This window comes from Fulvivirga sediminis, from assembly GCF_016757215.1.
GTDB lineage: Bacteria > Bacteroidota > Bacteroidia > Cytophagales > Cyclobacteriaceae > Fulvivirga > Fulvivirga sediminis.
Genome location: NZ_JAESIY010000010.1, coordinates 115,344 through 173,014, shown reverse-complemented (window position 1 = coordinate 173,014; position 57,671 = coordinate 115,344). Strand labels below are relative to the sequence as shown.

The 57,671-nt window shown below is 37.4% G+C and carries 52 protein-coding genes (2 of these 52 cut by a window edge); 18 read left to right on the top strand and 34 right to left on the bottom strand.

What is annotated here, in order from left to right; genetic code table 11:
• The 3 genes in view from JL102_RS18195 to JL102_RS18185 are tightly spaced (at most 46 nt apart) and all read right to left on the bottom strand, a layout consistent with a single transcriptional unit that may run on beyond the window.
• Positions 1–242 carry the start of a DUF4199 domain-containing protein gene (locus tag JL102_RS18195; RefSeq protein ID WP_202245880.1) on the bottom strand. Its footprint begins 301 nt before the window's first position, so only the first 242 of its 543 coding nucleotides appear in the window; its start codon is at positions 240–242; the stop codon falls past the left edge of the window.
• Positions 243–288: 46 nt separating this feature from the next.
• Positions 289–1,557, bottom strand: coding sequence for a dihydroorotase (locus JL102_RS18190; RefSeq protein ID WP_202245879.1), 1,269 nt, complete (start codon positions 1,555–1,557; stop codon positions 289–291).
• Between the two features lie 24 nt (positions 1,558–1,581).
• Positions 1,582–3,585 (bottom strand): BatA domain-containing protein, encoded by a 2,004-nt coding sequence (locus JL102_RS18185; RefSeq protein ID WP_202245878.1) that lies wholly within the window; start codon positions 3,583–3,585, stop codon positions 1,582–1,584.
• Positions 3,586–3,680: 95 nt separating this feature from the next.
• On the opposite strand from JL102_RS18185, the gene JL102_RS18180 reads away from it, so the two are divergent.
• Positions 3,681–4,223, top strand: a complete 543-nt coding sequence (locus JL102_RS18180; protein WP_202245877.1) for an ExbD/TolR family protein — start codon at positions 3,681–3,683, stop codon at positions 4,221–4,223.
• A 51-nt stretch (positions 4,224–4,274) separates the two neighbouring features.
• On the opposite strand, the gene JL102_RS18175 is transcribed toward JL102_RS18180, so the two are convergent.
• Complete coding sequence (locus JL102_RS18175; protein WP_202245876.1) at positions 4,275–4,613, bottom strand: single-stranded DNA-binding protein; 339 nt, start codon at positions 4,611–4,613, stop codon at positions 4,275–4,277.
• 184 nt (positions 4,614–4,797) lie between these two features.
• Here JL102_RS18175 and JL102_RS18170 point away from each other — a divergent pair, with 184 nt between their 5' ends.
• Positions 4,798–5,154: a hypothetical protein gene (locus JL102_RS18170; RefSeq protein WP_202245875.1), complete on the top strand. Its 357-nt coding sequence runs from the start codon at positions 4,798–4,800 to the stop codon at positions 5,152–5,154.
• Positions 5,155–5,202: 48 nt separating this feature from the next.
• Here JL102_RS18170 and JL102_RS18165 read toward each other — a convergent pair whose 3' ends face one another.
• Positions 5,203–6,975: an OmpA family protein gene (locus tag JL102_RS18165; protein WP_202245874.1), complete on the bottom strand. Its 1,773-nt coding sequence runs from the start codon at positions 6,973–6,975 to the stop codon at positions 5,203–5,205.
• A 143-nt stretch (positions 6,976–7,118) separates the two neighbouring features.
• Between JL102_RS18165 and JL102_RS18160 the strand changes: the two genes are divergently transcribed.
• Complete coding sequence (locus JL102_RS18160; protein WP_202245873.1) at positions 7,119–7,880, top strand: carboxypeptidase-like regulatory domain-containing protein; 762 nt, start codon at positions 7,119–7,121, stop codon at positions 7,878–7,880.
• A gap of 287 nt (positions 7,881–8,167) precedes the next feature.
• On the top strand, positions 8,168–8,908 hold the full coding sequence (locus JL102_RS18155; protein ID WP_202245872.1) for a lysophospholipid acyltransferase family protein: 741 nt from the start codon (positions 8,168–8,170) through the stop codon (positions 8,906–8,908).
• 52 nt (positions 8,909–8,960) lie between these two features.
• Here JL102_RS18155 and JL102_RS18150 read toward each other — a convergent pair whose 3' ends face one another.
• Entirely contained in the window at positions 8,961–9,680 is a 720-nt protein-coding gene (locus JL102_RS18150; protein WP_202245871.1) for a pirin family protein, read from the bottom strand.
• A gap of 205 nt (positions 9,681–9,885) precedes the next feature.
• On the opposite strand from JL102_RS18150, the gene JL102_RS18145 reads away from it, so the two are divergent.
• On the top strand, positions 9,886–10,473 hold the full coding sequence (locus JL102_RS18145; RefSeq protein WP_202245870.1) for a hypothetical protein: 588 nt from the start codon (positions 9,886–9,888) through the stop codon (positions 10,471–10,473).
• Here JL102_RS18145 and JL102_RS18140 read toward each other — a convergent pair.
• Entirely contained in the window at positions 10,470–11,993 is a 1,524-nt protein-coding gene (locus JL102_RS18140) for a tetratricopeptide repeat protein (protein ID WP_202245869.1), read from the bottom strand. The genes JL102_RS18145 and JL102_RS18140 overlap by 4 nt on opposite strands.
• 209 nt (positions 11,994–12,202) lie before the next feature.
• Between JL102_RS18140 and JL102_RS18135 the strand changes: the two genes are divergently transcribed.
• The gene (locus tag JL102_RS18135) at positions 12,203–12,364 is read left to right on the top strand and encodes a DUF1328 family protein (RefSeq protein WP_202245868.1); all 162 of its coding nucleotides are present in this window, start codon (positions 12,203–12,205) and stop codon (positions 12,362–12,364) included.
• A gap of 210 nt (positions 12,365–12,574) precedes the next feature.
• Here JL102_RS18135 and JL102_RS18130 read toward each other — a convergent pair whose 3' ends face one another.
• Positions 12,575–13,945 (bottom strand): cystathionine beta-synthase, encoded by a 1,371-nt coding sequence (locus JL102_RS18130; protein WP_202245867.1) that lies wholly within the window; start codon positions 13,943–13,945, stop codon positions 12,575–12,577.
• A 127-nt stretch (positions 13,946–14,072) separates the two neighbouring features.
• Between JL102_RS18130 and JL102_RS18125 the strand changes: the two genes are divergently transcribed.
• The gene (locus tag JL102_RS18125) at positions 14,073–15,407 is read left to right on the top strand and encodes a carboxypeptidase-like regulatory domain-containing protein (RefSeq protein WP_202245866.1); all 1,335 of its coding nucleotides are present in this window, start codon (positions 14,073–14,075) and stop codon (positions 15,405–15,407) included.
• Here JL102_RS18125 and JL102_RS18120 read toward each other — a convergent pair.
• The 7 genes from JL102_RS18120 to JL102_RS18090 all read right to left on the bottom strand — a co-directional run bounded on the left by JL102_RS18120 (position 15,397) and on the right by JL102_RS18090 (position 26,646).
• A complete protein-coding gene (locus JL102_RS18120) occupies positions 15,397–16,134 on the bottom strand; it encodes a hypothetical protein (RefSeq protein WP_237390655.1) in 738 nt (245 codons plus the stop codon). The two genes, JL102_RS18125 and JL102_RS18120, sit on opposite strands and share 11 nt — an antisense overlap.
• A gap of 60 nt (positions 16,135–16,194) precedes the next feature.
• Positions 16,195–19,041: a PD-(D/E)XK nuclease family protein gene (locus JL102_RS18115; protein ID WP_202245864.1), complete on the bottom strand. Its 2,847-nt coding sequence runs from the start codon at positions 19,039–19,041 to the stop codon at positions 16,195–16,197.
• Between the two features lie 151 nt (positions 19,042–19,192).
• Positions 19,193–21,022: a glycoside hydrolase family 15 protein gene (locus JL102_RS18110; RefSeq protein WP_202245863.1), complete on the bottom strand. Its 1,830-nt coding sequence runs from the start codon at positions 21,020–21,022 to the stop codon at positions 19,193–19,195.
• Between the two features lie 7 nt (positions 21,023–21,029).
• Positions 21,030–21,830, bottom strand: coding sequence for an SDR family oxidoreductase (locus tag JL102_RS18105; RefSeq protein WP_202245862.1), 801 nt, complete (start codon positions 21,828–21,830; stop codon positions 21,030–21,032).
• Positions 21,831–21,917: 87 nt separating this feature from the next.
• The gene (locus tag JL102_RS18100; RefSeq protein ID WP_202245861.1) at positions 21,918–25,085 is read right to left on the bottom strand and encodes a UvrD-helicase domain-containing protein; all 3,168 of its coding nucleotides are present in this window, start codon (positions 25,083–25,085) and stop codon (positions 21,918–21,920) included.
• 133 nt (positions 25,086–25,218) lie between these two features.
• Positions 25,219–26,067, bottom strand: a complete 849-nt coding sequence (locus JL102_RS18095) for a universal stress protein (RefSeq protein ID WP_202245860.1) — start codon at positions 26,065–26,067, stop codon at positions 25,219–25,221.
• 183 nt (positions 26,068–26,250) lie between these two features.
• Positions 26,251–26,646, bottom strand: a complete 396-nt coding sequence (locus tag JL102_RS18090; protein ID WP_237390654.1) for an SRPBCC family protein — start codon at positions 26,644–26,646, stop codon at positions 26,251–26,253.
• Between the two features lie 466 nt (positions 26,647–27,112).
• On the opposite strand from JL102_RS18090, the gene JL102_RS18085 reads away from it, so the two are divergent.
• A complete protein-coding gene (locus JL102_RS18085; RefSeq protein WP_202245858.1) occupies positions 27,113–27,409 on the top strand; it encodes a GIY-YIG nuclease family protein in 297 nt (98 codons plus the stop codon).
• Positions 27,410–27,638: 229 nt separating this feature from the next.
• Here JL102_RS18085 and JL102_RS18080 read toward each other — a convergent pair whose 3' ends face one another.
• Positions 27,639–28,316, bottom strand: a complete 678-nt coding sequence (locus JL102_RS18080) for a hypothetical protein (RefSeq protein WP_202245857.1) — start codon at positions 28,314–28,316, stop codon at positions 27,639–27,641.
• Between the two features lie 326 nt (positions 28,317–28,642).
• Between JL102_RS18080 and JL102_RS18075 the strand changes: the two genes are divergently transcribed.
• On the top strand, positions 28,643–29,533 hold the full coding sequence (locus tag JL102_RS18075) for a DUF6263 family protein (RefSeq protein ID WP_202245856.1): 891 nt from the start codon (positions 28,643–28,645) through the stop codon (positions 29,531–29,533).
• Positions 29,534–29,616: 83 nt separating this feature from the next.
• Here JL102_RS18075 and JL102_RS18070 read toward each other — a convergent pair whose 3' ends face one another.
• The 6 genes from JL102_RS18070 to JL102_RS18045 all read right to left on the bottom strand — a co-directional run bounded on the left by JL102_RS18070 (position 29,617) and on the right by JL102_RS18045 (position 36,933).
• Positions 29,617–30,516: a 1,4-dihydroxy-2-naphthoate polyprenyltransferase gene (locus JL102_RS18070; RefSeq protein WP_202245855.1), complete on the bottom strand. Its 900-nt coding sequence runs from the start codon at positions 30,514–30,516 to the stop codon at positions 29,617–29,619.
• Between the two features lie 5 nt (positions 30,517–30,521).
• A complete protein-coding gene (gene argS, locus JL102_RS18065; RefSeq protein ID WP_202245854.1) occupies positions 30,522–32,315 on the bottom strand; it encodes an arginine--tRNA ligase in 1,794 nt (597 codons plus the stop codon).
• A gap of 196 nt (positions 32,316–32,511) precedes the next feature.
• Entirely contained in the window at positions 32,512–34,053 is a 1,542-nt protein-coding gene (locus tag JL102_RS18060; RefSeq protein ID WP_202245853.1) for a bifunctional GNAT family N-acetyltransferase/carbon-nitrogen hydrolase family protein, read from the bottom strand.
• An 11-nt stretch (positions 34,054–34,064) separates the two neighbouring features.
• Positions 34,065–35,039, bottom strand: a complete 975-nt coding sequence (locus JL102_RS18055) for a deoxyhypusine synthase family protein (RefSeq protein WP_202245852.1) — start codon at positions 35,037–35,039, stop codon at positions 34,065–34,067.
• Positions 35,040–35,067: 28 nt separating this feature from the next.
• On the bottom strand, positions 35,068–36,009 hold the full coding sequence (gene ctlX / locus JL102_RS18050; protein WP_202245851.1) for a citrulline utilization hydrolase CtlX: 942 nt from the start codon (positions 36,007–36,009) through the stop codon (positions 35,068–35,070).
• A gap of 3 nt (positions 36,010–36,012) precedes the next feature.
• Positions 36,013–36,933 (bottom strand): dimethylarginine dimethylaminohydrolase family protein, encoded by a 921-nt coding sequence (locus tag JL102_RS18045; protein ID WP_202245850.1) that lies wholly within the window; start codon positions 36,931–36,933, stop codon positions 36,013–36,015.
• A 167-nt stretch (positions 36,934–37,100) separates the two neighbouring features.
• On the opposite strand from JL102_RS18045, the gene JL102_RS18040 reads away from it, so the two are divergent.
• The gene (locus tag JL102_RS18040; RefSeq protein WP_202245849.1) at positions 37,101–38,495 is read left to right on the top strand and encodes a type III PLP-dependent enzyme domain-containing protein; all 1,395 of its coding nucleotides are present in this window, start codon (positions 37,101–37,103) and stop codon (positions 38,493–38,495) included.
• A 40-nt stretch (positions 38,496–38,535) separates the two neighbouring features.
• On the opposite strand, the gene JL102_RS18035 is transcribed toward JL102_RS18040, so the two are convergent.
• Entirely contained in the window at positions 38,536–39,039 is a 504-nt protein-coding gene (locus tag JL102_RS18035) for a D-glycero-alpha-D-manno-heptose-1,7-bisphosphate 7-phosphatase (protein WP_202245848.1), read from the bottom strand.
• Between the two features lie 129 nt (positions 39,040–39,168).
• Between JL102_RS18035 and JL102_RS18030 the strand changes: the two genes are divergently transcribed.
• Positions 39,169–39,912, top strand: coding sequence for a polyprenol monophosphomannose synthase (locus tag JL102_RS18030; protein WP_202245847.1), 744 nt, complete (start codon positions 39,169–39,171; stop codon positions 39,910–39,912).
• On the opposite strand, the gene JL102_RS18025 is transcribed toward JL102_RS18030, so the two are convergent.
• Both JL102_RS18025 and JL102_RS18020 read right to left on the bottom strand, forming a co-directional pair.
• Positions 39,897–40,604, bottom strand: coding sequence for a LytR/AlgR family response regulator transcription factor (locus JL102_RS18025; protein WP_202245846.1), 708 nt, complete (start codon positions 40,602–40,604; stop codon positions 39,897–39,899). The two genes, JL102_RS18030 and JL102_RS18025, sit on opposite strands and share 16 nt — an antisense overlap.
• A 2-nt stretch (positions 40,605–40,606) precedes the next feature.
• Entirely contained in the window at positions 40,607–41,689 is a 1,083-nt protein-coding gene (locus JL102_RS18020; protein ID WP_202245845.1) for a sensor histidine kinase, read from the bottom strand.
• 215 nt (positions 41,690–41,904) lie between these two features.
• Here JL102_RS18020 and JL102_RS18015 point away from each other — a divergent pair, with 215 nt between their 5' ends.
• The gene (locus tag JL102_RS18015) at positions 41,905–42,279 is read left to right on the top strand and encodes a MotA/TolQ/ExbB proton channel family protein (RefSeq protein ID WP_202245844.1); all 375 of its coding nucleotides are present in this window, start codon (positions 41,905–41,907) and stop codon (positions 42,277–42,279) included.
• A gap of 41 nt (positions 42,280–42,320) precedes the next feature.
• On the opposite strand, the gene JL102_RS18010 is transcribed toward JL102_RS18015, so the two are convergent.
• Entirely contained in the window at positions 42,321–43,541 is a 1,221-nt protein-coding gene (locus tag JL102_RS18010; protein WP_202245843.1) for an ABC transporter permease, read from the bottom strand.
• Positions 43,542–43,591: 50 nt separating this feature from the next.
• On the opposite strand from JL102_RS18010, the gene JL102_RS18005 reads away from it, so the two are divergent.
• Both JL102_RS18005 and lgt read left to right on the top strand, forming a co-directional pair.
• Positions 43,592–44,764 (top strand): exo-beta-N-acetylmuramidase NamZ family protein, encoded by a 1,173-nt coding sequence (locus JL102_RS18005; protein WP_202245842.1) that lies wholly within the window; start codon positions 43,592–43,594, stop codon positions 44,762–44,764.
• A complete protein-coding gene (lgt, locus tag JL102_RS18000) occupies positions 44,757–45,608 on the top strand; it encodes a prolipoprotein diacylglyceryl transferase (protein WP_202245841.1) in 852 nt (283 codons plus the stop codon). Before JL102_RS18005 ends, lgt begins: the two co-directional genes overlap by 8 nt.
• Before the next feature lie 103 nt (positions 45,609–45,711).
• On the opposite strand, the gene JL102_RS17995 is transcribed toward lgt, so the two are convergent.
• On the bottom strand, positions 45,712–46,254 hold the full coding sequence (locus JL102_RS17995; protein WP_202245840.1) for a hypothetical protein: 543 nt from the start codon (positions 46,252–46,254) through the stop codon (positions 45,712–45,714).
• 303 nt (positions 46,255–46,557) lie between these two features.
• On the opposite strand from JL102_RS17995, the gene JL102_RS17990 reads away from it, so the two are divergent.
• Positions 46,558–46,878 carry a hypothetical protein gene (locus JL102_RS17990; RefSeq protein ID WP_202245839.1) on the top strand — a complete coding sequence of 107 codons (321 nt, stop codon included), beginning with the start codon at positions 46,558–46,560 and terminating at the stop codon, positions 46,876–46,878.
• 3 nt (positions 46,879–46,881) lie between these two features.
• Complete coding sequence (locus JL102_RS17985; RefSeq protein WP_202245838.1) at positions 46,882–49,383, top strand: Hsp70 family protein; 2,502 nt, start codon at positions 46,882–46,884, stop codon at positions 49,381–49,383.
• Positions 49,384–49,403: 20 nt separating this feature from the next.
• Here JL102_RS17985 and JL102_RS17980 read toward each other — a convergent pair whose 3' ends face one another.
• The 6 genes from JL102_RS17980 to JL102_RS17955 all read right to left on the bottom strand — a co-directional run bounded on the left by JL102_RS17980 (position 49,404) and on the right by JL102_RS17955 (position 55,756).
• Positions 49,404–50,927, bottom strand: coding sequence for a hypothetical protein (locus JL102_RS17980; RefSeq protein WP_202245837.1), 1,524 nt, complete (start codon positions 50,925–50,927; stop codon positions 49,404–49,406).
• Positions 50,928–51,117: 190 nt separating this feature from the next.
• On the bottom strand, positions 51,118–51,723 hold the full coding sequence (locus JL102_RS17975) for an SMI1/KNR4 family protein (RefSeq protein WP_202245836.1): 606 nt from the start codon (positions 51,721–51,723) through the stop codon (positions 51,118–51,120).
• A gap of 18 nt (positions 51,724–51,741) precedes the next feature.
• Positions 51,742–52,578, bottom strand: a complete 837-nt coding sequence (locus JL102_RS17970) for a tetratricopeptide repeat protein (protein ID WP_202245835.1) — start codon at positions 52,576–52,578, stop codon at positions 51,742–51,744.
• A gap of 342 nt (positions 52,579–52,920) precedes the next feature.
• Complete coding sequence (locus tag JL102_RS17965) at positions 52,921–53,637, bottom strand: glycoside hydrolase family 25 protein (RefSeq protein WP_202245834.1); 717 nt, start codon at positions 53,635–53,637, stop codon at positions 52,921–52,923.
• A gap of 91 nt (positions 53,638–53,728) precedes the next feature.
• On the bottom strand, positions 53,729–54,070 hold the full coding sequence (locus tag JL102_RS17960; protein ID WP_202245833.1) for a hypothetical protein: 342 nt from the start codon (positions 54,068–54,070) through the stop codon (positions 53,729–53,731).
• A 66-nt stretch (positions 54,071–54,136) separates the two neighbouring features.
• Entirely contained in the window at positions 54,137–55,756 is a 1,620-nt protein-coding gene (locus tag JL102_RS17955) for an ABC-F family ATP-binding cassette domain-containing protein (RefSeq protein ID WP_202245832.1), read from the bottom strand.
• Between the two features lie 272 nt (positions 55,757–56,028).
• Here JL102_RS17955 and fmt point away from each other — a divergent pair, with 272 nt between their 5' ends.
• Positions 56,029–56,958: a methionyl-tRNA formyltransferase gene (fmt, locus tag JL102_RS17950; RefSeq protein ID WP_202245831.1), complete on the top strand. Its 930-nt coding sequence runs from the start codon at positions 56,029–56,031 to the stop codon at positions 56,956–56,958.
• 79 nt (positions 56,959–57,037) lie between these two features.
• Positions 57,038–57,538 (top strand): dihydrofolate reductase, encoded by a 501-nt coding sequence (locus JL102_RS17945; protein ID WP_202245830.1) that lies wholly within the window; start codon positions 57,038–57,040, stop codon positions 57,536–57,538.
• 64 nt (positions 57,539–57,602) lie between these two features.
• Here the strand turns inward: JL102_RS17945 and JL102_RS17940 are convergent, their stop codons facing one another.
• On the bottom strand, positions 57,603–57,671 hold the end of the coding sequence (locus tag JL102_RS17940) for a DinB family protein (RefSeq protein ID WP_202245829.1). The gene runs 411 nt beyond the window's last position; 69 of the gene's 480 nt are visible here — the last part of the coding sequence; its start codon lies off the right edge, out of view; the stop codon is at positions 57,603–57,605.

The window sequence follows — 57,671 nt, the reverse complement described above, 5'->3', positions numbered from 1 at the left end:
AAGTATACAATAAAACCGATGACCATACCCTGCCAAAAGTTGAGCATTTGATTATTATAGTAGTCTTTAAACTCTTTAAGAGCAAAGAATATAAACACGGCAAAAAGTAATATTCTAAAATCTAGATGAGGTGGAATTAATAAAGGATGGCGATTGATAAAATAAAGCACCAAAATAACTACCATGCCCAACAATGCTCCAAACAGGCCAAACTTCAATGGCACTTTAACTATAGGTTTCATTCCTTTATATTACGATTACTTCTCTTATTAAATTTTTTAATTGGTGCTACTGCTTATGAATATAGCTTTTGTCATTATTAAAAGTAGCTATAGCTTTTCCTTTAATAGCTTTATTCCAGTAAGGGGAATTTTCAGACTTCGAAAAGTTGGTATTATACGCTAGTTTCCATTCATAATCAGGAGAAAACAGTGTTAATTCTGCATTTTCACCTTCTTCTATCACAGGGTTTGAAAGTCCTAAAATCTTTCTGGGGGCAGCAGTTACTTTTTCTATCAAAGTATCCAATTCTATATCTTTTGCCAATGTAGCTATATTATGAGCTACAGTTTGCAAGCTATTAATTCCAAAATCAGCCAGATCAAACTCCAGTTTCTTGCTATCTTCATCTTGTGGATTATGGGCAGAAACCAGTACATCAATCACCCCTTCTTTCAATGCTTTGAACAATGCCTTATTCTCCTTTGCTGTTCTGAAAGGTGGGTTCACTTTAAGGTTGGTATCAAAAGACATAAGGTCTTCATCATCAAAATCAAGCTGGTAGGCAGCCATGTCACAAGTAACCTGTAAACCCTTTTTCTTTGCTTCCTTTATAAGATTAATAGATTTAGCGGAAGAGATATTTGAGAGATGCAACTTGCCTCCTGCGTAGGCTAACAATTCCAAATCTCGCTGCACTATAAGCTCTTCAGACAAGGTAGGCATGCCCTTCATACCGAGCTGGGTACTACTTATCCCTTCATTCATCACACCAAACATATTCAAATGAATATCCTCAGGTCTATTGATGAGCACGCCATCAAACTTCTGTAAATACTGTAGAGATTTAAGTAAAATATCAGTATGCCATATAGGGCGCAGACCATCTGAAAAGGCAATAGCTCCGGCCACATGAAGGTCAATCATCTCTGTGAGCTCTACCCCTTTGCAGTCAAGCGTTACCGCTGCTATCGGGTAAACCTGTGTGAGGGTATCCTGATTATTAGACTTCAGGTATTTAACATCGTTTTTACCCTGAGTTACCGGCTTATTATTAGGCAGCAAAGCTACTCCGGTAAAACCTCCTGCCGCCGCTGCGGCAGCGCCAGAAAGCAAATCTTCTTTATGCTCATGACCAGGGTCTGCAAATACCGCCTGTAAATCAAACCAGCCAGCACTCAGTATCATTCCCTGTGCTTCAATTGTCTCATCAGAGTTAGGCGCATCATCACCTATATAAGATATCTTCCCGTTTTTTATTTGTACATTCACCTCTTTGCCATGATGAGATGACTCTTTATTCACTATACGGGCAGATTTAATAAGTATACTCTTCATTCTTTTTTATTAAAAATGAAATTTTTATGGTAGAAATCTAATTAATAAAACCTCCATCAAGAGGCACAGCAGGGCCAATATTACAGCATATTTCCATAAAGATTGGCCAATATATTTTTTTTCTAATTCTCCTCTAAACTGGTCATTATTATCTACGCTTAGCATAGAAACATCACCATCAAATAACCTTTTTAGCTCTTCATTATTAATTTGCCTCAAATCAGACTCTGCCGGAGAATTATTAAAGGCCAATGAAGTGATTTTTCTTCCCTGAAAGGTAAGGTCATAAAAACCTGATGATAAAAAGAATTTGGGAGCCTCCAAGTAAGCCACATTACCACTAATGCGCTGAATAGGAATCATTTCCTCTCCATCTCGCACAAGCTTAAAAACATCATCAGTATTACTTAGTGTATCGGTTTTGAAGGTAAGAACAGGGTTATCTATAAAATTATACAGTCTGTTTTCCGCAGAAGCACTCTCTACTGCAGCTCTATACATGATAGGCACAAATAGAGCATGTGTTTGAAAGTTTGTATACTCTTCTGAGAAAGGAGATGCAAAAACATACACCCCTCCTCGGGTTCCTAACCTAGATAAAAAAGGCGTACCGCTCCTAAAACGTAACAGTGCGGTACGATCATTACCCCAATGAATTATTGGAGAAGCTTCAGGCATCACTACATTAACGTTTTCTTCTTCAAACACATTTTCATAAAAAGGATCTTCAAAATCTGGTGAAGCCATAGCCATTTTACTTATGGAATCAGCTCGGCTTACCCTGCCTAGCTGCTGAAGCTGATGATAACTATCAATATCAGGAGTTACGGATGGAATAAAAACCACATGACCATAATTGCTTATGTACTGATTTAATGCACCAGCCAATGAAGGATCTATTCTATCTAATTCATTTACTACTACCAAGTCAGCTTCGGGTATAAGGTTATAGTCTAAATTAGAATAGCTGAAACTCTTAAAATTAAAAAGCTTCTCATTACCATATACGCTTTCAATATTAGTTAGCTTCTGTTGGTTTTTGATCTCTAGCACATCGATCTTCTGGCTTCCATTGATGGTAAAATAGAAGTCATTATCAAAAGTAACTGGAAAATCTTCGAAGCTTATCCGGCACTTGTTATCACCCTTCAGGTCTATAGCCAGATCAAAAGTAGTAGTGCTTTTACCATTCGGAGAAAGGTCAACACTGGAAGTTGCAGATTGCACCTCATCTACAAATACCTTTACTATCAGATCCGTCACTTCATCTGCTCCTATATTTCTTAGCACCACATTAAGTTTAAGCTTCTGATCGCCTATTAAAAAAGGATTGTCCAGGTAGACGGAATCTACATATACGTTATTATGCGAAGTGAAATTTAACGGAATAAGGTTAACATGAAATCCACTGTCATAGGTCATAGTGTTAGGGTTACCTGATGTGGAGCTCTGAAAATCCGAAATCCAGAATACTTCATAAGATTGACCTTGCTCCAGGTCCAGTAAAAGGCGATCTTTCACCTCTTCCCAGCTACGAGTTATTCCGTTAAGCCTTATTTCTGTAGTTAGGTCACTAATATCGCCTTTACTTTTAAAGCTATTGGAGTAACTATTAAAATCATTGGTGAGGATTTTATACTCATGAGAGGCAGAATAAATATCCGCCAGTGTATTCACATAACTAACTGCTTCATCAAAAGCAGAAATACTTTCAGCTACCTCGTTACTCATACTCAAAGAATTATCTAAATAAATCAAAGTTTGAGTAGAGGCATCCGCATCCTCTTCAGAAGGGATAAACGGCTGAGCGAAAGCTATCACTAAAAAGAAAATAAAGGCCAATCTGCTGGCCAGTATCAGATAATGTTTAAGCTTTCGCTTAGCACTACTAGCATCTTTTACCTTCTTTAAAAATCTGGTATTGGAGAAATATACCCTTTTAGTCTTTCTAAAATTGAATAAGTGAATTATTACAGGTATAGCTAGCGCAAAAAGACCGTAGAGGAATTGTGGGTATATAAAATTCATCAGTTGCAAAAGTAGAAAAAATACGGAATGATCAGAGCTTTTGAGCGTGTGACTTTCAATCTTATCACGATTATATCAATAAAAAGTGATAAAAAATGAAATCTATTATTGAAAAAACACCTGTTCAGGCTAACGCTGGCTCTATGGCCGACATTGCCTTTTTGCTGTTAATCTTTTTTATGATTACTACCACCATCGCTAGTGACAAGGGGCTTACCCTACAGCTACCCCCAGATACTAATGACCAGCCCGTGCAAAAAATGCATGAAAGAAACATCTTTAAAATTCTTATCAACTCTCAGGATCAACTAATGATAGAGGGAGAAAGACGGAATACTCCTTACGGCCTGAAAGAGGAGCTTAAAGAATTTATAATGAATCATGGAAAGAATAAAAATTTGAGTGATAGTCCCAGTGCAGCAGTTATATCCATAAAAACCAATCGTGCCACTACACAGCAAATGTTTATAACCATATTAGATGCCGCTAAAGCTGCTTATTATGAGGTCTACGCTCAGCGGGCCGGGCTTACTCCAGAAGAATATCGGAAGCTCGGTAACACAGGGAAGGATAAGGTAATAATACAAAAAGCTTCTGATGGTATTCCCATGAACATTTCTATAGCAGAGCCTGATTGACAATTAGCTGTCCTAAAAGAAATTTTCTCTTAGGACAGCCCATAATCATATTCATCGTTTTTTATTTAGCATTAATATCTCGTTTACATTAATTTCAGTCACGTATTTCTTATCTCCTTTGGCATTTTCATAAGACCTGTGTACAAGCTTACCTTCAATAGCAATTTCATGCCCCTTCTTAAGATACTGGGAAGCAATATCAGCCGTTTTACCCCAAGCCACCAAATTGTGCCACTGCGTTTCTTCCACCTTATCGCCCGAAGCATTTTTATAGCTCTCTGTAGTAGCCAATGTAAAAGTGGCCAGCGTAGATCCGCTGGTTAAACTCTTCACTTCAGGATCTTTTCCTAATCTGCCAATTAACTGAACGCTGTTTCTTAAATTTTTCATAATACTCATTTTATAAATAAAGAATCTTTAAAATTCGGCTTCTATAGCCAATGATGAGAGCAAAGTAAGAGAGATGTAATTGCATTAATCGTATGATAAATGTTTACATTCACTTAAATTACACTTACAAGCGTTTGTAAACGTTTATAAACGGATATACATCTTATTATCAGACACTTGCGATATGGAGGAAAAAGCGTGCTTAGAATGTGGAGCTACAATTTTTGGAAGAGCGGATAAGAAGTTCTGTTCAGATCTATGCAGAAATGCATACAACAATAAGCTCAATAGTGATAGTAATAACTATATCAGAACAGTAAATACTACATTGAGGAAAAATCGAAGAATTCTCATGGGACTCACCCCAGAAGGAAAAGCTAAAACCCACCGTGACCGACTAGTGGAAAAAGGATTTGATTTTAATTTTTACACCAACACCTATACTACCAAGGCTGGTGCAGTCTACTATTTCTGCTATGAATATGGCTATCTACCTCTAGATAACAACTTCTTCGCTTTGGTTAGAAGAGACACTAATTAAAAAGCCACTCCGGTTTCCGAAGTGGCTTTTTATGAAATTTATTTCTCTTTACTTCTTCAGCACCGTAAATTCTACCCTTCTGTTTGTTGCCCTACCTTCCTCTGTATCGTTAGTTTCCAGCGGTACAGTTTCTCCATAACCTTTGGCTACTAACCTGAAGTTATCAATTCCTTGTTCTGTTAGGTAGCTAACTACTGCTTCGGCTCTACCTTGAGACAGGTTAAGGTTATAATCATCTGATCCTTTGCTATCAGTATGGCCTGCAATCTCTATTTCCACAGATGGGTTATCTTTTAAGAATTCCACCACTTTATTGAGCTCCACGTATGATGCAGGCTTCAAAGTAGTCTTATCAAAATCAAAGAATATATTCTTCAACCTCACTGTAGCACCTACTTCTATTGGTAAAAGATATAAATCTTTGGTAAGCAGGCTACCAGACTTATCCAGATTTTGAATACTATCGCTGGCATTTAAAAAGCCTTCGGCAGAAGCACTGAGCATGTACCAGCCCTTTTCCGTAAGTTCCTTCTCAAAGTAACCATTAGGCAGCTCCTGACTAACAAAGTCTTTATTATTCTTTCTGTATCTGATGTTAAGCTCTGATTTTAAAGGCTCATTGGTTTTTGCGTTGTAAACATTTACGGTAAGCATAGGATTTTGCTTTTGTGCCTTAAGCATAAAATCTTTAATAATGGTAGTATCACGCATTACATCTTTCACCAGCAAATCAGCTTTTACAGGATGATATCCTTCTGCCGACACCGAAAATTTAATCTTTCCCTCGCCTTTGAGCTTTACTTTATAGCCATTAAGATTATCTATTTCCAGGCTGTCCAGATCTCCGTCATGATCTATAATTAGCTGAGCTATTATTGGTGATTGTGTTTTGGCATCTAAAGCCATTCCTCTAAGAGAAATATTAATATCCTTTTCTATCAATTGAAAAATATCCAAATTTCCACCATCGATCGTTCTGCCAGACTGCGCTGTAAAAACATGACCTGAAGCATCTATAGACATATAAGAATCAAAAGCACTGGTATTCAAGGGCCTTCCCACATTCACAGGGTCTGACCACTTTGTCCAGCTGTTATCAAGCCTTACAGTCTTGTATATATCAGCACTACCTATACCCATGTCTTTTCTATTACTAGAATAGTATAAGGTTTTATTATCAGGAGCAAGGTAAGGAGCAAATTCATCCCTTTCAGTATTCAAGTTCTTGGCCAACTTCACAGGTCTTGACCATTTGTCTCCTTCAATCTTTTTGCTTAGATAAAGATCACTAAAGGTACCATTAGACTTTTCACTAAAATAAAGAATCATAAACTGAGCATCTGATGACATAGTAGCTCCATAAAATTTACCCTGATTCATATTATTAAAGTCATCTACATCGATTTCATCAGGCTTAGCCCATTCGCTACCCTCTTTTTTGGTAAACGAAAAACCTTTTGAATTTTTAGAATTACCTCCTCTTATAAAAAGTGTGCCATCTGGCAATACAGTAAACACCTGGTTAGAATGATGTTGATTGAGTGGCTTTTCCATATGCTTGGCTTCGCCCCACTCTCCGTTGGCATCCAGCTGTGTGTACCAGATGTCCTGACTACCTTCTTTTCCATAGGTATTGTCTGGTGAATTATGAACGAAAAAATAAAGCGTTTTACCGTCAAGCGAGATCACAGGAGCGCCCTCATGGTAGGCTGTATTCACTTTTCTGCCCAGGTTTTTTAATTCATACCTTTCATTATACTCTTGTGCAAAACCAACTAAACTATAGACTAAAAATAAGGCTGATGCGCAGATGTTCTTCATTAAAAAAATCTTTGTTGATAAAAATATTAAAAATTAAAAGCGGTTCGTTAAGAACATGTATACTACGAACAGACATAATGTAATAAAAAAATACTGATTTTTATTTATCTTCACGTAATATGAAATTGCTCAGACCCCTATTCTTGATAATATTATTATTGACTACAGGCCTATTTGCATATAGTCAGAATAGTAATATAGAAATTACCGGAAGGATAATAGAGGCAGAATCTAATTCTGCTGTTCCTTTTGTTCATGTGGTAAACAAAACTTCCAATAAAGGGGTGGTTAGTAACACAGAAGGGCGATTTTGGATAACTATGGACAAAACCGATACTCTGGTGTTTTCGTCAATCGGATTTGAGCCTTATGCCTATACAATCAAAGAAAACGTACAGACTAATAAAATTGACCTTACTATAGAGCTTAATACCTCTACCATGGAGCTTCAGCCTGTAAAAGTATTTGCTTACAGAGATGAAAAAGCGTTGAAGCAAGCCATTTTAAACATGCAAACCCCTATAGTTAAGGATAATGAAACTTCTGTAATGCTTAATACACCTACTCGCCCTAAGTGGACTCAACCCGAAGGAGGAGTATCAATAGGCGGACCATTTTCTGCTATTTATAACAAGGTGAGCAAAGAGGCTAAAGAAAAGAAAAAATTACAGCGCTATGAAAGGGCATATGACAATCAGCTTTTAGCCAAAGAAAAGTATAACAAAAGAGTAGTGATAGAGCTTACGGGCTTACCTGAAGATAAAGTAGAAGATTTTATGGTATACTGCGAGCTGAAAGAAAATTTCATAATAAACTCCAGTGAATATGAAATAGCAGTGGCTGTGAACCAATGCCTCACCAAATTTGTGGAACTAGAGCAAAAAGAACTTCCAAAACAAGATTAATTCCATTCACCCATCCTTTTTAGAACTAAGCGATAGACATAAAAAAAACAGCTATCGGGTAATAGCTGTTTTTTGCAAGCAAAGAGGTTAAACATTTTTTAGTTACATTTTAAAGATAGTTCGTTTTTTCTAAAAAAGCACCTTTAAAAAGCATTATTTTAAATGAAAAGCTAATTTTTTAACCTCAAAAAACGGTTAAGATAAGCTAAATTTAGAATTTGAAATGAAAACCTATTAATAGACCTATTAATAAACTTGCTTTTCGTAATTTCACGGCTTTTATGAAAATGGCTAAGACAATATTTTTATTCCTTTATAGAATATGGGTGCTACTTATCTTCACCGTATTCATGATAATACTGTTACCCCTGATCATATTCCCAATTATGCTGGGAGCAAAATATGGAAATGCCAGCTTTTTTGGTCTCAGGTTATGGTCATTAATCTTTAGCTTTTTCACATTTATCAGATATTCTATTATTGATAAGCATAAGATAAATAAGAAAAAATCATACATATATACTTGTAATCATACTTCTTTCCTTGACCTACCCGGTTTGGTTCAGGCAATCACCAGGCAATTTAGGCCACTGGCAAAAAAGGAGCTTCTTAAAATTCCTATTTTTGGCATCATAGTAAAACTGGTAACGGTAATCGTAGACCGCTCAAGCGTAGAAAGTAGAAAAGCAAGTATGATGAAACTTACAAAAACGCTGAAAGACGGCATTTCTATTCTTATTTTCCCTGAAGGAACCCAAAACAGAACGACCTTACCTCTTCAGCCTTTTTATGATGGGGCTTTTAGAATAGCTATAGAATCAGGAGCTTACATTATGCCTACGGTAATCATAAATGCGGGAAAATTAATGCCCCCCAGCACAGTTAACCTAAAACCCGGTCGTGTTAAAGTGGTTTTTGGAGATGAAATTGACGCCTCAGAATACGAACTGAAAGACTTACCCTTCTTGAAAGAAAGAGTATATAATGCCATGATGGCAATTATAGAAAAGTATGAAGAAAAAAAATGAGGCCTTAAAAAAAAGACCTCATTCAAACTCAAATAAATAGTACCTCTCTCCTCTACCCTCTGCTCGTCATTGGTACTTCTATCAGAATGACATCTGACTTTTCTTTTGCCTGAAGCGTGAATTGATCCACTTCATATATGCCCATGCCATCTCTCTTGGCCAAAACCTCATCTCCTACTGCCACTTCGCCTGAGAGATTAAATATATATACTCCATGTTGAGGTGATTTTAAATCATATGTAAGCTCTAAGCCCTCTTCCATATTTGCTAATGAAAAGTAAGCATCCTGATTAATCCATAGGGCATCACCTCCTTGTTCGGGACTTACCACTGTTTGAATTTTATTCAACCTATCTTCTGGGTTGAAAGCCTTTTGACCATAACGGGGCTCAATATTATGTTGCTTTGGAAATACCCAAATTTGCAAGAAATTCACCTTCTCGTTTTCATTGGGATTAAACTCAGAATGTACAATCCCTGTTCCTGCAGACATGATCTGAACCTCATTAGTTTCAATTACTCCTGAGTTACCCATACTGTCTTCATGCTTCAGACTACCTGAAAGAGGAATAGAAATAATTTCCATATTATCATGTGGATGCTTCCCAAAACCAGCTCCACCAGAAACTACATCATCATTCAATACACGTAGCATTCCGAAATTCATTCGAGACGGATCATAGTAACTTGCAAAACTGAATGTATGATGGGTGTCTAACCAGCCATGATTAGCATGACCTCTTGTATTAGCTCTGTGAATAATCTTTTTCATGACTCAAATTTAATCAATGTTTAAACATTAATAAGTGGATTTGACATTTTTTGTTACAAAATAGTACAGAAAAAAAGACAAGTCGCACATTGACTACTACAAACAGGCCCCAGAGAGAGTTTCATCGCCATCCATTTCAAAGTGAGCCCTTTGAAATTTAGAACGGTAATTTCATTACTCAAATATTATCTCTTAGATTTATAGCATGGAAGATAATAATACAAATCTGATAGAAATCCCCAAAGTGTTTCATTCATTCAGCTCCGAAAAGCCATTTGACCATTGTATAGAATGTGATAAGTATTTATTGGGCGATGACAGTGAGTATTTTATAGAAAAAGCCATCAAAAATTATAAAGGCTTCAAAGCTCAGGATGTTATTTTTGAATATGCCATCTGCCTGCCCTGCGCAGAAAAGCTAAGAAAACAAATATCAAAAGAATCTATGCAAAGCATAGAGCAGTATTTTGCGAACAATATAGATCTCCCATCCAGAATGGAAATCATGCAAAATAACCCTGGCACCCCGGAAGCCTGGATGGAAACCTGTATGCTCAAAGGTGAATCTCAAAAAGAATCTGAAGAGTATCAGATATACGCTCACTGCAAAGGCAACCAAATGGAGCTAGATCATATGCCTTATATGATTTGCGGTGCTGCACTGGATGAAATAGCTGAATTACTATCTGAGCAAACCCGTGATGAACTAGATAACTTTTTGAAAAACCACTTTGGTCCACCACCAGAACTTAAAGAATTACTACCCAGCAAAAGAAGGCTGGTATTAGTTTAATGAACTTCCTCATCTTCTATAAGGCTATCATCATGGCGCTCCAGTCTATATTTTAAATTTTTTATGACCGAATCAAGCTGTGAAGAAGCCTTAGCGAGATATTCAATGATTTCTCTTTCTTTTCCTTCAATTTTAGAGTTCTTAAGTAAATTGACCAGCCCCATAACTGTAGCCACAGGCGCACGCAGTTCATGTGCATTTATATAAGCATATTCGGCTAACACCTTATTCTGTTCCTTTAATATTCGAGTACGCTCTTTTATCTTATCCTCTAAAGTTGTATTTAAATTTTCAAGATTGTTGTTGAGTATCATCACCTTCTCAGACTGTGCCTGTAATTCTTCTGCTTGCATTTGAATATGACTGTTCTTCTCTGCTAACTCCTGAATTACATATTTCTGAGCCTTACGCTTTTTATATAGTAAATAGCTGATCAAAAGTGTGACCAATAAAAGGGGCACTATTATAAAAATAATCTGATTCCGATATTTTAGCGCCAGCATGGTAGTTTCATTTTCGTGCTTCAAAAGCTCTGTTTGATGCCTAGTCTGCAATAGAGCCATTTGATTGGCTTTTTGTTCATTGAAAACACTATCTTTTAACTGAGCATAACTCATATAATTTTGAAGAGCCTCTTCATAGTCGCCTTTCCTTCTAAACATTTGGGCCTTTCTTTCATAAATATCCATTTTAAGATCTTTAGCCCGATTTTTTCGAGCCTCTACTAAGGCGCTATCAAAATAAGACAGTGCTAAAGAATAATCATCTTTCAAGGCGGCTAAATCTGCCAGCTTAGTAAAAGATATACTCACTGCTCGCTGTTCATTAATGGCCTTTCTAATCTCCAAAGCGCGCTTATTAAAATAAGTAGCGGCATCTAAATCTCGTGTTTCCTGCGCCACACCCGCAAGACCATCGTAGGCATATGACTTTGCCCTATCGTAGATATCATCATTATTTAGCGCCTCCATGAAATAAAAAGTAGCTGAATCATAATTACCTTCGTGTAAATATACCTCACCAATATTTACAGAAATAAGAGGCTGCATATTTCCATAAGCCTTTAATTGAAGAGCCTGGGCCTTCATTAGGTATTTCAGCCCTTTTCTCATTTCTCCTAATTTCTTATAGATCTCTGCGATGTTATTGTAGCAAATCAAAGCCCCATGACTATCTCCTACTACCTTAAAAAGATCTAGTGCCTCCAAGAAAAATTTAAGAGCTTCAGCATAATTACTCTGATTCCATTCAATCGTCCCTTTTACATTTAATGCTTTGGCCTGTCCAAACTGATAGTCCGCCTGCTTTGATGCTTCATAGCTTATTGCAACATCATCACTAGCCGCCATTAGATTACTATAGGTATAGTGATAGGCTAGCTCATTTAATAAATCTATCCTCTCCTTCTCAGACCTAGCTTTTTTAAAAGCTAGCGAAAGATCATTAATAACATTTTCCTGAGCCAAGGAAGGCGCCACGAAAAACATAATTAGCCACATAAACAAATTGCCTTTCCTCATAAATCAGGTTCGTAGGGTTCAGTTTTCACTACAACAATTAGATTGTTTGAGCAAAATATTACTCAATTTATCAAAAATTCTACAATAAACAGAAATTTTAGAATTTTATTTATTTTACAAGTATCTGATTATCAGACCATTATATTAAATGTCGTTTTTGGCCAAATTATTATACTATAGATAATCAGAAACCAACAAAATTTTCAATTATGCTTAAATGGACAGTAATATTTTTGATAGTAGCTTTAGTAGCAGCCCTTTTTGGATTTGGAGGAATAGCTGCAGGTGCCGCAGGAATCGCTAAGATATTATTCTTTGTATTCTTAGTACTATTTGTAATCTCATTGATCTCTGGTGCAGTAAGGCGCTGAAGATAACCCTACGATATAACTCTCATAAAAACTAAGAGCTCTGATTTGATGTCAGAGCTTTTTTTATATCACACTATTTATTATTTCTATCATGGTACGGTATACATAAGAAAGGCCTCACTTTCATAAAAGTGAGGCCTTTTCCCAAAACTTACTTACATTAACATGTTATCAACCTTGCAAAAATCATTGCAAGTACTATGCCAATATTTAATTACTTATAGCAGCCAATAAATCGTGCTGGGTTATGATATGTACCTGATCGCTAACATCACGCACTAAAACTGCTTTATTATTTTTGTTAATCATAGATGATAACACATCAAGCGTATTATCCATAGCCACAAAAGGCATAGGGTCATCCATAATATCAGACACCGGCTTATTCCTCAATTCAGGGTCTTCAATAAGCTTTTCTAACAATTTAGTAGTAGAAACACTTCCTACAAACTCATCATTTTCCACTACAGGAACTTGGTCTATACCTTCTTGGTTAAGGACTTTCATCACTTCACCAACTTTCATGGCTTTCTCTACCGAATAAAGTTGCGCTGCTCCATTTTTACGGGTAATAATATCTTTAGCCGTAGCATATTCTCTTGTTTCATCAAACCCATGGTTCTTCATCCAGCTATCATTATACACTTTAGCCAGGTATCTGGTACCATGATCAGGAAGGATAATTACCATAGTATCACCTTCTTGCAGATTTTCTTTGGCATATTCTAAAGCTCCATACACGGCAGAACCACAAGACCAACCTACGAAAAGACCTTCTTCTCTGGCTAATCTTCTAGTCATGATGGCTGCGTCCTTATCAGTAACCTTAACAAAATGATCGATGAGACTAAAATCCACATTTTTGGGTAAAATATCCTCACCTATACCCTCAGTCATGTAAGGGTAAATTTCATTTTTATCAAAAATGCCCGTTTCCTTATATTTTTTAAATACTGAACCGTAGCTATCAATACCTACAGATACTACATCAGGGTTTTGCTCCTTTAAATACTTAGCCGTACCACACATAGAACCTCCTGTACCTACACCTGCCGCATAATGTGTAATTTTCCCCTCAGTTTGCTGCCAAATCTCCGGACCCGTAGTTTCATAATGCGCTGCGGCATTAGAAGGGTTATCATACTGATTAGGGTAGATAGAATTAGGAATATCTTTATGTAGTTTTTTTGCCACAGAATAATATGAACGAGGATCTTCCGGCTCCACATTGGTAGGACAAACTATCACCTCCGCTCCTACGGCCCTAAGTATATCTATCTTCTCTTGAGATTGCTTATCAGAAAGTGTAAAAATACATTTATAACCCTTAGCAATAGCCACTAAAGCAAGTCCCATCCCAGTATTACCAGAGGTTCCTTCTATAATAGTACCTCCCGGCTTCAGACTACCATCCTTCTCTGCGTCTTCAATCATCTTAAGAGCCATTCTATCTTTCATAGAATTTCCTGGATTGAAATATTCTACTTTAGCCAAGATAGTCCCCTTAATACCCTTACTAACGCTATTTAGTTTTACCAATGGAGTATCTCCAATGGCTTCAATAATAGAATTATAGTACATATTTTTTTAATTTTTAATCAAAATTAGCAAGTTCTTCACTCAATTTATAAGAAACCGTTTCTTATTTCCCCTATTCAAAACAAGTTAGCCGCAATACCGTTTAAAATTGAATAGAAATATAAGGTTCATGCAACACTATAGTTATTATAAAACTCTACTCCTTCTCATCAGTATACTATCATCTTTCCAGATTTTACAGGCCCAGGAAAGGATTAAAATCACTGTAGCCAATGCAGAAGATCATGAGCCGATTCCCTTTGCTACAATCGCCTTCCCTAAGATGCAGTACGGTTTCAGTACGAATGGAAATGGCCAGTTTTTATTACCACAGGAAACCTCCTACCTGCATCAAACACTGTCTGTTTCTAACATTGGCTTTGAAAGTTTTGAAGACAAGGTCGAAAACATCATCAAACAAAAAACAGATACTATCTTCTTAAACCCTAAAACAACTATGCTTAGTGAAATAGTAGTTTTAGCAGAAAAGGAAGATCCGAAAGACATAGTAAATAGTGTAGAAAAAGGCCTTGATGATTTCCTTAGAAAAGACTCATATTACCTCTATGGTTTTTATAAAGAAACGATAAAAGTAAACAGTGACTATGAGGGGTATACAGAAGCTTATGGAGTATTTTTAATATCAGGCTATAACCCTTCTTACAACCGCAAAAACTCTATATTCTCTTACGACATTGCACAATGGAAAAATATGCGGCGCTCGCAATATCAGCTCCCTTCAGAATGTAATTCTCAGCGAAAAAGAACATTAGAAATAGACAAGCTATCCAGAGCTAAAAGTGAGTATTTATATGATGGCCCTTTTAATAAGAAAAACAAAAACAAATTCCGATATACCATTGACAGTCTCACGGTGTATGATAATTCTGATGTTTTAGTAATAGGCTTTAGCTCTTTATCATCACAAAAGCATTCTTACAGCGGCCAAGCTTTTATTAAAGCTGACGATTTTGCTCTTTTAAGAATAGAAATTAAAGATCAGGATGCTTCTGACATTCTTTATGAATCGTGCAAAATTTCTCGTGTAGCAACTGATTTCAGTCTTGATTTTATAAAAATAGATAACAAATATTATCTTAAGCAGGCCGATTTAAACACTTCTTACTACTTAAATACTGACACCTTAAAGGAGTCTATACAATTACAGGGTGGAGAATTTAGAGACAACAAAGCCCCAGATTTAAACTATGATCAACGGGAGATCCTTTATAATGAAATGATTAACCCGCTGATAAGTTATGAACCCACCTTTTGGCAAGTTCAACAACGCCCTATTGCAGAAAAAGTAAAAGAAGACCTGAGTAAAGAAGATAATCCTTTGAAAAAACAATTTATGTTTAACAATGGACGCAGGGTAATACCACTACCTAACGATTACACCTCTTATGAACAAATGCATAAAGAGGATAATATTTTTCAAATGTTTCTCAACTCTAATTACTAACCATAAAATTCACTTTACCTACGCCAGTATTTCCTGTTCTTGCATCATAAGCATAGATAATAATCTCATAATTGCCTGCCTTTGAAAATGCGTATTCCTGTTCAAAAGTATTCGGTTTTGTCTTAACCTGAAGAGGCAGCTCCGTTAGCAATTCACCTTCTTGTTTTATAATCGCTTTTACCTCTATTTTTTCGGCATCCCATAATCCGCCGTTAGTAAGCGGGCAGCCACACATCATAACTATATTAGCCGAAATGTTAGACTTTCCGCCAGATAAGGACTCATGAGTTTGTGGTGTAATCACATTCACTATGAAACCTGAAATTTCCAGCACCACACCTTCCTCATCTATATCCTTTCCTGGAATGAGCCACAGCTGAGTAGAGGCCCTCACGGATGACTGTGGCTGATTAAAAGGGGCTGTAACTTCTATGGTAACAAATACAGGCTCATCAATATCCAACAGTGCTTCAAATTTGGCTGTATTATCTTCTACCAAAGATTTGTATCGTTCATGCGGTTCCTTCATAATCAAAGAGGTATTGCCTGTGCTACCCTGAGTCATTCCTTCGGCGAGTATTTCTCCGGTAGTTGTTTTACGAACCACCACCAAAGCCCCTCCTATGGATGACCCTATAAATTTAGCATCTTTAGCTTTTGCTCTTACCACTAACTTAGTAGGTGTGGCATTAGACAATATGGTAAACAACATTAAAATTACTAGCAATAAAAACCTCATTTTCATTTAGGATTAAAGTGAATACTATATTTAACAATACCTTATCAATTACCCTCTGGCGCAGATATTATTATACGCACAGAACTTACATTTCTGCTCCTCATCAGTTTGATCAAAAGGCACATCAGGATCAAATAATTCGGCTAGCAGCTCCTTGAGATGTTCTGTGTATTCTGACAGAAAAAGCTCAGCATTGTTCACTTCACCCAACTTCTTATGAGCAAGCAACACGTCTTCTCCAAGGAACAATGCATCTTTATTAAACACAGCTGGCACCATCACCTCTTCAGGAGTTTTTTCCTTCTGATAAAGCAACGCATAATACATGGTTTGGAAGGCTACTTTATTCTTTTTCTTCCTATCAAAAAGCAATGCTATTTCATCAAAATTATGTTTATCCTGCCCGGTTTTATAATCGATAAGCCGCACGTTATTACCTTTTTTATCCAGCCTATCAATAGTACCTCGCAGGCCTACCACAGCCTCTGCATTGTTTAGGTGAACTGGCAGATCTAATTCATATTTCTTTTCTACACCTATCAGATCAAAGGGAGCATAGTTTTCATCTAGTTTAAGGATACTGCTCATAAAATCCTTAATGATTTCTTTAGCGATGATATTCTTGCCTTCAAAATAAAATATCCGATCTTCAGCTACTGAAAACTGCTGCCTAAAAGCCTTGACAGCGGCTCTTTCCAACCTTAACCTAAGGCTTTTGAAATCGTTTTTTCTTATGGTAATACCGCTGTTTCTCTCTTTGATATAATCATCATACAGCACCTCCATAGCGTAGTGAAGTACATTGCCTAATGAGCGCGCATCCACATCTTCATCGATACCATCTTTCTCATACAAATCTGCCACGTAGCGATAGTAAAAGCGTAAACGACAATCTAAATATGTACTGAGCGCTGAGGGTGATAATCTACGATATGAACGACCATTATTAAGCAAATAGCGCTTTAAGCTTTCCAGCACCTCCTCATCTTTTTCTATCACTATTTCGCGGCGCTCTTCCAGCTCTGCAAAGCTAGACAGCACGCGCTGATCTATTTCAAAGCCTGACTCATGAATAAGTTGCTGCAAAAAACGGCTCATCTCCTCACCGCCCATGTCATTGCCTTCAGTATTATAATAAAACTCTATAGAAGAAGCTCTTTGCAATAACCTGTAGAAAAGATAGGCATAGATCGCATCCTGCTGATCAAAATTAGGCAGTCCGTAAGCCTTTCTAAGATTATAAGGAATGAACGAATGCTTACCTCCCTGCGAAGGGAAAAAGTTCTCATTCATAGACAGTACGAACACGTGATCAAAGTCGAGGTTTCTGGTCTCCAGCACCCCCATGATTTGTAAGCCATTGAGCGGTTCTCCTGAAAAAGGCAATCTCTCCGTACTAATCAGCTGCTTAAACAATCTGCTAAAAGAAGACAGGTCTGTTTTTTTATCCTCATCTGATAGCAGCTCCTCGTATCGATTTAGAATCTGATAAAAATGATGTATATATTCGATCTCTATCTCAGTACTCTCCTTGCCGCCATGAAGCACCAGCAAAATTATAGACAGGTAAGTAACTAGCTTATCTCTTGCTTCCTGAAATATGGTGCTGATTAAAGGATGTTCTATCAGATCACTCTGTACTAAAAAAACCTTATTATCTGATTCAATAGTTTCTGCCAGTTTTTCTATTTCTTCGGCATCAAAAGGGAGAACCAATGGGTGCCGCAGTATGGCCAGTACTGGTTTGAAGCTATACAGAATATTACCATCAGGATCATGACGAATAGTGCGCTGCAAGTCCAGAATATGTTCTATTAAACTGTTAATAGGTGCATAGGCTAAGGGAAAACCCATGGTTACATTTATGGCTTCTATTCCATTTGGCAAAGAATGAAGCAAAGGAAAAAGCAACGCCTCATCTGCCAGCACTACTGCTATTTTACGAAGATCCAAATGCGGATCTTCAGCAAGTAACTCTCCCAGCCGCTGACCTACCACCTTGGCCTGCCCTACATATTGAGGCACTCCCACCACCTCAATCTCCTTAGGGTTATGTTTTAAGAAATGAGGCACATCTTGCGGAAAAGTAGGCGCGAAAATATTTTTATTTCTATACTCCCTCAGGAAGGTGCCTGCTTCTTGATTGTCATCCTCAAGATAGTACCCATCCAAATCCCAGATCATCTCTGCATTTTTTCTCTCAAGGAAGAAGCTTATCACCTTCTCCTCCGCCAGGTTCAACGCATTAAAGCCGGCGAAAATAACCGGACCGCTACTTTTTTTAAATGCTAACCTATCAAGATTTTCCGCCACATAGCGGTATTGCATACCCTCATAGGCCAGGTTTTGCTTTTTTAGGCGATTTTGAAACTCAGTATAGACCTTAAATAGTCGATCCCAAACAAATTCAAATCGTTCTTTTTGCTCTGATTTGGTCTGATCAAACCCCTGCCAAAAACGTTGAATAATTTCCTTCTGCTCAGGCATGAGAAAATCAAAGGTGAGATCGAGCTGTTTTTGTCTACTTAGATTAGTATATAAATTCTCAATATTTACAAGATACTTATCTACATCATCAAAATCTTTTAGCAGCATTTGCCCCCAATAATAAAATCGGTCAAACCCTTCTTTGGTCTTCATTATTTTATTGTACACATCGAATAGTTGATGCGTTAAAAAGAGTTTATCGGCAACCTGTGTAGGCACCTGCTGAGCTATAAAATCCTGAAAAGAGATAATATTAGGAGACCACGTAGGTTTATCTACCAGTTCTCGCAGACTTTCTCTTAAAAAAAGTCCCGCCCTTCTGTTAGGAAAAATCACTGTTACATCAGGCAGGTGTGCTCCATGCTTTTGCAAAATATCTTCAGCTATTTCCTGGATAAATCTTTTCATAGACAATTTTGCTCTTACCCTCTCTTTAAAACCGGGAGAAGGAAGTTGTTTCTTTTATCATTAAAAGTAAGAGCGAAGCTAATAAAATTTATAGAGGTATCTTCCTGAGCTCAGTGATATTAGCTACCGATCAGTAATTATTGCCTATCTGTCATTTATCATTATCAATAGCTCTGTTGATAGCATAAGCGGCGCTTATCAGCCCCAAATGCGTAAAGGCTTGAGGGAAGTTTCCTAATTGCTCACCTCGCAATCCGATCTGCTCTGCATAAAGCCCCAGATGATTACCATAAGAAAGCATCTTTTCAAAAAACAACCTGGCTTTCTCTACCTGCCCACCACGGCATAAGCACTCTACATACCAGAAAGAGCATACTGAAAATGTTCCCTCTTCTGAGTTTAGACCGTCAATATCATGCTCCGTATTATACCTGTATACCAATGAGTCTGTGGCCAATTCTTCTTCAATAGCTTCCATAGTAGATTGCCAGCGAGGGTCATATGGACTAATGAAACGAACAAGAGGCATCAGCAAGGCTGAGGCATCTAGCACATCAGCTCCTTTGTATTGTACAAAGGCTTTTAAATCATCATTCCAAAAGTCTTCATACACATTAGTATAAATTTCATCACGAACCTTTCTCCATCTCTCAAAAGGATAAGGAAAAGAGCGTTTTTCTGCCAGACGAATAGCTCTATCTACCGCCACCCAACACATTACACGAGAATACAAAAACTCTCTTTTTTCTGATCTTATCTCCCAGATACCATGATCTTTCACCTGCCAATTATCACAAACATATTCTATATGCCTTTTTAACGATTCCCAGAATTTATAGGTAACAGGTTCTCCATACTTATCGTAGAGATAAATACTATCCATAAGCTCTCCGTAGATATCCATTTGCAGCTGATCATAAGCTTCATTTCCTATTCGCACAGGAGTAGAATGCATGTATCCTTCCAAATGATCAAGCTCCATCTCTTTTAATTCGGCCTTTCCATCTACGCCATACATAAGCTGTAGTTCACTGCCATCCTGCATGTTTTCATCAAACTGATGGCGAATCCAATCCATAAAATGGCCTGCTTCTTCAGTATATCCCATGCGTATAAATGCATACATAGTAAAGGCGGCATCTCTTATCCAGGTGAATCTATAGTCCCAGTTTCTTGTACCACCTATATGCTCTGGCAAACCAAAAGTGGCCGCAGCCACAGGAGCACCGTATTTATGTGAGGTAAGAAGTTTTAATGTTAAGGCGGATCTCTGAACCATATCCAGCCACTTGCCCTGATATTTCGATTTTCCCACCCAACTCTTCCAGTAATTCACGGTTTCTATAAAAAGCCTGTGCACACGATCATTTAAATCTGCACCAAATTCATCAGTTTCATCTTCATTATGCACTGCTTCCAATACAAAACAAGCAGATTCCTTTTCTTCTAACTCAAATTCAGCCCAAGCATCATGTTCACTTGCTTTTAACGGTATATCAGAAACCAAACGAATAAATTCAGCCTGATCTCCATCTTCAAAAAAGACTTGTTTATCATCTTTAGCTATCGCCTTTCCTCTTTCTTTGGCATATTCAAAGCGCGGCTCACATTTCATTTTAAAAGCTACCTTACCCCGAATGACAGTCACTTTTCTGATCAATTCACAGCTTCCTTCCTGAGATTTTACAGGCATAAAATCAGTGATCTCCACCATACCCTCATAAGCCAGAAAGCGAGTGACTAATACATTAGTTTCCGGCAGGTATTGCTGTTTGTAATCAACCTCTTTCAGATCAGGTATAATCTGAAAACTACCTCCTTTCTTTTTATCAAGTATAGAGGCGAAAATTGATGGCGAATCAAACCTGGGAAAACACATAAAGTCAATAGCTCCATCCATTCCCACCAGAGCAATGGTATTTTGATTACCAATTACCCCATAGTTAGCTATCGGGTTATAGTCACTTTGTTCTTTATTCATAAATTTTTTATCCGTTATCGCTAAAACCGGGGTATAGGGTCATACCTCCATCAACATAAAGCGTTTGTCCTTGCATGTAGTCAGAATCATCAGAGGCGAGCCATACAGCGGCCTTACCTATATCTTCAGGCTCTCCTATTCTTCCGTAAGGTATCAGCTCTTTGAGCTTTTTACTAGCCTCCTCATCAGACCATACCTCTTTATTAATATCTGTTTTTATAGCACCAGGACTCAGCGCATTTACTCTTATTTTATGTGGGCCCAGCTCCTGTGCTAAAGTTTTCACAAACATCAATATGCCTGCTTTGGCTGTAGCATAATTGATATGCCCACCCCATGGGATAATGTCATGCACAGAGCTCATACAGATAATCTTACCTGCAGCCCCTGATCGGTCCTTTACTACTCCTCTTTTAATAAATTCTTTGGCTGCTTGTTTGGCGCAGAGAAACTGACCATTCAGGTTAATATCAATCAACTTTTTCCAGTCTTCATACTCCATTTCCATAAAAGGAGCATCTTTTTGTACCCCAGCATTGCTTACCACAATATCTACTGTTCCAAAAGCATCTATTGTTTGGTCAAACATTTTTTTGACATCATCCGGCTTACTGGTGTCGGCTTGTACTATAATAGAGGAGCCTCCTACTTTTTCTATTTCATTCTGAGTCTCTTCGGCACCGTCTTCACTGCTATGGTAGTTAATACAAATATTGGCTCCTTCTTTAGCCATAGCAATGGCTATGGCCTGACCTATTCCTGAACTTGATCCTGTAATTATGGCGGTTTGGTTGGCTAGTTTTTTCATGGTTAGTTAATTAAAATCAACATTATAATAATGTCTACCACGAAAAATTGTTAGCCTAAAAGGCATCTTTTAATAAATAAGGCCAGCTTATAATACTTCTTCCACCCTATTCTCTCCTAGATACCACAAATATCCCTGCACCTCTTCGTACCCCATCTCAGAAAGTAGAGATTTGTAGTTAGTCATCTGCCGCTGATCTTCACTTTTGGGTATACCCGTTTTATAATCAATAATAATGGCCTTATTTTGTTTGATCATTACCCTATCAAGTCGGTACTCTGCACCGGGCAAAATAATAGGCATTTCATTATACACTTTCCAATCAGCGGTAAACCATCCCTTTGCGGCAGGGTTAGCCAACAAATCCTTTAAAAGACCCGATATTTCTTTTATCTGATCCTTATTAAGACCCTCCTCATAGCGTAAGGTTTCCAACGCACGCTCTTGGTCTGCCATCACCTCTACACTGGCCAGCAGATTATGAATAAGAATACCATAATTGATCTTCACCCTCCGATCATCGGCTTCTGTAAAATCTTTAGCTGCGTTTTTTACAGCTATCTTCTGTCGCCAGTCAAAATGCTGATAGCTTTTCAAAGTGAGCGCTGGTGCAGCATGCTCCTCTTCTATTTCAAACTTATAATCTCTGTTGCCATATTCAAAGACATTCTCCTCTTCATCCCAGGCTTCATACAACTCGAAACTACTATTCGCCAGAGTGTCTCTCAGTACTTTAGATATTTGCTTTTTCTTATCAGGAGCCATCACCCAAAGGTTATGTGCAGCTCGGGTGAAGGCCACATATAAAACATTAAGATTATCTAAGTGCGCCTTTATTTTTTCTTCTTCATAATCCTCCTTATAGACGGTGGCGGCTAAATCCTTTTTATACTTTAAGGGCAAATGTCCTATATTAAAAGGCTCTTGATCTGAGGCCGTCCAGATAATAGGAGAACGTTGGTGATCTATTTCCCAATCACAAAATGGCACTATCACGGAGGTATATTCCAATCCTTTTGACTTATGAATAGTCATTATTCTAATAGCATCAAGATCATCAGCTACCTTAATACTTGCTTTGGAGCCTTTTTCATACCACCACTCTAAAAATGAGAATACATCTCCTTTTTCATTTTGGGTAAATTTCAATATCAGATCTTGGAATGTTTGCAGGTAAGCGAACTGACCATGTAGCTGATTCACCTCAAAAATATTAATCAGTTCTTCTGCCAATTCATAAAAAGGCAAATGCATTAAATAAGGCTTTCGAGAGAAAAATTCCGTTGGCAGCCACTCTTCAAACTTACCCTTGCCAATTGATTGCATGAGCTTACTCACTGGTTCGGCAGACTTTTTAACGGCCTTCTGATAATCATATACGAGCTGTGCCTGTACCACTTTATCCTTCGCATCGGCCAGGTAGCGCAGTGCTGAAACTACCAGGCGCACAGCCGGTGACGCCACTAAAAACAAGGATTCGTTAGATACCACATCATATCTATAGCCTTCTTTTGCCTGGGCAGAGTGCTCATAGTCAGACAGGTAATCTGCCACCGTCTTTCCTTCCTTATTATTCCGTACCAAAACGGCTATTTCTTTGAGAGGGACTCCTTTATCTTGAAGTTCTTCTACCACTTGAGGCAACTGACGGCTTACTTTGTCTTTCCACTTATCGTCTTCCTCATCTTTGTAAAAGGTAATGTTGATATAACCTTGGGGGTTTTCCTGCTTATGCGGAGGTATTTTCTGATAAGTATCTTCATATACCTGATCTAGCACCTGCCAATCCGGATCCTGATCACTTCCGCCTTCATTCATAAGCACCTGGGGCAGCAATTTAAAAATGCTATTGTTAAACTGAATGATATTGGCTTCACTTCTAAAATTAGTATCCAGTACTTTATTAGTGGTCCTATTAGACCCAATATCGCTCTCTATTTTCCTCAAAAGCAACTCCCAATCTCCACCACGCCATCTATAAATAGATTGCTTTATATCACCTACCACCAGGTTTTTGTACCCTTGTGCTAGGCTATCGTCAACTAATGGCCTAAAGCTCTCCCACTGAAAGCCGGAGGTATCCTGAAACTCATCGATAAGATAATGCCTGTAAAAAGAACCTACCTTTTCATACACAAACGGAGTATCTGCATCCTGCACCAGCTCTTTCAAAAAACGAGTAGCATCAGAAATAAGCATCACATTATTTGCCTTTTTATACTCTTGAAGCTTGCGGGCTAAGTCTGCCAGCAGGCCATAGCCATAAAGAAATTTCTTAATTTGCAGTGCCGTACTATATACTTCAAACTGCTGAGCATAATAATCTACTGACTGCCGTAGTATATCTTCCAGACCAGAAGCCAAGGTCATATCTATAAGATCAGCCTTTTTTGAAGTTTTCTTATACCAGCTGCCTCCTTCCAATGCTGACAAGAGCCGTTTACCAGGCTCATAAGATTTGTTGTCTTTGCAAATTTTATACAGGTGTCCCATAGCCCCACTTCGGCCATAAGAAAAGTCTTCAATTTCCAAGCCATTGCCCTTCAGCTGCTGTAAGCCCTCAGCTCCCAGGCTATGCATTTTATTCTCAAAAACAGCTATTATTTCATCTATAGAGGTCTTTAATTTCTTCACTAAAGAATGATCATGCCCCGCTATTTCATCCTCTATGTACTTAAAGCTCTCATTAAAAAGCTCCCTTGCCAGGTCTTTAATGTTCCTCCTTACATCCCAGTTATTGCCCTCTTGCAAATTTTCACGGGCAAACCGAATGATCCACTCTCTAATCTGTTTATTCTCCGTTACCTCGAAAAGCAGGTCGTCAACAATTTGAATAAGTATAAGGTCAACATCTAATTCTAACCTGTAGCTACCCGCCAGGCCCAGCTCTTTAGCAAAACTCCGTATCACCTTCTGAAAGAAGGTATCTATGGTACTAATAGAAAAGTGTGAATATCCATGGAGTATCTCTGTAAGAATTTGTCTGCATTTTAGCTGAAAAGTGGTTTCATCTAAGTTAGCATGAGCCATAAGCTCCTCAGCCATACCATCCATTTTACCCTCAGAAAACTCATGCAACTTCTGTATGATCCTGTTTTTCATCTCTTGCATGGCCTTGTTGGTAAAGGTCACTGCCAGAATGTACTTGTAGTAACGCGTACTCTTTAAAGCGAGCTTAAGGTACTCTTTGGTAAGGGTATAAGTTTTACCAGAACCCGCTGAGGATCTATAAATTATGAAACTTTCTGCAGACATGTGAGTGTAAAATTATACAATCGACAGCGGTGAATAAACTTTTAAGCTCAGTATTACTTCAACTTTATAGCCAAACCTACACACCTTCTTGTTCCATTTAAATATCTTTTATATTCACAGAGAATAGAATAATTTATTTTTTCAAAGAGTAGGTAAGTACTGGCCTTCTGGTGTGGTTCACCACATCTTCAGCAATACTCCCTCCCAGCAGATGTGATAGTCCTGTTCTTCCGTGAGTGGCCATGGCAATCAGATCTGCTTTTACCTGCTCCGCAAAGTAAATAATGCCTTCCTCTTCAGAGTTATCATTAAAGATTCTCAGCTCATAATTATCCACCTTTAATTTTTCGGCAAACTCTTCTAACTCCTTAAGAGCAACTCTATCAGGCTGGAAATTATTAGGTGTATTGATTCTTACAATATTAATTTTAGCCCCATACATAGCTTGGAATATCTTTACTACTTCAAAAGATGCAATCTCATCTTCATCAAGAGCAGTGGCATATACTATAGTTTCCAAAGAATGGTTTTGGAGTTCTTCGTGAATAGTTAACACAGGACATTTAGCATGCCTCACCACTTTTTCTGCATTAGAGCCAATCAAAAATTCCTCTACACCAGAACTTCCTTTGGTACCCATTACTACCAAATCCACCTCCTGCTCACTAACAATATCCCTGATGTTATGATATGGGCTACCAATACGCAATTCCTGTTCTACTACTATATCTGAAAAAGCTTCACTAGTAGCTAGCTTTTCAAGCTTTTTCTTTCCCTTTTCAATCATGCGCATCATAAACAGCCGGTCAGTCATTTCTGGCAACTCTACCTCTCCGGTATAATGAACGGAAGTAACCGTAGCATCTTCAATAACATGAATTAAAACAAGCGCAGCACCAGTTTTCAAGGCTATTCTATGTGCTGCATCAAGAGCATATTTTGCCTGGTCTGAAAAATCTGTTGGAACTAATATTCGTTTCATAATTATCAATATTTCAATGTTTATATGCTAAAGTTAACGCACATTTATCAAAGCAGATATGCCTCCTGAACATAAAAAAAGCTGCATTTTGTCAGGTTTTTCATTTAATAAAAGCCCTAGTAACGTTTGAGTCATTGCAAAACCAGGAAAGAACTTCCTTTATGCGCCTGAGAAATAAAAGCTTTATTTCAATATGCCTAGCCATTGATTTGATTCAGCTACTTCTTTAATCATATGGTTTCTCCTGCAAAGCAAGTCACTCATATATTTCTTCAAAAACAGATTATCAGCAACAACGCCTAAGATTCCCAGAGGAGAAGAATACACAAAATTATCGACCATTTCAGTGAGCCCATCCTCATTTTTCCTGAAATGATGTTCATGCCTGAATGATTTAAATATCCCTTTTTCCATTTCATCTACAAAATAATCAGGGTATTGAAATTCAGTAATGCGACTTGTCAGTTTTTGCCAAACACCAAAGTGCTTTGCCTTCCAAGTCACACTTTCATGCAATCCTATTAATCCTGAAGTAACACCATCTATAGCAAACTCTTTGGTATGGCTGGTAGATTTCATATGTAAATCAATACTACGAGAGAGATCAAAACATCTTTGCACGGGAGCGTTGATATGCGTACATAAATAAATTCTTGGCATTTCTTATTATAATCTTCGTTACTTCGCCTCGTTCATTGCTTCGAAATTAATGGTTTTCTCTTTTCGTACCAATGACATGTTTACAGATAATGTCATTTCAATTTGTACGGTTGAACCAAATGTTGGGGATTGAAATGACTAAATGCTACAAACTGTGATCATCCCAACAACAGGAGAGATCTTTGTATCTAAGGCCTAAAGCCTTGAGTAGTTCGATCCAATAACTGATTATTACTCGCTGTGACCTACAGAGCGGATAACTGCAATAGCTTAAGCACTAATGCCTCATTAGTCTTCAATTCGAGGTGAATAGATTTCTCCTTTCGTCGAAATGACTGTGGGGGTGAGAAAGTGACTAATTATGAAGAATTGATTATATTAATACATGGGCAACTATTTTGTTTATATCATAACTAACCCCAAAAAAACGACTCTTTATATTGGAGTTACAAACGACCTTTACACTAGATTACTACAACACTTTGAAAATAGAGGGCAACCTAAAACATTTGCTGGCAGGTATTATTGCTACAAATTGATTTATTATGAAAGGCATACAACGATTCAAGCAGCTATAGAATGGGAAAAGGAAATCAAAAAATGGAGTAGAGCAAAAAAAGCTAATCTCATTGAATCCTTCAATCCACATTGGACCTTTCTAAACCATGAAGTGGCATCATAATAAAAGAATGTGGTCATCTCGACGACAGGAGAGATCCTTGTATTTAAGGCCTACAGCCTTGAGTAGTTCGATACAATAACAGATTATTACTCGCTGTGACCTACAGAACGGATAACTGCAATAGCTTAAGCACTAATGCCTCATTAGTCTTCACTTCGAGGTGAATAGATTTCTCCTTTCGTCGAAATGACTGTGGTGGTGAGAAAGTGAATAATTCTGAAGGGCGTTCTCACCTAAACTTCAGCGCATAACTTACTCTAACTCCTAAGGTAAAGTCCCCACTGAATTGTTTACCTTCCTCTTGGTTATACTTTATATTAAACCCAAACTCGTCTTCAAATTCCTCTATGGATAATCTTAAGGGTACTACGTTTGAAAACTTGTTATTTCTCACTCGCACTCCTAATCCACCATACAGAATTAAGCCTAATCTATTGCCGAACATGAAGTGAAACGAACTTTTAGCTAGCACACCCAGCTTTTCTCTTTGAAAATCGGCCTGTTTATAAACCAAATACCCAATTTCATCATTAAAATATATCCAGGATTCATGGTAAGTGTCCTTATGCAGAATGTAAAAACCTTCTAAAGAAAGAAAATAGCGAAATGACCCTTTCCTTACTAGCTGAAACTTCCAGGCATGCCGTATCTCAAAAAGTCTATAGTTGTCTTCATCTTTAGCATAGTTGGGAGCCAGATTAGCATTTCCATAACCTAAAGTAATGGATGCATCCCAGCGGGGTAAAAAACTTCTATTGTACTCTAGCTTAAATCGTGGAGTCTGAAAATGTATGGGACTTAGCAGTTCAACAGCCAGATAATCAGTTCTTAAAAACTTGTATTTATCATCTTTTTGCCCCATTACGGTGAGAGGCACTAATAATACAAAAAACAGTAGGTATCTCATTTCTAAAAAATATGCACCAACATACATATTTTATTAAATATTTCACCCTTAACAAGCATCATTTGGCAATATCATTACCATTTCCTCATCAAAAAGAAAATGCATAAGTAAAAGAGGGCTATTAAAAGTGCCAGACTTTTCTGCCTGATATATTCAACTTGTATAATGACCTTTTATGGATTTTAAGGCTTCCTTATCACGTTTGTTCTAAATGAAAAGCCCTTATTTGTACCTAAATCCTAACAAAAAAGGCTAGTTATGGATTATAATATAAAGCCAACTTATAGAGAAGGTACTCTATGAGCTATTTTATAAAATAACAGTATATGAAAATCAATCGAATTTTATTATTAAGCTTTTGCTTTATTAGCATTTCCTCTTTTGCACAAAAGGCAAACATAGCTCTGAATCTAAAAAAAGGTAAGGAGTACAAACAGCATAGTGTTTATGCCATGAAAATAAATCAAAATATGGGTGGCCAGCAAGTAGACATGGATATTAACCTTGACAACAAAATGTCCTTTTTAGTGACTGATATTCAAAATAATGTCTTCTCTATGGATGTGAAATACGAGAGCATGACTATGGAAATGAAAATGCCTCAGATGGATATGACCTATAGTTCTGAAAATGGAGAGGACGCAGATATGATGTCTCAGGTATTAGCCAGCATGAAAGGTAAAGCCTTTAATATCAAAATGGATAAAACTGGTCATATAAAAGAAGTCAGCAATATGGACAATGTTTTTTCAGCCGTTGATGGTTTTGATCAAATACCTGCAGAACAGAAAGATCAAATCAAAGATCAGCTAAAAAAGAGCTTTGGAGAAGAATCATTAACTAACAGCATGGAATCTTTGTTTGCGATTTTCCCCACTAAAAAAGTAGCTCCAGGTGACACTTGGAACGTTACCAGTGAGGTAGAAACTATGATGGAGCTCAGCTTAAATGGCACTTATAAATATGAGAAAGCTACGGGTGAAGACTATATTATCTCTGGTAACACCAAGATAAAATCTGGAAGTGAGCCTACCAATGTGAATGGTATGCAGATGACCTACGACATGAGTGGCACTATGCTTTCTGACATAAAAGTAAATAAGAAAAGCGGTTGGATTTCTGAAGCCAATCTTACTCAAGAGCTTAGTGGAACAGCCAGTGCCGGCGGTATGCAAATACCTATGAGCACTAAGAGCACCATTAAAATCACTGACTAAGAAACCGGTTTTCCTGATTAAAAAAAGCCTGTCTTTAGATTAATAAAGACAGGCTTTTTTTTGTTATAAACGATAAAGATTCTTTATGCTAACATATACCCTAAGCCAAATAACAGCACAAACATTAAAGTGCTAAGTGCCATTTGCTTTAAATAAGGATCTAAATCTGCGGGTTTGGTTTTATTTTTTACTGCCAAAGCATTTTTCACAAACAGCGGAATGGTAATAACAAAAAGCAGTTGAGTCCAGGAATTAAAGCTAAGCAGCGTGAAAGCTAATGCTGACAACATTCCCATAGACAGTAATGTCCAGTGATAAATCACCGCTTTTTTTCTGCCTATTCGCACAGGTATTGAATACTTACCTGCCTTTTTATCAGACTCTATGTCTCTTATATTATTTACGTTAAGCACAGCCACGGAAAACACACCACAGCTCACAGCTGGCAATAAAAGCAACCAGTCTATCTGCTGAGCGAATAGGTAATAAGAGCCTAAGACTCCGGTAAGCCCAAAAAAGAGCATTACGGATAAATCTCCAAGGCCTATATAGCCATAGGGTTTTCTGCCAGCGGTGTAGGCCAGTGCTGCCAGGATAGACATTATTCCCAGTACAAAAAAGAAAATAAAAGCCTGTAAATCAAACCCAAAAGACAAATACAAAAGGTAAATACCACTAGCCAGCGTAAGAGTTATAAACAAGGCTATGGCCTTTCGCATGTCTGATAAGGTTATTTTACCAGATTGCACCATGCGTTGCGGTCCTTCTCTGTGCTCACTGTCAGCCCCGTTTACCGTATCACCATAGTCATTAGCCAAGTTAGAAAGCACCTGCAATAATATGGTGGTAAGAATACAGAAAGCACAAACCCAACCATTAAAAAAACCATTAGCCGCTGCCAAAAAACTACCCATACAAATACTGGCCAATGCCAAAGGGAGTGTTCTAAGCCTGAAGGCTACTATCCATGCTTTTATTTCCATATCTGTTACATTCTTTCGGGCACTTGTATGCCTAATAAGCCCATAGCTTTAGCTATAGTCTTAGCTACCACAGAAGAGAAGGCGATTCTAAACTTCAGAGCCACCTGATCTTCTTCATTAAAAATAGATACCTCCTGGTAGAAACGGTTATACTCCTTCGCCAGGTCGTAAGCAAACTGAGCAATAGCATCCGGCGAATAATTCTCCGCTGCTTCAGCCAGTTTTTTCATATAATCATTTAAAAGGAATATTACGTTTTTCTCACTAGCCTGTAGCTCGTTAAGATTTTTCAAATCTTCCTCTGTAGGCACCACTCCTATTTGTTCGGCCTTTCTCAAAATAGCCGAAATACGAGCATGCGTATATTGTATAAAAGGACCTGTATTACCTTGAAACTGAATCGATTCATTAGGATCAAACAGCATTCTCTTAGTAGGATCTACCTTTAAAAGGAAGTATTTTAATGCCCCAATACCCAAAGTATAATATAATTCTTTGGCCTGTTCTTCACTAAAACCTTCTATTTTACCTAACTCTTCAGTATGCTGGCAAGCGGTGTCAGTCATTTCCTGCATCAGCTCATCTGCATCCACCACAGTACCTTCACGTGACTTCATTTTACCCGAAGGTAAATCTACCATACCATAAGAAAGGTGGTAGCATTCTTTTGCCCACTCATACCCTAACTTGTCAAGGATAATGAAGAGTACCTTAAAATGGTATTCCTGCTCATTACCCACGGTATAAATTTGCTGGCTTATGTTAGGGAAATCACGGTAACGTAAAATAGCAGTACCTATATCTTGCGTCATATATACAGACGTGCCATCAGCTCTCAACAAAAGCTTCTGATCAAGGCCTTCCTCTGTTAAATCTACCCAAATAGAGCCATCTTCTTTTTCGAAGAAAATGCCTTTTTCCAAGCCTTTAACCACTTCATCCTTTCCTAAAAGGAAGGTATTAGATTCATAATAGAGTTTATCAAAATCTACACCCATGGCATTGTAGGTCACATCAAAGCCGGCGTATACCCAGCCGTTCATCGTTTCCCACAGCTCATAGGTTTCAGGATCTTTAGCTTCCCATTTTTTTAATAAGGCCTGAGCTTCTTTAAAAATAGGCGCCTCTTTTTCGGCGGTCTCTTTATCCATGCCGCCTTCTACAAGCTCGGCAATCTGCTTTTTATATTCCTGATCAAACTTCACATAGTAGTCTCCTACCAGCTTATCACCCTTCTTTCCGGTAGACTCAGGAGTTTCTCCATTACCAAATTTAGACCAGGCCACCATTGATTTACAGATATGGATACCACGGTCATTTATAATCTGCACTTTATGCACATCATAACCATTAGCCTTTAAAATTTCGGCCACCGACCAGCCCAGAAAGTTATTTCTTAAATGCCCCAGATGAAGCGGCTTATTGGTATTAGGTGATGAATACTCTACCATCACTTCCTTGCCATTATCAGAGTACTGACCAAAGTTTTCGTCTTTCCAGATGTCTGTAAACACCTGTACCCATGTAGCATCAGAAAATACAATATTTAAAAAGCCTTTAACCACATTAAAATCGGCTACTGCTTCTACATTTTCTTTCAGGTATTCACCTATGAGTCTGGCTGTTTCTTCAGGTTTAGCCTTAGACAACCTGGCATAAGGAAAACATACGAAAGTATGTGAACCTTCAAATTCCTTCCTGGTTGGCTGTAAACTAATGTCTTCTACTTTTAATTCAGCATCAAAAAGGCTGCTGAAGGCCTTAGAAATCTCTTGCTTTAATTGTAAATCCAGACTCATTGAGTATTATAAATTATGCTTTATTACTTGTATGGGATATTGTTCAAAGATACGATCATCCTTGAAAAATGACAGGCCCTACACGGGCCTTCACTATTAATAATTTAGAAAATCGCACCTCTGTAAATACAAAGGTAAGCTACGCTTATCTAAAACGTACTTTTTGGCTATATTAAAATAGAAATTATCCTTCGTTCTATTTTTTAAACTTCACTTTATACAGATCTTCTCTACGATCTAACAGGTTACGAACACTACCATGCATATGAAGGTGCTTCAAGTCATTAAGATCCACATCGGCTATAATAGTATTTTCTGTATTAGGCGTACCCTCTGAAACAATGGCATTATGGGGAAAAGCAAAGTCAGAAGGAGAAAATACTGCTGATTGACCATACTGAATATCCATATTCACCACCTTAGGCAGGTTACCCACACTACCGGAGATCACCACATAGCACTCATTTTCTATAGCTCGGGCCATAGAGCAAACACGAACACGGTTATAGCCATTATGCATGTCAGTAGCAAAAGGCACGAAAAGGATTTCCATTCCCTGATCTGCCAGAATTCTGCTTAGCTCCGGAAATTCCGAGTCATAACATATCAAAATACCTATTTTGGCCGTATCGGTTTCAAAAACTTGTACTTTATCTCCACCTATCATACCCCAGTCATTACGCTCGGCAGGTGTAACATGGATCTTGTACTGCGCCTCATAACTACCATCTCTGCGGCATAGATAAGAAACGTTATACAAATTCTCATCTTCATACACCGGCATACTACCTGCTATGATATTAATATTATAAGAAACAGCATATTCTACCATTTTATCTCTTATCTCATTAGAGTACTGAGCAAGCTTACGAATAGCCTTTGCTGCGGTATCTTCATTAAACTCTGCCATGAGCGGAGCATTAAAGAGCTCAGGAAAGACCAGAAAATCTGCCTGATAACCACTCACAGCATCCACAAAAAACTCCACATTTTCAAAGAATGAATCTATAGATCGGGCCGCTCTCAGCTGCCATTGTACTGCCCCTATACGAGCAAAATTCTTTTGATTGCCGAAATGGGTATCATCTTCATTATAGTAAATATTGTTCCACTCAATAAGCACAGCGTAAGACCCTGATGCCTTATCATAAGGAATATAATTCTTAAGAATCTTCCTTACGTGAAAGTCATTACTCATTTGGAAGTAAAGCACAGGATCATAAATTTCCTTATGCCTTACTTTCTGAATATACTCTTTAGGGGTATACTGATCTTTGTATTTATGATAGTTAGGTATGCGCCCCCCGGCTACGATAGACCTTAGATTTAGATTTTCGCATAGCTCTTTACGCATGTCATAAAGCCTACGTCCGAGCCTCATGCCTCTGTAATCAGGGTCTACACATACATCTATACCATAGAGCACATCTCCATCAGCGGTGTGAGTACCAAAGTTAGAATCATCAATAATCTGTTCATAACTATGACTATCACCATATTTCTTATAATCAACTATGATAGAGAGCGCAAAAGCCACTACCTCGCCCCGATCTTCTACACATAACTGCCCTTCCGGAAAAATCCTGATCAGCTTTTTGATCTGAGATTTCAGCCAGATATCTCCCTTCATCATAGGATAACACTTATGCATTATCGCCACAATACGGTCATAATCACCCATATCCAGTGTACGGGTGACTAATAAATGAGGTGAACTTTCTTCCTGCTTCTCTGTCATAAAATTATAATTTACCAGCCTAGTATGTAACCAAATATTAACGGAGCTACAATAGTAGCATCAGACTCCACAATAAATTTAGGAGTATCAATATCCAGTTTACCCCAGGTTATTTTTTCATTAGGTACTGCGCCACTATATGACCCATAACTAGTAGTAGAGTCAGAAATTTGGCAGAAATAGCTCCAGAAAGGAGTATCTGTTCTCTCCATATCCTGATATAACATGGGCACCACACAGATAGGGAAGTCACCAGCTATACCTCCACCAATCTGGAAGAAACCGATGCCTTTGTCTTCTGCTTGCTGTGTGTACCAGTCTGCCAGCCAAACCATATATTCAATACCTGACTTCATAGTAGAGGGCTTCAACTCGCCTTTAAGGCAATAAGAGGCGAATATATTACCCAGTGTAGAATCTTCCCAGCCAGGCACTACCATTGGTAGGTTTTTCTTGGCTGCTTCTATCATCCAGCTGTTTTTGGGGTCAATTTCATAATATTGCTCCAATACCCCTGAGTTGATCAGTTTAAATAAAAACTCATGAGGAAAATACCTTTCTCCTTTCTCCTCTGCATCTTTCCATATTTCAAAAATATGCTTTTGTATTCTTCTGAAAGCCTCTTCTTCAGGTATACAAGTATCAGTTACTCTATTCAGTCCTTTTTCCAGAAGATCCCACTCTTCTTTAGGTGTAAGATCTCTGTAATGAGGCACTCTTTTATAATGAGAATGCGCTACCAGGTTCATCACATCCTCTTCCAGGTTAGCTCCTGTGCATGATATAATGTGCAGCTTATCTTCTCTGATCATTTCAGCCAATGACTTGCCTAGCTCACCTGTACTCATAGCCCCAGCTAACGATACCAGCATTTTTTTATCTTCTTCTAAATGCTTTTTGTATCCTTTCGCTGCATCTACCAAAGCGGCAGCATTGAAATGTAAATAGTGTTTTTCAATAAATTCAGTAATGGGTTTTTGGGCCATCTTAGTCGTTATTTTTTTATTTAAATTATTAATGAGAAGGTAAGAATACTTCAGCCATCATACACCTGGCACTGCCTCCTCCTAGTGCCTCTATAGTATCTAAAGAACTATGTATGATAGGACAATGTTTTTCAATAGCTGCAATTTGTGATGCCTCTAATGATTGATAAGCGGCCGCTGACATTACCAGATATTTATCTCCGTCAGACGAGCTCACCTGCAGCATATTTCCCGCAAAGTGATGCTCTTGCTCTTCGCTTATTTCTATAATCTCTTTGCCTGTTTGTTTGAGTGACTCTTCTACTTCTTTGCGCTGTGCAGCGTCATCGATAGTGTCCAGGCATATCACGGCAAAGGTTTCTGCTATGCACATCATCACATTAGTATGATAGATAGGTAGCCTCTTACCCTCTACCGTTTGGAAAGCGGTAAATTTAACCGGTTTAAACCCAAATTTACGGCAAAACTCTCCTAGTATTTCTTCATTAGTACGCTCAGAAATAGCAGCATATACTATTTTATTAGGTCTATCTAGAATCATACTCCCTGTACCTTCCAGGTATTTCTCTTCCTTTTCATGGAAAGAAAAGTCTTCTATTTCTGAAATGCTCAGCTGGAATTCGTTATCTAAAATAGCCAATATATCATCCCTTCTTTCCAGCCTTCGGTTAGGAGCAAACATAGGGTATAACCCTACCCTTCCATCTTCATGAAAAGAGATCCAGTTATTAGGAAAAATAGAGTCTGGTGTATCAGGATCTAAGGTATCGTTGATAACGATAACGTTAATACCTTTATCCCTTAGTTTTACTACAAAGTCATCAAACTCAGCCAGCGCTTGTTTTTGCACCTCTTCAGGAGCAATTTTATCCAGCACTTTCTGATAGTAATTATTTACGGCCGTTTGTTCATTAAACCTGAACTTCACCGGCCTAATCATCATAATAGTATCTGTTGTTTGCCTAGACATGTTTTATTTTTTAACTCTCTTTAATGGTAAAGTGGAACACCTTAAAAGCCCTTCCATTTTTGCTGTTTCTGAATAAGGCACCCTTTCTACTGTAAAGCCCTGAGATTCTAACCATGCATTTAACCTGGTGAAGCCTTGCTCTGAGACTACTACCTTTTCACTTATAGAAAATACGTTAGAATTCATGTAATACATTTCATCCTTAGTGATCTCCAACACGTTTTCTTTTCCGAAAAAGTCAACCAAAAACTGGTAATCCTCTTCATTTTTAAACCCTCCTTTATAAATAATAGCCTTATCAAGTCCTACTGGTTGAAAGCAACAGTCGAGGTGAAGAGCATTTTCTTTTGGATCAGTATCTGACTTTTTCAGCTCAAAAGCCTTTACTTTTTTATTTGGAAAGCTTTTTCGAAGAAATTCCACCCCTTCTTCATTAGTTCTTGACACCACATATTTTTGAAAATCTTCTTTTTTGGAATATCCTACAAAAAGATGCTCATGCCAGGGCATCACATCTCCTCCTTCTATGCGGCATCCTTCGGGCACTTCTAGTTGGTTAGCTTCAGGAATTTGCTCCAGCACATATTGAATCCCTTTTATTTCATCCTTACGATCTTTCAAAATCCGTGGCCTAACAAATTTATCTTCTATTACAAAACCAATATCTCTAGCAAAAATCTGATTACAATCTTCCAGTACTTCTGGTCTGTATACATCTACACCATGTTTTTTCAATACAGTCGCAAACGCCTCTATCTCACCATGCACTACCTCCTCTGTAGGATATGTGCCATTTTTTATATGCTCTATAGATTTAGGGTCATATGCCTCCTCTACTGTAGGCACACCACCTAACTGCTGAGCCGTACCCAGTATAACGGCCTTTAGCTCAGAAGTCTCATCGTTAACATAAATATCTATCATATAGTATTTTGATCATCTATTTTTGAAAGGCTCTAATTTAATTATACGCCGTGTGATTGCATAATTTTAGCCCTCTTAAAAAATTGGTTGCCAATATACTTGGTATATTCAAAGAATCTTAACAAAATTTGTAACATTATAACCCGAGAATGCATTAACGTAATAGTGTGAAAAAGTATATTGATCTAATAGAGCAAACGTTCGAATTCCCTCAGGAGGAATTTAAGGTTGAAAACAACAAATTGTTTTTCAACGATGTACCATTAATGGATATTATTGAAAAGTATGGTACACCTTTAAAACTTACTTATCTGCCGAAGATTAGCGAGAATATTAAATATGCTAAACAGCTGTTTAACAACGCTATTAAGAAGTATAATTACGAGGGCGACTATACTTATTGTTATTGTACAAAATCTTCTCACTTCAACTTCATCCTTGAAGAGGCATTAAAAAATGACATTCATATAGAAACGTCATCTTCTTTTGACATTCCCATAGTAAGAAAGCTATATGAGAAAAAGAAGATTAAGAAGAGCACCAATATTGTGTGTAATGGTTTTAAAAGACCACTGTACAAGCAATATATCAGTGAGCTGTTAAATGATGGCTTTGAAAACTGTATACCAGTGCTTGACAACCTCAATGAACTCCAGCACTATGAAGAAAATGTAGAGGGCAGTTATAATGTAGGTATACGCATAGCCGCTGATGAAGAACCCAAATTTGAGTTTTACACTTCTCGCTTAGGTATTCGATATGGAGACATCAACACACTTTACAGAGATCAGATAAAGCCTAGCAAAAAGGCGAAGCTTAAATTATTGCATTTCTTTATAAACACGGGGATCAAGGATACAGCTTATTACTGGAGTGAGCTAAGCCGATTTATCTTTAAATACTGCGAGCTCAAAAAAGAATGTCCAGAACTAGACACTATTGACATAGGTGGTGGTTTCCCTATTAAGACGTCTTTACATTTTGAGTACGACTACAAATACATTGTAGAGCAAATCATTGAAAACATAAAATGGATTTGTGGTAAAAACAATGTGCCAGTGCCTAACATCTTCACTGAGTTTGGCAGCTTTACAGTAGGAGAAAGTGGAGCTGTGCTTTACTCTATTATGGATCAGAAACTGCAAAACGACAAGGAGCTTTGGTATATGATTGATGGTTCTTTCATCACTCACCTACCTGATGCTTGGGGACTGAACCAAAAGTATATTTTACTTCCTATTAACAAGTGGGATGAGCCACATCATAAGGTAAACTTAGGTGGACTTACTTGTGATAGTATGGACTATTATAACTCAGAGGCCCATACAGGAGATGTATTTATGCCTATGTCTGACCCTAAGGGAAGTGAAAAGCTTTATATAGGATTTTTCCATACAGGAGCTTATCAGGAGTCTTTAGGTGGATACGGAGGCATACAGCACTGCCTGATACCTGCTCCTAAGCATGTATTGATAGATAAGAACAAAAAAGGCGAAATAGAAACACACCTTTTTAATGAAGAGCAAGAAAGCGAAGCAATGCTTAAAATACTAGGATACTAAAAACAATGAGGCTGTCTTAAATAAGACAGCCTCATTGTTTTTATCCAAATATTATTTCTAAAGCATCTGCCAAATTCAGGGCTTTGAAATCAGCCATTCGGCTATCATCATTATCTACCTGAATAGTTTTAATTCCTAATGTTTTTGCTGGAACCAGATCCCGCTCCTTATCTCCTACCATCCAGGAGTGATCAGTATCTATATTAAACTTAGCTATAGCTTTCTCAAACATGAGCGTGCCCGGCTTGCGGGTTAGGCTCTCTGTTACTGTAGGGTGCCAGGGTGCATAATAGATATGATCTATCATAAAATCAAACTCCTTCTGCATAAGCTGATGACACTCATGCATCTGCTCACGGGTATAAATACCTTTGGCTATGCCAGACTGATTGGTAATTACAACCAACAGATAACCAGCCTTTTTCAATGCTACCAAGGCTTCTTTCACCCCAGGCAAAACCTCAAACTTTTCAGGAGTATATACATAATCAACATAATCTTTGTTAATCACTCCGTCACGATCCAAAAAGACACACTTATTCAAAACCTTGTTTTTTTTAGTTAATGGATTGCAAAAATCAGATATAAATGAAGAAAATCAAATTGAATTGATTTCGTTTCAATGAACTTTGGTATTTTTAGCGTCTTTTATGGACCCCGAACAATCAATGCAGTGACTGACAGCTTAGTTATTATTCCTACATACAATGAAAAAGAGAACATCGCACTGATAATAGATGCTGTCTTTAAGTTGAGTCACCCTTTTGATATTCTCATAGTAGACGACGGGTCTCCTGACGGCACCGGAGCTATAGTAAAAGAGCTACAAAAGAAAGATCATAACGGCCGAACTTTGCACATAATAGAAAGGCAAGGCAAACTAGGATTAGGCACCGCTTATATCACGGGCTTTAAATTCGCCATAGAAAAGAAATATGATTTCATTTTTGAGATGGACGCTGACTTTTCTCATAACCCCAAAGATCTGCTAAACTTACGTGAGGCCTGTACACTTGGCAATTATGACATGGCTATAGGATCTAGGTATATCACAGGAGTGAATGTAGTTAACTGGCCTATGGGAAGGGTTATGATGAGCTATTTTGCAAGCATGTATGTCCGCTTCATTACCGGCATGCCTATTAATGATACCACCGCAGGGTTTGTTTGCTTTAAAAGAAAAGTACTTGAAACTATAGAACTGGATAAAATCAAGTTTATAGGTTACGCCTTCCAGATAGAAATGAAATTTACTGCCATGAAGTATGGCTTTAAAATAGATGAGGTGCCAATAATATTCACCGACCGTACCAGAGGCAAATCAAAAATGTCTGGTTCTATCTTTAAAGAAGCCTTTTTTGGTGTAATACAACTCAAGATCAACAGTTGGTTTAAGAAATATCAACCCCCTGCTTGATTTAGCTGAAATAACACCTGTTCTTTATAGCTACGACTAATAGGCAACTCTCGGCCTTTTATCTCTATAATCTCATGAGTATAGGCCTCTATTTTATTTTTAGCCACTATAAAAGAACGATGAATTCTAATAAAATCTCCTGCCGGTAAAATATTTTCCATAGCACTAATATTTTCTCTACTCACTACGGTTTCCGCTATTGTCTGAATTTTCACATAATCGCTATAGCTTTCTATAAAAAGGATATCAGCATAATTTATACGCACCATTTTACGATCAGCACGAACAAAGAAATGATCCCTCTCCCCTTCTTTTTTAGTGGGAACACCCTCATCCCTTTTAGCCTCCACCTTATAATACCTGCGCACCGCTTGTAGCAATCGTTCGAAAGAAATAGGCTTCAGCAAATAGTCTACCGCTTCCAGGTCGAATCCATCTACGGCATATTCACGATAAGCAGTAGTGAAAATAACCTTCACGTCTTTACTTAGCAATTTCATGAATGACAGCCCCGTGATTTCGGGCATATTAATATCAAGAAAAACAAGGTCAATATGTGTTTGGTGTAAATGAGCAAAAGCTTCCATAGCCGAAGAACATTCAGCCACTATCTTCACATTGCCCAGCTTCTGTAAATGCGTGCGCATAATCTCCCTAGCTATGGGTTCGTCATCTACTATCAAACAATTCATTTCTATGATATTTCTTCTACAGTTCTATTAACATCTAATCTGCCAATGGCCAGATTTACTTCAAACCAATCAGCTAATTGCCTTATTTCTAAGTTATGATTTTGCGGATAAATTAATTCCAGCCTCCGTTTTATATTCATGATACCAATACCCTCTTTATGATTTTGAGATCTAGCTTTACTGCTATTTTTAATATTAAAAAGAAGACCGTCTTCATTAGTTTCTACTTCAACATTGATCTCTAGATTTCCATCTAAATAGCTGCCATGCTTAAAGCTGTTTTCTACAAAAGGAATCAATAACAAAGGAGCCATTACAAACGAATGATCGGCAGTATCGGCTTTTATTTCCACGCTTATTCTGTCTCCTGCACGCAGCTTTTCGAGCTCCACATAGTCTATCAAATGTTCCAATTCTTTGCCCAACGTCACATGCGGTTGATTCACTCTGTATAGTATGTAATCTAGCAGGTTAGAGAGTCTAAGAATAGTAGCAGGAGACTGATCATCCTTCCGTAAGGCCATTCCATATAAGGTGTTGAGCATATTAAACAAAAAGTGCGGATGCACCTGACTCTTCAAATACTGTAGCTCTTGCGTTTTTAGCTTTAAATCAGCCTCCAGCATGAGCTTTTGCAGTTCGCCATTACGCCCCTGCACCTGATAAGCATGATGCAACTGACGCAGTGCTGTTGCCAGAAAGATAACAAGAAATACTCCCACAAAAATAAACAGGTAGTTACGACTCAGAGGAGACATATTATCGTAATAATAGTCCGCCAAAAAAATAAAGGCCAGAAATATAGAAACCATCACCAGATAAGTAGTGATAATAAAAGTATATACTGCGTATAGGGTAAATTTCAAATACCTCCGCACCAGCAAAAAACGAGGTATAAGATAATAATTAATGTAATAGGCTGATAAAATGGTGACGGGCATTAAAAAACTCACGAAGCCCAGCACATAATACAGGTCCGATGAGTGGTAACCGAAATAATACACATAGAAAATAAAGACCAATGCCCAAAATATGCAGTGGATTATAATGGTTAGTATCGCCCTTTTTCTACTTATAGTGGACATAATAGCAAGCAAGTTGCTCTAAATAAAGCTATTTTTAAAAATTCATCGATGAATTACCAATTTAACTATCGTTTTCGCTAATTATGACATCTTTTTCACTTTTAAGCTCAGCAAGCTGTCATTCCCATTGATAAAGCAGTGATCCATCGTAACAGAAATTTTGAAGCCATGAATAATATTATAATTGAATCATGTTTCACTGAATAATATTTAACATGATACTAGCAAACTTTATAATTGAAGGAGGAGTCAGTTTTACTATTCCACTAACCCTAATGGGCTTAGCTATGGCAGCCTTCATCTTTAGGGGAGTAACACTCTTAATGAATGACTCAGAGCTGTCAGCCATTACTAAAAACAATGAAATAGTTAAGCAACTAGCCACTCTCTCCTTAGTCTGGGGTATTCTAGGCCAGCTCACAGGACTTTTTCAAGCCTTCGATGCCATTTCAAAAATGGAAAATGTATCTAGCGCATTACTCGCCGGAGGACTAAAAGTATCTATGATTTGCACGTTATATGGAGTTATAATATTCGTAATTGGTAGGTTGGCTATACTCGCATTAACACTCCTCAACAAAAAGAAATAATAAACTCATAAGCGGAGGTGTACACTTCCGCTTATACACTATTAATCGTACTTAATACTCTTTATAGGATTAATTCTGGCTATAACCGTAGTAGGAACGATAATTATTAAACTCACTACCACAAAAGTGAGAAGGTTAAGCCCAACTATTATTTCCCAGCTCCAGCCAATAGGCACATAACTCATGTAGTAGTCATGCGGATTAAGAGGGATTAACTGAAAATAATACTGAACTGCTCCCAGGCCTACCCCTAATAAATTACCAAGCAGCAGCCCTTTCGCTATAAGCTGCATACCATTAAAGGAGAAAATCTTCCTTATCAGTCCATTATTAGCGCCAAAGGCTTTTAAGAGACCTATCATTTGGGTTCGCTCCATAATGAGTATAAGTATGATAGAAATCATATTTACACAGACTACAAACAAAATAATGGCTAGAAATATATTCACCTGTCTGCTGATTAGGTGCAGCCAATCAAATACTTGCAAGTACTTATCGCTCACTTTTTCTACAAAAAGGTCATAATCTACAATATCTTCCAGCTTAGACTCCCCTTCATCTATTTTGCTTTCATTTTTTACAAAAACCTCCATGCCGCCGGCTACGCTATCAGCCCAATTATTGAGCTTTTGAATAAGCCCTATATCGCCAATCACAAATTTATCATCGAAGTATTCAGACAGGTTCGTTTCATAAATGCCTACAATTTTCAACTTTCTTACCCTCGGGGGATTTTGAAAAAAATGTATTACCACATCATCTCCAACATTCAATTTAAGCTTATTAGAAATAATGCGGCTAATGAGCACCTCTTTAGAGTACCCTGAGGAGTCAAATTTTACAAACCTACCTTCTACCAGATTAGGCTTAAAGCGCTGCTGATCAAAGCTAGTACCTACTCCTTTAAAAATAATACCGAGCACTTCATCGTTAGTCTTTATAAGACCTGCCTTATGGCTATACTCCTGCACATGATCTATAAAATCGTACTTCTTATAATTGTTATAAAGTTCATTATTAATAGAAATAGGCGCTTCTTCATAAGAATTACCCAAAGTGTATTTAGTAATGAGCAAATGAGAGCTAAAGCTATATATCTTATCCGTTACCGTATCCTGAAAACCTTTCAGTATGAGGAAAGAGATAATCATTACTGCCAGCCCTACGCCGATGCTGCCGACAGCTATTTTGTGAATAGTGGAAGAAAAACTATCCTTGCCACTGGCAGCGATTCTTTTAGATATAAAATAAGAGAGGTTCAAGAATATGATTAATTTTAACCCGCAGTTTACCGCAAATTAAAGAATAACTAATGAACAGGCTCGTTTTATTGCTATCATTTTTTATGGTTTTGTGCTCTTGTAGCTTTTCACAGCCCAAAAGCCCTCAGCCAATCACGCCTGGTGCTTATAACCTACCAGCTTATCTTCCTCTTTTAAAAGGGAAAAAAATAGCCCTGGTGGTGAATCAAACCTCAGAAATTAGGGGAACACACCTTGTAGACACCTTACTTAGCCTTGGCATTGAGGTGAAAAAAGTATTTTCTCCAGAACATGGTTTTAGAGGGCAGGCTGCTGATGGAGAACTGGTAAAAGATGGCATGGATGCAAAAACTCATACGCCGATCATTTCTCTTTATGGCAACCACCGAAAGCCCACTAATGAAGATCTAAAAGGCCTTGATATTATTATTTTTGATATTCAGGATGTAGGCACTCGTTTTTATACCTACATCAGCACTATGCACTATGTAATGGATGCCTGCGCTACCAATAAGGTCGATTTGCTTGTACTAGACCGCCCCAACCCCAACGGCATGTACATAGATGGCCCTATAAGAACTGAAAAGTTCAAATCATTTATTGCCATGGACCCCATTCCTGTTTTGCATGGCCTCACTGTAGGCGAACTGGCCTTGATGATCAATGGCGAAAATTGGCTTGAAGGAGGTGAAAAGTGCAGTTTGAGAGTAATCCCGGTAAAGAATTACGACCATTCAGATCAATATTCACTACCCGTAAAACCATCTCCAAATTTACCTAGTGACCTAGCCATAGAGCTCTACCCTTCACTTTGTTTTTTTGAAGGCACTGTAGTAAGCGTTGGCAGGGGCACCTATGAGCCATTTTTACAAATAGGTCACCCAGCATTTACTGACATGCCTGATAAGTTTACTCCCACTAGCATCAAGGGCATGTCTAACGAGCCTCCACATGAAGGTAAAACCTGCTATGGCATTAATTTTACTAAGAAGAAAAATGTAAAAGGGGGTCTCAATTTAGATTACTTAATCAATTTTTATAAAAAATATAACCGTAAAGACTTTTTTAAGCCCTATTTTAACACCTTGGCTGGCACTGATCAGCTACAGGCTCAGATTAAAGAGGGGCTTTCTGAAAAAGAAATAAAACAGACTTGGGAAGAAGGTCTCAAGAAATATAAAACAATCAGAACTAAATACTTACTTTACCCAGATAATGAATAATATTTTCTCCTTAGATTACATACATTGGAATCCTAGCAAAGAAATAATAGACCTTGGTTTTTATGCCTTACGCTGGTACTCACTATGCTTCGCACTAGGCTTTGTACTCAGCTTTTACTTACTCAAAAAGCAATTTAAAACCGCAGGCCTAGATGAAACCTATTTAGAAAAACTTACTATGTACCTGGTGCTAGCCACGGTTATAGGTGCTCGTCTGGCTCACTGTATATTCTATGACTTTGATTATTACTCTCAACATATCGCGGAAATTTTCCTTCCGGTGAAGTTTGACCCTTTCCGCTTTGTTGGATTTCAGGGATTAGCTAGCCATGGTGGTATTCTTGGTGTATTTATAGCTACCATCCTTTTCTGCAGAAAGTATAAAGTAAAACCACTTTGGTTACTTGACAGGCTCAGTGTGGTTGGGGCTTTGGCTGGTTGCTGCATAAGAATGGGGAATCTGATGAACTCAGAAATAATTGGTAAACCTACCGATGTGGCCTGGGCATTTATATTTGAGCAGGTAGACAACGTACCTCGCCACCCAGGGCAACTCTATGAAGCCATTGCCTATTTCAGCATTTTCGTAATCCTAAGTATTGTGCTTAAAAAATCAAACAGACACAATGGCTTTATATTTGGGCTTTTCTTTACACTGCTTTTCATAGCAAGATTCCTGATAGAATTTGTAAAAGCAGATCAATCAGCCTTTGAAGCCGGCATGATGTTTAACATGGGGCAGCTGCTCAGCATACCGTTCATCATATTCGGGCTAGTAATGATGTACTTGAAAAAAGATGCGAGAGACCCCGATGAAAATGCAGCGAAACTAGAAACTAAATAATGATAAAAAGCTCCTGATAATCAGGAGCTTTTTTCTTTACATGATAGATAAATATTGACATTGCTAAGGTTTGAACTTCAAATAGCCCATCAAAATACTTTGACTAAAAATCTACACTTAAAATACTTACTCCCTTGAGAACCTGTGCGTCCATTAACAATTCATTTTTGAGATAGCACTCACAAAGAACCCCATCTTCACTCACTTTATACTCAAATATGTAGTCATTATTCTTTTCACTTTCAGCTTGATATGACCTGCAATCATGGTATAAATCATCTATGGTTCTAGGAGCCGAACCAAAACGTTTATGAGCTCCGACAAACTCCTCATACTCTTCCCAACAGTTATAAAAATTCTTCTTAAATATTGGCGTATAATGCTCTTCTAAATGATTCTTCAAAGCTTCCTTAGCTTTCTCAGAGTCCGATTTTCTTATTTCTTCTATCCTTTTTAAATATTCACAATTCTCTTTTGAAGGATAACATTTTGTTTCATATCCAGAACCATACATACTATAGCTATAGTGCTTTCTTTCAACTATGACATTATCCATGACTTTAAAAAAAGTGTAGCTCTCTGAATTACTATCAAATAGATCAGCTCCTCTAACAACATAGCTATAACTATAATTATTCTGAAGCATAATATTTTGCCACATTTTATAACTGGAATCCAGGCTTAGTGTGTTTGCTACTTCCTCCTTCTGAATTTCAATTAAACTATCTTGAAGATCGACAAACCATTCACAAGGGCTTTGAGAAAACCCATTGAAAGCATGAATTAAAATGAAAGCAGTTAATAAGATTAGTAAGAGTAATAAATTAAAAGCATTTCATTATTTTATTCAGATGAAATTCTAAAAGATTGCAACTGAGAGCTATATTAATTTAACTTTAAACGGCATTCTATTTTTTTATTAATTACTTACGACCAACATATTGTTTTTATGGAAGCTATCATTGGAATCATCAACCAAGTACACGAAGTCAATCAAAAACTTGAAACTAAAGGCGATCTCATTAACGTCAGCAGAAATATTAGTAGGATCAAACATCACCTCGAAGAACTAGGGTATACCTTTCATAATCCTATTAATGAAGATTACAATGACACACGAACTGATTGTGAAGCCAACATCATAGGTGACTTCACTGAAGGAAAAATGTATATAAGCAAAGTAATCAAACCTATTATTTTTACAGAAACCAATAATGCACCCAATATAATTCAAAAAGCCGTGGTCATTGTTGAACAAAAGCCAGAATAAAACATGAGTAGTACTATTGATTTTGCTATAGACCTAGGCACCACTAACTCTGCTATAGCAAAGGCGAGCCATGCAGGTGTAGAAGTGTTCAAAAACCCATTAGATCTCAAACAAACTTTACCCTCAGTAGTAGGTTTCAGAAGAAATAGGATCATTGTAGGCGACAAAGCAAGAGAATTGCTAGGCAAAGACCCTGACAATGTATTTGGAGGATTTAAGAGAAAAATGGGCACCTCAGAATCCTTTTTTGTTAATAGTCTTTCTGAAACCAAGACTCCAATAGAGCTGTCTGCTCATGTTTTGAGAGAGCTAAAAAACTTTGTTCACAGCGGAGAAGAACTGAATTCAGTAGTAATCACTATACCTGCTTCATTTGATACGATACAGTCTAATGCTACCAAAAAAGCTGGGTACGAAGCCGGCTTCGAGGAAGTAGTGCTCCTACAAGAGCCTATTGCTGCTTGTCTAGCCTTTGTGAACAAAGGAGATCGATCAGAGAAATCTGGGCACTGGATAGTGTATGATCTGGGTGGCGGCACCTTTGATGTAGCCTTAGCTTCTATTAATGAGCAAGATTTAAAAATAGTAGACCACAGAGGCGACAACTTCTTAGGCGGCTTGGACTTTGACCACCGCTTGGTTACTGATGTCTTTTTAAAACAGATATTTGTAGTCCCTGAACTAGCATACCTACAAAAGGAATATGAAGATAGAACGCTGAATTTCAGAAGACTATACCAAATTCTTTTACTTAAAGCCGAAGAGGCAAAAAAACAGCTTTCGGTGAAAGAAAGTGTAGACGTTGAAATAGAAATACAAGATGAAGATGGAATAGAGCAAGAGGTTATCCTTATGGTAACAAGAGATCAGTTTAACACTTGCATTCAAGAAAAGCTATCTTATACTTTAACATTAGTTGAAGAACTCCTTGCTGATAACAACCTTGAAACCTCTGATATTAAGCAAGTAATATTAGTTGGAGGAAGTACATATATACCCAGAGTACAAGAACTGCTACAGATGAGACTCAAAACTGAAGTTAACACCTCTGTAGACCCTACCACTGCCGTAGCGGTAGGCGCAGCGCAATATGCAGCAGGAAAACAGAAAAAATTAAAAGTCTCTACATCTACCGAAAATAATTATGAAACCACTTCTCAGCTTCAAGCTAAGGTATCTTATCCTAAATCAAGTATGGATACTGAAGAAGTACTACTAGTAGATTTTGAAGATGATTTAGAAGACCACTTCTATAGAATAAGAAGAGAAGATGGAGGTTATGACACAGGCATTATTAAAGCCTCATCCAAGATTAGAGAATTTCTAACTCTTGCCCCCGATCGATTAAATAACTTTAAAGTAGAAATACTAAATAGTAATCATGAACCCGTTGGTACTAACATTCCTATAATAAGCATATTACATGGAAAATTCAGCATTGATGGACAGCCATTACCCCATGACATATGTATTGAAGTTGACGACTTAGAAAATAAGCGTACTAAGCTAGAGGTTATATTTCCAAAGAATAGTATCCTTCCATTAAACAAGACGATATATAGAGAAGTATCAAAAACCATTTATAAAGATGGAGAAGATAAATTAATAGTAAATGTACTTGAAGGAGACTTATACGCCTTACCTGAAACCAATCAAACCATTGGTATTATTGAGATCGATCCTGCGAAATTAGACATGGATTTAGTAAAGGGATCAGATTTAGAGATAAGAATGGAAATATCTGAATCTCGAGACCTCCGAGTTTGTGTTTATCTAAGCCAGACCGATCAGGAATTTGATCAGGTTTTTAATTCTTCAGAAAAATATGTTAGTGAAGCCAAACTCGAAGACGAGCTATCTCTACTAGTTCATAAAATAAGAAAAGATTTAAGAGAAAAAGAGACTCAAGCAGATTATGATGGGGCCGCTACGCTGAAAGAGTATTTATCTGAAGCTATGCTAATAGAAGAGGAATTTGCCTTGATGAAAAACACTTTATCAGGTGATGAAAAGTACCATATAAGCGAAAGAAAACGCAGGTTAGCTCAGAAGTTTGATTCCCTGAATAAAGATGCACGCCTAACTAAATTGCGCATTGCATATTACGAATTAAAAGAGTCAGTAAGAAAACAGGTAGAAACCCACCCTGATGAATCGGTAAAAGCCAAATTTAACAATATAATTAGCAGTGAAAACGAAGCTGTGAAAGGGCAAAGCATTTTCCTGATAGAAGAATTGATTAAAAAATTAAAAGTACTCCGAAGTGATATCTACATCAACTCTGATGAAGGAATTATTGATTTATATTATCAACTTGCCCGAATAAACAACTCGATGTATAAAGACAAAAAGTTAGCAGACAGTTTAAAAGATCAGGGACAAAAAGCTTTGGAAAGACAAAACTACAAAGAACTAAAAGTGATAGCTTTTAATCTTCACCATCTCTTACCTGAGATGAAAGAAAACAGTTTTTTAAATAACTTTAAAGGAACCGGAGTAGGCTAAATAAGTGCTGGCCTACTCTCCTAATCTGGTTGAAAATAATTATCCACTTCAACCAGACCGCTTTTTTTATCAGCTGAAAATTGAATGGTACTATTGGTAGATTGCGAAATTGAAAAATGGGAAGCCCCACAATTAGATTTCACTGTACATCTATTTTGCCATATCTTATCTAAAAATGAGATAGTGGTAGAATCTACTTTTGAGAAACACTCTCTCTGATCAGTTTTATTATTGCTAAATGAAGTTGAAGCTTGCATCCACACGTTGCCTAAATAAAATTGTAAATAATCATGCCTCGCTATTTGAAAAGAAATCTCCTCTTCTGCCTTTAAAAAAGCGGAATAGTTGTACCATTTTGTTGATAAAAACACCACCACATCATAAGTAGATGCATTAGAGATAGAGATTTTCCTACCTCCTGTTGGCCTATATTCCAACAGATCATGATACTCTCCAGCATACGGGTAATTATCAATAACCGCAATGCTGTCATATATCACTGAGCCTGGGGAAGATATTTGTTGGTTACTCCATTTTTTCAAAGTACTCATATTTGATAAGTGAGCTACTTTCTGAATCACAGGATTAGCCCAATCCATATCATAATCAGCTTTGCTCCTGCTGCCTTTAACATTATGACTACACGTTTTTAATATCACAATAAAAACAACAACAATCATGAAAACACCCGAAAATACAGGAGCGCCGCCTGAGCTACTATCCGAATCATTTGAGGTAATTCGTCGTATTTCATCTACTTTTTCTTCAAAAACCTTAAGATTATTTTCAATTATCTCTTTAGCCTCAGCAGAACAATCAAGCACACGTAGCGACAAATAAAGACGCTTACAAAGGACTGCGTAACGACCCTGAATAACCACAGAAAGACTGATGACAGCCAAGGCAAAGTTTTCTCTCAAAGACCCAAAAGAATTAGGTAAACTATTAAGGAATTCAACAAAGTAGTAATTAATGAAATTACATTGTTGCTCCCTAAAGTGATCTACACCTTTCATCTTCATTATTCTAATCTCCTCAACCATTCCCTTTATACTACTTTGCAACTTTCCGAAGGTGGCATCATAATAAGATGATTCTATCAATTCTGTAACTTTTAAGAGCTTATGACACTTAGCATACTCTTGCCTTAAAAAATACTGATTAAGGCTTTTTCCTAAAGGCTGAGCAAGAAAAGGAGAAATAAAAGACTTAAACCCTTCTATTTCCTCCTTTTGAAATATTTTTTCATCATACAGCTCATCATTAAAATTCAGGACATTGTTCTCGAGTAAGGCTCTCAATTCCGGGTTTTCATCAATCCACCTATAATAGGTTAAGTGTTCAACATTTGATAAGGCTTCAAAGAGATTTATAATGTCATTTTTTGTCCACTTAGTCCCTTCTACGTTTAAAATCGATTCATCTGAATGCTCCAACTCCACCAAAAGCACCTTCTTAGCCTTAATCAGAGTCTGGTCATTAATATCCTGTAAGTTTACACCTGAGTACCTCAGCACAGGAAAAGGGGACTTATAATCAGTCATATAAAAAAATAAAAAATAGGCCTTATACTTTGTAATATGTCAATAGCCAAAAAATTGCAGCTTTGATATCGAATATATTCCTTCTGATAATAAAAGGTTACCCTAAATAACTCATCTAGAGCGGCATCAAAGTACTCTGATCTAAAAGGCTACTTCATATCAGTAGTACTCTTTTGAACCAAAAGATGCATCACGCCATCAAATCCACATTAATGAAATTATATCCTTGGTCGATCACTTTTTGCAAGTACTGATCAAAACTTGAGGCTATAACTTTAAATTCATCAGGATCATGCAAAAACCTGACTACCTGGCCTTTTTCTCCAGTTTCAGAAGGGCTAAAATCGATAAACAACTGAGAGGTTCCTCCATTATTCATGCAGTCAGAAAAATGAAGCCACTTAATGTCTTTTGTGTTATTCGTTATCTTATCATCAATCTCCACCTCCTCATATTCTCTTGCGATATAATCAGAATAATTTTCAGCAGCCATATGCTTATTTTCTATCATTTGCTGTGCCGATAGTAAATAGTAAGGATACTCATAAAGGTCAGAACCCAAAAAGAAAAACGTTATCTCTGCATCTCCATATTTTCTCCAATAGGTACCATCCACATATTTCAAAAGGTCAACTAATGCCTCAGGAACATCAGGATAAATTTGCTTCAACTGATCAATTACTGCAAAGTCAGCACCATGGATAACATTCTCAAAGTACTCCCACTGTTCCCTGCCGTTATTTTCTAAATATGCCTTCTTAAGACCTTCAATATATTTTTCGGGTATTGTATTCATGAAATTTTTAATTAGAGACTATGATAGCTCTGTTATTAACCTATGCTTAGTTTTTACTGCAAACTTTTTCTTCCAGTCCGTAAGATCGAAATTATACCTTTCCTGAAATGAAGAAGTTTCCCAGTACATCATAAGCGCATAGTTTTGCTCCATCAGAAAACCAGCATTATCTTCCCCTATTTGATACAATTCTTCTATCATTTCATTCAAAACAACATACTCGTCGTTTACCTTCTGACCGCCAAAACTGAACGATAGGTGCTCCCTTTTTTTAATTAGCGGATGATCTTTTAATTCCTCTACAGGTTTTAAATTCTTAAGCATTCTCAGAGCATTCTGAGAAGGAATCTCAATGGCCCAATTAGAGATTATAGCATGAATGAGGCTTTTTTGAAATGACAGTTCATCTCCTAATCTCTTCTGCTGAGAAGCCAGCTTAAACCAATTTTCACTCACCTCTCCGAAACTTTGAGTGCCAAGTTGATAGTACTTTATGGCTTCTTCTATATTATTTTGTCTGAGACACTCATTTCCCTTATTCAGATGGGCGTACAGAAAGTTGTCATCTTCAATTTCTTCATCAGGGTATTCAAAATCATTTTCCTCATATAAGCTATTCCATTCCAGGAATTTGTCTAAAGAAGAAAATCTCGGTCTAATACTACCTTCATCATGAATCATCTCACAGATAACTGGTTCATCATTCTCCTTACCAAACTCCCAATAAAGCCCATAATAATCTCCGTTACCCATTTCGGCTTCATGAAAGGGAAAAAATCCATTAGGAGGGTATGGGCCTATTTCATTGGCTGTAAACAGAGAAATTTTATCGATATTTTTAGGTAATTTCATCATCTGATTTTTTTAAAAAATAGCTTTATCTACAAATTTAACGACTCAAAAATACTTGCCTAAGAAATGAAAACCTACCTTCTCAATCACAACTAACAGGTATGAAGCCAATTATATTTTACTAAAAATTTACAGGCAAGGATTTAATGACAAGCAGGGAGGAAAACTGGAAACTCAGCTCGGTCTTATTTTAAGATTATAATCTCGATAGAGAAGCAGCTATAATAGGTGATGATAGACTTGGTTTTGATTATCAATCAGACCATGAAATACGTGTTACAATAAAGAAACGAAGAGGAAGTGAAGTAAATAATTTCGGTCAACCCTTATCATTATAGGTGAATATCAATTCCCCTTCACCAATTCATTAAAGTCATTTTCCGAGCCATGAAATACATTAATATCTACATAGGTTTCTACCCCAGATAAATGACCTCTGTTAGCAAACTGCCAAAAGGTCCAAGGCCTGCCGTCTATTAGAGATGGTTTCCCGAAAATTCCCCTAAGCCAGATAGGATTTTCAGAAAATTGATCTTGCAGATATTCATCATAGAATTTCTGGGTCGCGTAAATTATAGGCTTTTTATGATAATGATCTTCTACTGAGGCCAAGAATATATCAATCTCCCTAATGAGTTGCTCTGGAGACTGATCTGTCTCACAGTTACCCCCGAATTCTAAATCTACCACCGGCGGCAAATTATTAGAATTATAAGGAACTGTAGCTATAAAATGACTCGCCTGCTCTGCTCCCGACCTACATAATCGATAAAAATGATAGGCTCCCACCTCAATATCCTGCTGCTGAGCATTTTTCCAATTTTCAACAAATTTAGGATCAGTGTAATCCCCTCCTTCTGTGGCCTTTATGAATACAAATGCCATATTTTCCTTGGTTAACTTCTCCCAATCAATATTACCCTGATGGTGAGAAATATCGATCCCTTGTATAGGGTATTCTTCTAAAGATGGATAGCTAAACCTTAGATAACCGGTATAAAAAAATATAGCAGCCATAACTGCTACAATCACCAATATTAGTACAACGTGTTTTTTGTTCAATTTTCAGATCGTGGTTTTAAGGAGAATGATATTCTTTAATCTCAATTATTTAAACTTCCTGCTTCATATTTTATTACATAATCAAATTCAATTATTTGAATTCTATGATCACAGACTTACAAACTAATTCCAAGGTACTACTATGCCCTCCTATACCATGAAGAAAGGTGAATTCCCCATAAAAAAGCTCGTCTTCCACATAATAATCAAACGAATACACTTTTAACTCATCGTTCTCCTTGCATGAAATGGATTGAGGCATTACCCTACTAAGCTCCCCAAAAACCAAAAGAATAATGATATAATCATTAACCTCCTCATTCCATTGAAAAATTTCAATCTCAATATTTCCAAGAGGCTCTTCATTGTAGTCAATCCTTCCTACCCGTACATCGTGAAATTCTATAGTTTCTAATCCTGCAAGGTCAATCATAATTTCAATTATAATGTAAAACAAAAAAGGCCTCTTTCGAGGCCTTTCACTTATCAATTTAAGCTTTTATACTTTATACATTGCATCTCTCTGCTCTGTAATTGAATCATCTTCTATATAGTCATCAAAACTCATAAGCTTATCTAAGTAACCTGTAGGTGTAATTTCAATTACTCTATTAGCAATGGTTTGAGTAAACTCATGGTCATGAGATGTGAATAAAACAGTGCCAGGAAATTCTGCCAAACCGTTGTTTAGCGCCTGAATAGATTCCAGATCCAGATGGTTGGTTGGTTCATCCATGATTAATAGATTAGCTCCAGAAAGCATCGCTTTAGAAAGCATACATCTCACTTTTTCACCTCCAGAAAGCACATTACTCTTTTTCAATACTTCCTGACCTGAGAATAACATCTTACCTAAAAAGCCTCTGATATACACTTCGTCCTTCTCTCCTTCTGAGTATTGCCTCAGCCAATCCACCAAATTGAGATCATTATCAAAGTACTCCTCATTTTCATTAGGCAAGTAGGCAGATGTAATGGTCTGGCCAAATTTAAATTCACCACTATCTGGCTGGCTTTCTCCAGCCAATATTTTAAACAGTGCTGTGGTGGCCATACTATCTTTACTGATGATAGCAATCTTATCTCCTTTATTCACAAAGAAATCAAGGTCTTTAAAAAGGGTTCTTCCTTCTACAGACTTGCTTAACCCCTCTACCTGTAATATCTGGTCTCCTGCCTCACGGTTTTGAGTAAAAATAATGGCCGGATATCTTCTTGAAGAAGGTTTGATATCTTCTACATTAATCTTATCCAATAGCTTTCTTCTACTGGTAGCCTGCTTAGATTTAGAGGCATTAGCACTAAATCTGGCAATAAATTCTTGCAACTCCTTCTTCTTCTCTTCTGCCTTTTTATTGGCAGAAGATCTCTGACTAAGTGCCAACTGGCTAGACTGATACCAGAAAGAGTAGTTACCCGTAAAGGTATTAATCTTACTATAGTCAATATCCACTATGTGAGTACAAACTGTATCTAAAAAGTGACGGTCGTGAGAAACCACAATCACTGTGTTTTTAAAATCTAAAAGGAAGTCTTCTAACCATGAAATGGTATGAATATCCAAATCGTTAGTAGGCTCATCCAGAATAAGTACATCAGGGTTACCAAATAAGGCTTGCGCCAATAATACCCTAACCTTCTGAGTACCACTTAGGTCTTTCATTAATGAATAATGCAGGTCTTCGGTTATTCCCAAACCGCTAAGTAAAGCTGCTGCATCCGACTCGGCATTCCATCCGTCCATTTCAGCAAATTCTGCTTCCAGCTCTGATGCTCTTATTCCATCTTTCTCATCAAAGTCTGGTTTAGCATAAATAGCATCCTTCTCCTCTATAATCTTCCACAACTGGCTGTGGCCCTTCATCACTGTATTTAAAACAGAAAACTCATCAAATTCAAAGTGATTTTGCTTTAACACGGCCATTCTCTTGCCCGGCTCTAAGCTCACCGTACCTGAGTTGGGATCTACATCACCTGCTAATATTTTTAAAAAGGTAGACTTACCCGCACCGTTGGCTCCAATTACTCCGTAGCAATTTCCTTCGGTAAACTTCATGTTCACCTCATCAAATAATACGCGTTTACCAAACTGTAAGGATATGTTCTGTACTGAAAGCATACTTTAATAGTTTATTTATGGCCTAAAACAAACTGCAAAGAAAGTAATTAAATCATTAGCATGTACTACTAATACCAAAGGATTACAAGGAAATTTATGTATAGCTCCTTGGAAAGACCACCTGAAGAGCAAATCTTTGCAGATATTTTGCCTTTAATAAAAGCAAAAGGAAGCAAATTATTGCTTGAACCAAATAACCGATTACTCAAACGAGCCTTTAATAGGGTCAGGCTGAGGCATATGATGCCTGCACCTCACAAACGAAATAGCACATGAAAGACCTTAGAATAATATATATGGGTACGCCAGAATTTGCCGTGCCATCACTTGAAATTTTAGTAGAGCATCAATTTAATGTGGTAGCGGTAATTACTGCTCCTGATAAGCCTAAAGGCAGAGGACAGAAACTGACTACTTCCCCGGTGAAAGATTGTGCAGTAAAACATAATATCCCTGTACTTCAACCTACTAATCTAAAAGCACCAGAGTTTATAGAAGAGCTAAAAAGCTACAATGCTAACCTGCAGATAGTAGTAGCCTTCCGTATGCTGCCAGAAGTAGTATGGAATATGCCGGAAATAGGCACTTTTAACCTACACGCTTCTTTATTACCACAATATAGAGGTGCCGCTCCTATTAACTGGGCCATTATAAATGGTGAAAAAGAAACGGGTGTGAGTACCTTCTTTCTACAGCATGAAATAGATACGGGCAAAATCATTTTTCAAGAAAAAGAAGCCATACGTGAAAATGATACTGTAGGAGATCTGTATGAACGCTTAATGCAGCTAGGCTCTAAATTGGTATTAAAAACTGTAGAAGCTATTCAAGCTGATAGTTATCCGCAAATAAATCAGGACGAAAGCCAGGAATTGAAATCAGCGCCGAAAATTTTCAGGGAAACTTGTGAGATAAAATGGGATCAGCCTACAGAAATGGTGTACAACTTTATAAGAGGCCTCTCTCCTTACCCTGCTGCCTGGACGGAGATTCTCGATAAAAATCTCAAAGTTTTTATCGTAGAAAAAACCCCTTTAGATGAAAGACTAAAATCCTTAGTGCCAGGACAATATGATAGTGACAATAAAACGTACCTTCGCTTTAGAACTGCAGATGGCGCCATTAATGTGAAAGAGCTCCAGATACAAGGAAAAAAGAGAATGAACATTGAAGATTTTTTAAGAGGAAATCAGGTGAATTAATAACCCTGAATAGTAAAATTCAGTTTCTTATGAGACTGTTTCTTGAGGTGAAAATATTTTTTAATAATTAAATAAGCGAATGAAAATATCAATGATAGCGGCTATAGCCGAAAATTTTGTGATAGGAAAAGACAATGACATGGTTTGGGATTTACCGGATGACATGCGTTTTTTCATGGAAAAAACGTCTGGCCACCATGTTATTATGGGAAGAAAAAATTTTGAGTCTATCCCTGAGAAATATCGCCCTCTGCCTAACCGTACCAATATTGTTATGACTAAAAATAATGACTGGACGGCTGATGGAGTAGAGATTGTTCATTCACTAGAAGATGCGCTTGAAATAGCCAGAAAGAACAATGAACCTGAGGTATTTATCATTGGAGGCGGTCAAATATACGAGCTAGGCTTACAACATGCTGACGTGATGTATCTTACCGAAATTCATGCTTCATTTGATGGAGATGCCTTTTTTCCTACTTTCAACAAGCTGGAATGGATAGAAAAAGAAAGAATTCCTCATGCAAAAGACGAAAAACATGCCTATAGCTTTGACTTTGTCACCTATGTAAAAGAATAATTTTGAGTAAGTATTGAGATTTAATTTTACCACCAAATCTCAATACTATAAAACTCTTCCTTGGCTAGCCCCACTGTCCCAACAGCCTTCTAACCACTATAATTTGCCCTACATGATAGCTATTATGATCAGC

Bases quoted from the DNA above. Each gene is read 5' to 3' on its own strand.
- JL102_RS18095 (WP_202245860.1), bottom strand. From the start codon at position 26,067: ATGAAACGAATATTAGTTCCAACAGATTTTTCAGACCAGGCAAAATAT.
- JL102_RS18100 (WP_202245861.1), bottom strand. From the start codon at position 25,085: ATGTCTGCAGAAAGTTTCATAATTTATAGATCCTCAGCGGGTTCTGGT.
- JL102_RS17995 (WP_202245840.1), bottom strand. From the start codon at position 46,254: ATGCTTCAGAATAATTATAGTTATAGCTATGTTGTTAGAGGAGCTGAT.
- lgt (WP_202245841.1), top strand. From the start codon at position 44,757: ATGAATAATATTTTCTCCTTAGATTACATACATTGGAATCCTAGCAAA.
- JL102_RS18025 (WP_202245846.1), bottom strand. From the start codon at position 40,604: ATGAATTGTTTGATAGTAGATGACGAACCCATAGCTAGGGAGATTATG.
- JL102_RS18075 (WP_202245856.1), top strand. From the start codon at position 28,643: ATGAAAATCAATCGAATTTTATTATTAAGCTTTTGCTTTATTAGCATT.
- JL102_RS18055 (WP_202245852.1), bottom strand. From the start codon at position 35,039: ATGGCCCAAAAACCCATTACTGAATTTATTGAAAAACACTATTTACAT.
- argS (WP_202245854.1), bottom strand. From the start codon at position 32,315: ATGAGTCTGGATTTACAATTAAAGCAAGAGATTTCTAAGGCCTTCAGC.
- JL102_RS18090 (WP_237390654.1), bottom strand. From the start codon at position 26,646: ATGAAATCTACCAGCCATACCAAAGAGTTTGCTATAGATGGTGTTACT.
- JL102_RS18070 (WP_202245855.1), bottom strand. From the start codon at position 30,516: ATGGAAATAAAAGCATGGATAGTAGCCTTCAGGCTTAGAACACTCCCT.
- JL102_RS18105 (WP_202245862.1), bottom strand. From the start codon at position 21,830: ATGAAAAAACTAGCCAACCAAACCGCCATAATTACAGGATCAAGTTCA.
- JL102_RS18110 (WP_202245863.1), bottom strand. From the start codon at position 21,022: ATGAATAAAGAACAAAGTGACTATAACCCGATAGCTAACTATGGGGTA.
- JL102_RS18185 (WP_202245878.1), bottom strand. From the start codon at position 3,585: ATGAATTTTATATACCCACAATTCCTCTACGGTCTTTTTGCGCTAGCT.
- JL102_RS18115 (WP_202245864.1), bottom strand. From the start codon at position 19,041: ATGAAAAGATTTATCCAGGAAATAGCTGAAGATATTTTGCAAAAGCAT.
- JL102_RS18125 (WP_202245866.1), top strand. From the start codon at position 14,073: ATGCAACACTATAGTTATTATAAAACTCTACTCCTTCTCATCAGTATA.
- JL102_RS18145 (WP_202245870.1), top strand. From the start codon at position 9,886: ATGGAAGATAATAATACAAATCTGATAGAAATCCCCAAAGTGTTTCAT.
- JL102_RS17970 (WP_202245835.1), bottom strand. From the start codon at position 52,578: ATGATGAAATTACCTAAAAATATCGATAAAATTTCTCTGTTTACAGCC.
- JL102_RS18005 (WP_202245842.1), top strand. From the start codon at position 43,592: ATGAACAGGCTCGTTTTATTGCTATCATTTTTTATGGTTTTGTGCTCT.
- JL102_RS18140 (WP_202245869.1), bottom strand. From the start codon at position 11,993: ATGAGGAAAGGCAATTTGTTTATGTGGCTAATTATGTTTTTCGTGGCG.
- JL102_RS18165 (WP_202245874.1), bottom strand. From the start codon at position 6,975: ATGAAGAACATCTGCGCATCAGCCTTATTTTTAGTCTATAGTTTAGTT.
- JL102_RS17980 (WP_202245837.1), bottom strand. From the start codon at position 50,927: ATGACTGATTATAAGTCCCCTTTTCCTGTGCTGAGGTACTCAGGTGTA.
- ctlX (WP_202245851.1), bottom strand. From the start codon at position 36,009: ATGTCTAGGCAAACAACAGATACTATTATGATGATTAGGCCGGTGAAG.
- JL102_RS18180 (WP_202245877.1), top strand. From the start codon at position 3,681: ATGAAATCTATTATTGAAAAAACACCTGTTCAGGCTAACGCTGGCTCT.
- JL102_RS18080 (WP_202245857.1), bottom strand. From the start codon at position 28,316: ATGAGATACCTACTGTTTTTTGTATTATTAGTGCCTCTCACCGTAATG.
- JL102_RS18060 (WP_202245853.1), bottom strand. From the start codon at position 34,053: ATGACAGAGAAGCAGGAAGAAAGTTCACCTCATTTATTAGTCACCCGT.
- JL102_RS17985 (WP_202245838.1), top strand. From the start codon at position 46,882: ATGAGTAGTACTATTGATTTTGCTATAGACCTAGGCACCACTAACTCT.
- JL102_RS18190 (WP_202245879.1), bottom strand. From the start codon at position 1,557: ATGAAGAGTATACTTATTAAATCTGCCCGTATAGTGAATAAAGAGTCA.
- JL102_RS17960 (WP_202245833.1), bottom strand. From the start codon at position 54,070: ATGATTGACCTTGCAGGATTAGAAACTATAGAATTTCACGATGTACGG.
- JL102_RS18085 (WP_202245858.1), top strand. From the start codon at position 27,113: ATGGGCAACTATTTTGTTTATATCATAACTAACCCCAAAAAAACGACT.
- JL102_RS17955 (WP_202245832.1), bottom strand. From the start codon at position 55,756: ATGCTTTCAGTACAGAACATATCCTTACAGTTTGGTAAACGCGTATTA.
- JL102_RS17990 (WP_202245839.1), top strand. From the start codon at position 46,558: ATGGAAGCTATCATTGGAATCATCAACCAAGTACACGAAGTCAATCAA.
- JL102_RS18135 (WP_202245868.1), top strand. From the start codon at position 12,203: ATGCTTAAATGGACAGTAATATTTTTGATAGTAGCTTTAGTAGCAGCC.
- JL102_RS18020 (WP_202245845.1), bottom strand. From the start codon at position 41,689: ATGTCCACTATAAGTAGAAAAAGGGCGATACTAACCATTATAATCCAC.
- JL102_RS18045 (WP_202245850.1), bottom strand. From the start codon at position 36,933: ATGATAGATATTTATGTTAACGATGAGACTTCTGAGCTAAAGGCCGTT.
- JL102_RS18155 (WP_202245872.1), top strand. From the start codon at position 8,168: ATGGCTAAGACAATATTTTTATTCCTTTATAGAATATGGGTGCTACTT.
- JL102_RS18170 (WP_202245875.1), top strand. From the start codon at position 4,798: ATGGAGGAAAAAGCGTGCTTAGAATGTGGAGCTACAATTTTTGGAAGA.
- JL102_RS18130 (WP_202245867.1), bottom strand. From the start codon at position 13,945: ATGTACTATAATTCTATTATTGAAGCCATTGGAGATACTCCATTGGTA.
- JL102_RS18150 (WP_202245871.1), bottom strand. From the start codon at position 9,680: ATGAAAAAGATTATTCACAGAGCTAATACAAGAGGTCATGCTAATCAT.
- JL102_RS18015 (WP_202245844.1), top strand. From the start codon at position 41,905: ATGATACTAGCAAACTTTATAATTGAAGGAGGAGTCAGTTTTACTATT.
- JL102_RS18175 (WP_202245876.1), bottom strand. From the start codon at position 4,613: ATGAAAAATTTAAGAAACAGCGTTCAGTTAATTGGCAGATTAGGAAAA.
- JL102_RS17945 (WP_202245830.1), top strand. From the start codon at position 57,038: ATGAAAATATCAATGATAGCGGCTATAGCCGAAAATTTTGTGATAGGA.
- fmt (WP_202245831.1), top strand. From the start codon at position 56,029: ATGAAAGACCTTAGAATAATATATATGGGTACGCCAGAATTTGCCGTG.
- JL102_RS17975 (WP_202245836.1), bottom strand. From the start codon at position 51,723: ATGAATACAATACCCGAAAAATATATTGAAGGTCTTAAGAAGGCATAT.